Below are 57,671 nucleotides of genomic sequence, written 5' to 3'. Positions count from 1 at the left end.
GTTTTCAATGGTTTTACCTTGATTGAGCATTGACATTGCTTTCATGACTTTGAGACGCTGCCGCCATTCGTGCAGCGACATGCCAAGCTCCTTTTGGCTATAACGCGCTAAGGTTCGTTCGGTCATGTTAATCATTTCCGCAAGTTCTTGCAGCGTACTGTTGTCGGCAGGATAGTGGTGTAAGTGACTTAATATTTTTGATAGGGAAGGATGCTGTGTGGTTGGTAAATAACTTCCGACCAGTTCAGCATGTGTGAGTGAATCCAATAATACTTGCAGCAACCTTAAATATTCTGGATCTTGTTCTGAAAATGGATGTTTACGAATATGTTCCAACAATGCAGGAACCAGCGGTGCTGTCAGTAAAATGCCAGCTTGTTGCGGCATATTTTGGCACAGGCTTTCATGTACATATAAGGTACAGTGCGTCACTTCGTTACGATTGATACCACTATGTTGTAAATGAGGAGGCAGCCAAATGCCGTACGGAGGAGGAGTAAGATAGTGAATCTGATCAATACTGACCTCAAGTACCCCATCAAAAGTATAAATAAACTCGCCCCATGCGTGCGCATGTTTTGGATAAAACGTTTCAGCAGGTGCATCACGAATACGTAGCCACAATGATGCAGGAATATCATCGTATGCAGGAAGTTCATGAAAATCTTGGATGCGTTGGGCTGATTTTTTCATAATATGAGAATTGCCTGAAAACAAGCATATATTGTCTGAATTTCACTATATCATCAAAATACGACAGCTTTATATTGGCGTTCTAATTATAAAATTGAGAGCTGGCAATGGATGAGCGTAAAACATTAGATGCACGAGCATCAGGTCTTATGATCGGTCTCTGTATGATTTGGGGGCTACAACAAGTCATCTTAAAAATGGCTGCGCCTGATATTTCTCCCTTAATGCAAATTGCTTTACGTTCGGGCTTAGCTGCAATCCTACTATTGCCTTTATTGTGTCTGGATAAAACTGCCGAGCTCTTTAATCGACAGAACCTGAAAGCAGGTGCTTTGGTTGCTTTTTTATTTTCTTTAGAGTTTTTCTTATTGGCGCAGGCATTGCAATGGACTTCGGCTTCACATGCTGTAGTTTTATTGTATACCGCACCGATTTTTGTGGCTTTGGGTTTACATTGGAAACTACCCTCTGAGCGTTTAAGTTTGTTGCAATGGAGTGGCATTGCTCTGGCTTTTATTGGAATCGTCGTGACGTTTATCCGAGGGCAACAAGGAACTGCTTCGCTGATCGAGCAACAAATGCTTTGGGGGGATTTGTTGGCATTGGCAGCGGGTATTGCTTGGGCAGCAACCACGATCACCGTACGTTTATCTTCTCTGGCACAAGCTGCGGTGACACAGACGCTTTTCTATCAATTGGCGGGTAGTTTTATTTTACTGTTTGGATTGGCGGTATTTTTAGGACAAGCGAGTATTCATTTTACTCCCTTAGTGATCGGCAGCTTGGCCTTCCATACGTTGGTGGTGTCTTTTGCGAGCTTTTTAGCTTGGTTTTGGTTGCTTAGAAATTATTTAGCATCTCGCTTAGGGGTATTCTCTTTTTTAACACCGTTGTTCGGTATTGTGTTTGGCATGTGGTTGTTAGGTGAGCGAATTGAACCTAATTTCGTGCTTGGTTCAATTCTAGTTTTGATTGGAATTATGGTGGTGAGCTTGCAAGGCTGGTTGAGGAAATAAAAAAGACCTCATGTAGAGGTCTTTTTGTTACTTTTGTTCAAAAATCGTTGAAAGGGGAATCGAAAGTTTGGCAGCTAAATAATCATTGCTTTCAATGAGCGCTGGCCCGATTTTTTCCATCCACTCATCATCCTGATGCACATTGGACACATCATCTCTTAAAGGGAGTGGATAAGGGAGAGCAGTAAAGAAACTCCAAAAATCAACCTGTGCTAAATTACGGACCAATACATATTCATCTTTATCGGTTCGTTTAATCAGATTTTGTGCTTCTAATTGCAGGATATATGAGGGTAAACGCCCGAGCTCACCACGGCCTACAATATCGAGTAGCTCATGCTCGCTCACACTGTTACCAATTTGCTGTTTCTTATAGAACAACTCTAAGATATCCAATAACATCATGATTGGATGACGTTTTTGTTCTTTGCCCGAATGGAACGCGGTCAGTGCATAACTGATTTCTACGCCTAATAAGATGATGTTCCAAGACAGAAAAATCCAAAGTAGAAAAATGGGGATCGCCGCGAAAGCACCATACACAATTTCATAGCTGGTGAAATTACTCATGATCCAGCCAAATAAACGCTTTAAGATTTCAAACACAGTTGCACTAAAACATGCTGCGATGATCGCAGAGACAATCGGCACATTTCGATTTGGTATGGTCCAATATAGAATAAAGAAACCGAAGACCGTTAATAAAAACGAAATTAGCCATAACAGAAAAGCACCATCAAGTTGATAGCCTGCAAAATTATTGCTGAGGATATTCATAGATGCGACAGCGGAAGAAAGTACAAATGCACTGCCTAACAGAATAGGCCCTAGAGAAATAATGGTCCAATAGCGCATGAAACCGACTAGACCCGAACGTGTCTCTTTCACACGCCAAATGCGATTAAACACATTTTCAATCGATGACAGCATCAGTACTGTGGTAACAAATAAAAACAAGATACCGATGACGGTGAGATTACTTGATTTATCAGTAAAAGCACTCAACGCCTTATCAAAGGCAATGGTACTTTTTGGCAAAAAGTTACTATAAATCAGTTGTTGTAGCTGCTGCCTAGCAGGCTCTAAAGCTTTAATCGAAGAAATAATCACCAAAAAAACGGTAAGCATTGGGACGACCGCAAACAGGGTGGTATAGGTCAAGGATCCTGCTTGTTCTCGACAGCGATCAGCCTCAAAACGACGTAATACAAAGACAATAAATTGAAACCATGTTTTTTCTAAAAAATTCAGTTTTTTTAGATAACGGTTTAAGATCATGGGTTCTATCCTAGTTATTTTTCAAACCTTCCTCTTTTGAAAGAGGGTTTCGGGAAGATTTTTGGATTGATCAATACACAAAACAGCGAATAAATTGGCATTAATCGTATAATATCTTCTTTAAGTTAACAAAAACCTTGAAAGCGATGCAACCTTACATTCTTGTTCTTTATTACAGTAAATACGGTTCAACCAAGCAAATGGCACATCTGATTGCCGATGGAATTGAATCTGTAGGTGTGGCCGCACGTATTCGAACAGTCCCCAATCTGGCAACAGTTGTGACGCAAGCTGAAGCGAGTATTCCAGAAGAGGGTGATCTTTATTGTAGCTTAGATGATCTCACGCATTGTTCAGGATTGGCTTTGGGTTCACCCACGCGTTTTGGCAATATGGCCAGTGAGATGAAATACTTTTGGGATCAAACCACTAGCCTATGGCTCAATGGTGCTTTGCATAATAAACCTGCTTGCGTATTTACGACTTCGGGGTCGATGCATGGTGGGCAAGAGAGCACTTTGCTGAGTATGTTACCGCCGTTATTTCATCATGGCATGTTGATTTTAGGTCTGCCAAATTCGATCCCTGCATTGTCAAATACCAAAACAGGCGGCACTCCCTATGGGGCAAGTCATGTCAGTGGACCTCGCCATGATCAGGGCATGAGTCAAGATGAAAAAATCTTATGTGAGGCACAAGGCAAACGCTTGGGTGAAGTGGTTAAAAAACTATTTTAAAGTCATAAAAAATGGGAGCATCTGCTCCCATGATTTTTATTTTTTCAGTTGCCAATCATAGATATTTTTACGGTATGCATACCAAATCATCCAGAGTCCAATAATAATCATCGGGAAACTCAGGATTTGACCTTTGGTCATCCAGCCAAATAAGATGAAGCCTTGATCTGCATCGGGTTGGCGGAAAAACTCCATAAAGAAACGTGCAACACCATAACCCATCAAAAATACTGCTGAAACAGCCATACGCGGACGAGGTTTAGCACTAAACCACCACAGTACAATAAATAGAATTAAGCCTTCACAAATCGCTTGGTAAAGCTGTGAGGGGTGACGTACCAAACCTAATGGATCCGTTGGGAAAATCATGCCAAATGGATAACTTGGGTCTTGGACTTGACGGCCATACAGTTCGCCACCAATGAAATTACCAATACGACCAAACATCAAACCTGTTGGTACGCAGGGCGCAATAAAGTCCAAGGTCTGAAACCATGTCTTTTGGTATTTTTTACACCAAAATAACATAGCAATCACGACACCAAGGAAACCACCGTGGAAGCTCATGCCACCTGTCCACACTTGGAATAACCACAGTGGGTTTTCTAAGAATTTCGCAAACTCATAAAACAGTACATAGCCAACGCGACCACCCAGCACGACGCCGAGTGCACCATAAAAGACGAGATCTGAAACCATATCTCCCGTCCAGCCATCACGTTGCTTAGCGCGATAAGAGGCGAGCCCCCAAGCACATAAAAAAGCCAACAGGTACATGAGTCCGTACCAGTGCACCTGTACTGGTCCTAAGCTCAGTGCAACTGGATCAATATTTGGATAGGTCAGCATCGCTGTTCCTCAGTTTAGAATTTGAAATTAAGTTTTGAGCAAATTGTAGCGGAATGATATGAAAAATGTTGTACATTCAATGTGAAAGTCAACAGTCCTTAAGATAAGAGAACAAGATCAATGTGTATTGTCGCGTTTGCATGGCAAGTTCTGGAGGAACTGCCACTGTGTTTAATTTCAAATCGAGATGAGTTTTATCATCGCCCTAGTGTTGCTTTGCATGCATGGGAAAATAGTTCGATCGTGGCAGGGCAGGATCTGCAATCGGGTGGTACATGGATGGGGGTGACGGCATCGGGTCGTTGGGCGATCGTAACTAATTTTCGTAACGGCCGTGATCAGCAGCAGTATCAGACCTCAAGAGGACATTTGATTCAAGATTTCCTTGAAAGCGATTTAGCGCCGATTCGTTATGCTCAAATGTTAGAACAAAGACAACAAGACTATGCGGGCTTTAATTTATTTGTGGGGGATACACAACAAGCTGTTTATATGAGCAATCGGGGAGAAGCACCACAAGTTTTGGCCAAAGGCGTGTATGTGGTTTCCAATGGTTTAATGTCCGAAGATTGGAAGAAGACCATGCATTTGCGTAAGCGCTTTACCCAAGAATTTTTGCCGATGTTACAGCAACCAAAGATTTCAGAAACAGATTTAGAATATGCCATCTGGGATATTTTAGAAGATGAACGAAAAGTTATCCCAGAGTTGTTACCCGATACGGGCATTAGTTCGGAGATGGAAGCCTTACTTTCCTCAACGTTTATACAAAGTCCTATTTATGGTACACGCTGTTCAAATTTTTTACGCATGACACCAACACAATGGCAGTGGTTGGAAAAAGGACAACAAGGAGAGCAGCAAGGAAATATTGTGCGTCAACAGATCATGCTATTGAAATAGCCAATGCCAATCCGAAGATTGGCATTGTCATGTTGGATCAACTCAGCGATTAGCCAGCGATCGCACCACCATCTTTACGCGTGATCACCACCGTAGCTGAGCGTGGGCGAGCAGTTGTGTTATTTGGATTAGTTTGAGTCGCAGGCCAATGGCTGGTTGGTGCAGCATAACTCTTAGAGTCTTCACCTGGATGTTGTACATTAATGAAAATGGCTTTGTAGTCAGGCGTCATGGTCACACCCGTGATTTCACACTCTTTAGGGCCTGTAAGGAATCGACGCAGATTTTCATCATTGACTTTGGCACCGACAATGGTTTCAGTTCCATTCGAGGTTGTAGCTTTACTACCATCACTAACTTGACCTGGTAGCGCTGCAAGCATCATACAGTTAGTGACATCGGTATAAGCGCCGTCATCAGTCTGAATCCAAAGCACGCCACGAGGGTCGAACCACATACCATCTGGTGATGAGAAGTCATTTTGATCTGTCAAGCCAGAAAGGTTGATATTGGCTGCCATGGCTGCTTCCGCACCAAATAAGTAAATATCCCACTTAAAGCTTTCAGCCGTAGTTTTATCATCTGCTTCACGGAAACGGATAATATGACCGTTAACGTTCCCTTTTTGTACTTTTTCGTTGTTTTTCAAGTCTTCATAATGACGCGGGTTAGCGGCATCGGTTGGATAGCTTGAACCACGATTTGAGTTGTTGGTCAGTGTCACATACACTTCACCATTGACTGGGTTAACTGCACACCATTCTGGGCGATCCATCTTGGTTGCGCCTACTGAGTCCGCTGCCAGACGAGCAAAGGTCACCACATCCGCTTGAGATTTAAATGGGTATGCTGCATTGCTTTCATTTAAGCCATTTTTACCATAGCTAAGCTCAACCCATTGACCAGTACCATCATTATTGAATTTAGCAACATAAAACTTTCCAGCATTCATGTACTTATCGCCAGCGCGATAGCCACCATTTACATCTTTTGGATCCCATTTCGCATCGGAAACAAATTTATAGATATATTCACCACGTGAGTCATCACCCATATAGAAGGCTAGATTTTCACCTTCAATCACGCGACTGGTACGGCAGTCTTCATGAGCAAAACGTCCTAGAGCAGTACGTTTTACAGGGGCTTGGCGGTTATCAAATGGATCAATTTCCACCATCCAACCAAAGGTATTTGGTGCGTTACGATAGTCTTGGGTCGCCTGTTCTGCTTTTACATCAGCATTCCAACGATCATACAGGTCTTGGGAGTCTACTTGTCCGAGTGCTGTTTCCCACGCATAGCGAGAGCTTGCGCCTGCTTTCAAACCATAACGTTGAAGTGCCACGATTTCTTCTGGGCGACGAGCTGCATCATCAGTTGCGCTACGTGCAAAATAACCAATAAAGTTTTCCTCAGTTGTGAGGTAGGTCCCCCAAGGCGTATAACCATTACCACAGTTGTTATGCGTGCCGCGTGTTTGTACGCCAGCTGGAGAAAACTTAGTTGCTAATAGGGCATTTGCTGCCGCAGGACCAGCGAACTCCATCATGGTTGAACCAGTGATACGACGGTTGTACACAGAGTTTTTTACCAATTCAACCTTTTGAGTTTTGGTATCTTTTTTCACATGAATGATTGAGACACCATGTGCATTCACTTCACGAATCACTTCATCTTCAGGACGGCGACAATCTACTTTGGTTGGACCCTTAGGATGTAAGAAAGTCGGGTTGATATATTCGTGGTTGAGGACTAACAAACCATCATTAGATTGTTGTTCATCATAACGACCAGTTGCAGTATTTAATCCAAAATAGCTCATACCATCATGGCAGTCGCCTGAACGGAACTGAAAGCTTGGCCCTGATGGATACTGTTGTCATCCCATGCTGCATAACTTGGATTAATTGAATCACCTAAGGCATAAATCACATCTGCTTGATAGTCTTCTGGTACGGTGACAATATCATTAAGATTTTTTGGTACAGCAGTGAATTTAAGTTTTTCAGGTTTTTTATTGGGATCAACAGGCGTTGTTGTACCACCACCAGTATTTTTATTATCGTTATCATTACAGCCTGTCAATGTTGATGCCAATGTCAATGCGACAGCACCGCTTGCTGTTTTGGTGATGAGGCTACGGCGGCTAATATGCTGTTCTAAAATGTCACGAAAATGAACATTTGTAGAGGTGTTATTATCCAGTTCTTGGTCTTCATGATATGGCGTCAGCTGTGTCATGGAATCATCCTAAGTTTATATGTTCAGTAAAAAATTTCCCGCCTTTAACTTAGATTGAAATTGTGACGTTGCCTTGACACTTATGTGACAAATACATTAAAAATCAAATAATAATATAAAGTTTGGTCAAAAAAACAGGTCTAGGACCTGTTTGGAAAATTGTTTATGGCGATAGAGTGAATCGCTATGCTGTTTTTCTTTTTTCGATGATTCTTCCAAAGAACAAACCCAATTCAAAAAGTAACCACATCGGCACTGCCAACATAATCATTGAAATGGCATCAGGCGGCGTGACAAACATGGAGACAAAGAAACAACCCACGATGATAAAGCGCCGTTTCTCGATCAAACTTTGCGTGCTGACTACCCCGATTAAAATGAGTAATAAGGTAATCACTGGAATTTCAAATGTTAAGCCAAAAACAATAAATAGCTTCAAACAAAAAGACAAATAACTGTTGATGTCTGTCATTGGTGCTACGGTTTCAGGAGAAACACTGATAAAGAAATGCAAAATAGATGGCAAGGCGATGAAATACGCAAACGCAATACCGATGTAAAACAAAGCAATGCTACTAATCAATAAAGGCAGTGCCAATGATTTTTCTTTTTCATACAGTGCAGGTTTCGCATAGGACCAAATTTGGTAAATGATAAAGGGCATAACCAGCATCAGTGCGACAAAGAAATTCAGTTTAAAGGGTGCCATAAATGTCGCGGTGACATCCGTTGCAATCATGGATGAACTGACAGGCAATTGCGCTCGTAACGGCTCTGAAAGGATTTGATAGGTACGGTTAGCAAAGGGCAGTAAACAGAAGAACAAAACCAATATTGCAGCAACGATTTTAAATAAATGTCGACGCAAAATCATCAGATGCTTGGTAATCGGCATTTCTTCAAGCTTAACGTCTTGATCATCATTTCCCAAAGTGGTTTGGGTTAATGGAGAGCTGGATGGTGAACTCATACCGCCACCTTTAATTCAGGAGTTGAAGAGGTTAAATCAAATGGTGAATGTGGAGTCGGAGGTGCCATATGTAAGAGTGCAAACTTCGGTAGATAAATGCATGCCACGGGGTGCAATAAATAATGATAATGAAGTGGTGCGCGATTATGTTTGGCTACCACAGCTTGGGTTTCTTCTTCTAAAGAGATTTTTTGCTGTTCCAATGAGCTCATCTGAGCTTGCATCTTCTGCTCAAGTTCAGCGATACGTTGCATCTCTTTCTGCATTTGTTCGCGGAGTTCAGATAGACGCAATTCACGGTCTATATCATTTTGAACATTACTGACCAGACGCTTAATTTTGGCATACCATTTCCCCACAAAACGAGCGGCTTCAGGTAGCTTATCAGGGCCGAGTACCAGTAAAGCAATAATGCCGAACGCAAGCAGTTCGGACATTCCCAAATTCAGCATAATGGCGCTCGCTTAGCTTTTTATTGAGCTTTCAGTACTTTTGACTTGAGCATCAATGGTACGAGGTTCATTTAGAGCAGTCGTGGCTTCTTCGTCTTCTTTGATCGATTTTTTAAAATCTTTCACAGCACCACCAACATCTTTACCTAAGTTTTTAAGCTTTGATGTACCGAACAGTAAAATAACCACTACTGCAAAAATAAGTACATGCCAAATCGATAAACCAGCCATAACCATATTCCTATAAAACTTTGGTTATATCTCAACAGTTTGGCATGACAGAGGTGTGACACTAATATTGCAATTTTAAGACAGTAAACAGAGAAATGATTTTTATAAAAAAGAAAGAAGCCCGAAAATATGTTTCAGGCTTCGGTCAATATTAGCGTAGGCTCGCTTTAAAAAGTTGCATCGCCTGACCACGATGGCTGATTTTATTTTTCTCTGTTTTGCTGAGTTCTGCGCTAGAAAGATTAAGTTCTGCTAACCAGAATAAAGGATCATATCCAAAACCATTTTCACCACGTGCAGCGTCTAAAATCTCACCCTTCCAAATCCCTTGGAAAATTTGCGGCAGTGGATCTTCGGCATGCGTAACTAAAGCCAAGACGCAGACAAACATCGCTTCAATGGTCTCGTCATTGTTGCGGAGAGGTTTAAGATCAGCCAACAGTTTTTGATTGTTGGCGGCATCGTTGCCATGTTCACCTGCATAACGCGCAGAATAAATCCCAGGTGCGCCGCCTAAAATCGGTACACATAGACCTGAATCATCTGCAATTGCTGGTTTGCCAGAAATTTTTGCAGCATGACGTGCTTTGATGATGGCATTTTCAACGAAGCTCAAACCATCTTCGATGGCATCTTCAATATCGAGTTTGCCTTGAGGAATAATCTCGATCGGTAAATTAAGTTGTTGAAACAGATGTTCAAATTCGGCAACTTTGCCTTTGTTGTTGCTTGCAAGGACGAGACTGCCGTGTTGTAGCCAATGGGGATTAGACATGATGGTTTTGAGGTATCTGGATTGAATATCTAAGATTTTAGTGACTTTTGAAGCATGAGAGTAGTTAAATTATCTTGTTTTACACGATTTTGATAATATCGCGAATAAAATGTTTTTTAATCGAAAGTCTCTAAGTGTATTGAAAACAAACGAGTAATTTATTTTATTTTTTATCTTTTATTTAATTAGATCATATAAGATATAAAAAAACTTGAATATTTATTTTTTTCAGGTATCATTCAATTAACTAGAAAAATTATTGTTTTGGTTAATCTTCTCTAAGTATCGCAGTTTTAGTCATAATCCTTCGTTTTTTACAGATATCAAGCTCAATTCTTCATTATTTTTCAAAGTTATCATTAGCCGTAATAACATGGCTAAAATGTTAAAATTCAATAGGATATATTATGTCTACTACAACAGTTACTGGTACAGTGAAGTGGTTTAACGAAACTAAAGGTTTTGGTTTTATTCAACAAGAATCAGGTCCAGATGTTTTCGCTCATTTCAGCGAAATCGCAAACTCAGGTTTCAAAACTTTGTTTGAAGGCCAACAAGTTTCATTCAGTATCGCTCAAGGTCAAAAAGGCCCAAATGCTGTGAATATCGTTGCTCTTTAATAAGTAACCCAGCATTCAAAAAAAGCACTTTATAGTGCTTTTTTTACGTTTGCTGTTTAGGGAGGTGATCTACAATCATATCCTAGCTCACTTTTATCATATCGTTATGATCAAAGGAAAACTGAAGTGATCTTGAACATTTTTGGGCGCATTAAAAAACCGACTTCATTAATCCGTCGGTTTTAGTACAACAAAATATTATAATTACTGTGCTTGAATCCATCGATCAGCACGATCACGCGCAGTGCGAATCTGTTCTTGAGTCAAGTTTGCAGCCAAGGCTGTTTTTTTACCCTCAGAAAGGCTAATTACTTTAGTATCAAGCATGCCATCACGCGTTGAAAGCTCATACCATTGATAAGCCCCCATATAGTTTTTCTTTTGTTCTTCCATCATGGCAAGATTAAAGCTAGCACGGTTATCCCCATTGCTTGCCGCTTTTTCAAAATACTTACGCGCTAAAACTTCATCTTTCTTCGTACCCATGCCATCGGCATACATACGACCTACATTGAGTTGTGCTGCAGAGATGCCCTTATCGGCTGCTGCCTTAAACAGAGCAAATGCTTGTTTCTCATCTTTTGCAACATCTTTACCATATTGGTAGCGTGTTGCGAGATAAAATTGTGCTCCTGCCTGACCAGCTTTCGCCGCGCTTTGTAATTCACCAATACTCATGACTGAGTATCGCGCTGCTTGTGTTGCAACCGATTGGGGTTGAGCAACATAGTCAGCGTGCGCTTGTATACTGATCAGACCAAACAAAAAGGTGCTGATAAATGTCTTTTTCATAGTGCGCTCACTCGATAAATTGCGACTTCACCAAATAGGTTCGGCATATGCTTGCTGAGCACACTACCTTGTTGGTCACCATTAACGGCAAGTCGATTAATAATTTTAATCCGATTCTCAGCACATAAGGCTTCAAAGTCTCGGAAAGTACATAAATGAATATTCGGGGTGTTATACCACATATAAGGCAACGCTTCCGAAACAGGCATTTTTCCTTTCAGCGCAAGAAAAGAACGAGTCTTCCAATACGCAAAGTTCGGAAAAGTAATAATTGCCTGTTTGCCGACACGCACCATATCACGAAGTAATACATCAGGTGCATCTACAGCTTGCAAAGCTTGTGCCATGACCACAGAGTCAAAAGACTGGTCAGCAAAACGGCTTAAACCTAAATTTAAGTCCTGTTGAATAATATTTAACCCCCGACTGATGGCAATTGCAATCTTTTCTTGATCAATTTCTAAGCCATAAGCGCGAATATTGTGTTGTTTGCTCATATGAGCCAATAATTCACCATCCCCGCAACCCAAATCGAGCACGCTGGTATTCGGAGTAATCCATTTTTCAGCAAGTTGTTGGTCTATACGCATTAGCTTGCCTCCAAATGGGTCGATTGCAACTGCTGTTCTCCACCTAAAAATGCGCGTAATGTTTTCACATACAGCGGAATCGGGAACAAGAAAGAGTCATGACCTTGTTCAGCATCTATCTCTAAATAACTGACAGGTTGATGATTATCAATCAGGGCATCCACGATTTCCTGTGATCGGCTTGGACTAAAACGCCAATCCGTGGTAAATGAAATCACCAAGAATTTGCATTTCGGTTTACGCATCGCTTTCGTCAATGAATGTTCATATTCACGAGAGGGATCAAAATAATCTAATGCCTTGGTCATAATCAAGTAAGTATTTGCATCAAAATTGCGACTGAATTGTTCGCCTTGATAGCGCAAATAACTTTCGACTTGGAACTCAACGTCAAAACCGTACATAAACTTGCCCGATTTTAGATCACGACCAAATTTTTGTTTCATGGCTTCTTCAGATAGATAGGTGATATGACCGACCATCCGCGCCAAAATCAAACCGCGTTTTGGATAACTATCATTTTCCAAATAACGTCCATGATGGAAGTCTGGATCGGAAAGAATAGACTGGCGTGCAACCTCATTGAAGGCAATATTTTGGGCAGAAAGCTTTGGCGCGCTGGCGATAATCGCACATTTTTTTAGGCGATCAGGATAATCCAGTGACCATTGTAAGGCCTGCATTCCACCGAGTGAGCCACCGATAATGGCATACCAAACCTCAATGCCTAAACGATCAGACAACATGGCTTGGGTTTTGACCCAGTCACGAACCGTCACCAACGGGAAGTCTGGACCATAAGGACGGTTTTCATTTTCAGGATTGGGTGAGGTGGGACCTGTTGAGCCACTACATCCACCGATATTATTCAAAGACACCACAAAGAAGTGATTGGTATCAATTGCTTTCCCGGGGCCAATACATTCATCCCACCAGCCCGCTTTTTTATCATCTTCATGATGAAATCCAGCAGCATGATGATGCCCTGACAACGCATGGCAGATTAAGATGGCATTGGAGTGATCTGCGTTGAGGGTTCCATAGGTTTCAACCATCAGGTCAAAACGAGGCAAAATCCGTCCGCACTCAAGCTCTAATGGAGCTTCAAATGAAATTTTTTGTGGTGTGACTAAACCCACTGAATCCGATGGAAAAGACACGAGAATGATTCGCCTTGTATAAAGTTTCTTAATCAATAATAAAAGGATACCAATTCAGGTACCCTTTCAAAAGTCATTTTTTCGATATTTAAATAGGTTGAATCATCAACACCTTAGATGGCAGCGGCAACCACTTGTTCTGTGGTTAATACACCTTGCTCAATCAAACGGTTGGTACATGCAATAATGGCTTCGATAGATGCAGTGACAATATTGTCGTGTACGCCTGCACCAAATGCACTCTTACCTGTACCTTTGACTTGGATTTCGATCAACGCAAGTGCTTTCGCATTTGCACCAGAACTGATACTACGTTCTTCGTAGTTCACCACATCGATTGGTAATTGTAAGGCATCTAACATGGCAGAGATTGGACCATTACCTTCACCACGGAGACGTTGAACTTCGCCTTCGATTTCAATATCTAACTCAATGATTTGTTTGCCATTGATATCAGACAATTGATAATGTTTGGTTTGATAATGACTGTTTTTCACATCCACATACGTGTCTTGGAATAATTGCCAAATCTGATGTGCACTGATTTCAGTCTCATTTTCGTCGGTGTATTGCTGCACGATCTGGCTAAATTCGATTTGTACACGTCGTGGTAAAGCCACGTTGTAATTCGATTCTAACAAGTATGCGATACCGCCTTTACCCGATTGGCTGTTGACACGAATCACTGCATCGTAGTCACGACCTAAATCTTTCGGATCAATTGGTAAGTAAGGCATATCCCACATTTCTTGGTCTTTTTGGAATTCGAAGCCTTTTTTGATGGCATCTTGGTGTGAACCAGAGAAAGCCGTGAAGACCAAATCACCTGCATATGGATGACGTGGATGCACAGGTAAACCAGTACATTCTTCAACAGTGGCAATGATTTCATTGATATTCGAAAAATCTAAGTTTGGCGCAACACCTTGGCTATACATATTCAATGCCATCGCTGCAACGTCAACATTTCCTGTACGTTCACCGTTGCCAAAGACACAGCCTTCGACTCGGTCAGCACCTGCCATAATTGCTAATTCTGACGCAGCAATACCACAACCACGGTCATTGTGACAGTGAACTGAGATAATCACGCCATCACGACGTGCCAAGTTGCGATGCATCCATTCGATTTGATCGGCATAGACATTTGGCGTTGAAACTTCAACCGTTGCTGGTAAGTTCAAAATCACTTTGTTGCTAGGTGATGCTTCCCAGATTTCAGTCACTGCATCACAGACGTCTTTCGCGACTTCTAATTCAGTTGCAGAGAAACATTCTGGACTGTATTGGAAAACCCATTCAGTCGCAGGGTATTGTGCAGCATATTCTTTGACTTTATTCGCCGCATTCATCGCAAGCTGTTTTGCACCGTTTGCGTCAACATTCAATACTTTTTGGCGGAAGGTCGGTGAGTTCGAGTTATAGATATGCACAATCGCACGTTCTGCACCGACCAATGCTTCAAAGGTACGCTCAATCAAATGATCACGTGCTTGAACCAAAACTTCGATATAGACATCGTCTGGAATCAAATTTTCTTCAATTAATTTACGAGCAAAGTCGAAGTCAATTTGAGATGCAGATGGAAAACCAATTTCAATATGTTTGAAACCAATTTTGACCAACATATTGAACATTTTGAATTTTTGTTCCATGTTCATCGGTTCAAAAATCGCTTGGTTACCGTCACGAAGGTCGGTACTCATCCAAATCGGTGCTTGGTTGATTTCATTATTCGGCCATTGACGATCTGGTAAATCCACTCGTTGGTACATACGGCGGTATTTTTTGCTTGGGTCAGCCAACATCATTAGGTAACTCCTTGTTATAGCCGAGGTTGCATGTTCAGCGTAAATACAACCGACTATAAATATATATGGTGTCTATCAGAATCAATTTAAAGAGGATTTATGTTTCGATTGCCTAAAAGACTAGGCAGAAAATTTATACGCGCGCGAGGCGCAGTATCAGGAGAGCAGCGAGATGTTTTGTATATGACGGATCGGTAACGCCGTGATTTGTTTTCATTATCTACCATTCAAATCAGTTATTTGGTTTTGCAGCTATATTAATCATCTAATCAAAATCAGTCTAGGTGAAAATACAAGCGACTGCAAAGGTGTATAAGTATTTTAATTGGAATAAATCAAAAATAATTTCCTATTTTTGCATTGAATCGCAGAATAATGAAAATAATTTCCGATATTTTTACTATTTCCGATAAATAAAATCTTGGTTAATGTCTTTTATGGTGGCTGTTCCCATCAATGCCATGCTAATTTCGAATTCTTCTTTTAAAATTCTGATCACATGTGCAACGCCTAAAGCCCCCGCGGTTGCTAAGCCATAGATATAAGGACGACCAATCAAAACCGCGGATGCACCTAAAGCAATCGCTTTAAACACATCCGAACCTCGACGAATCCCACCGTCCAATAAAATGGGGTAATCTGTTGGCACGACAGCTCGAATCTTTTCAAGCGCAATCAAAGGGGGGATGGTGGTATCTAATACGCGTCCCCCATGATTAGACACAATCAGACCTGAGACACCATACTCTAATGCTTTTTGCGCATCGGCAGGGTGGAGGATACCTTTCAGTATCACTGGCAAATCAGTCTGCTTGACCAACCATGCGATATCATCCCATGTTGGTGCGTATTTCATCAGCCCCTGAAAAATTGGATGCTGATGATCAGCTAAAGTTTGAATCAGTTGTGGAGCTTGATGATGAGGGTGGGGCAAGTCTATTGGAAGTTGAAAATCAATTTTACGTTCCCGATCTCGAATTCCGGTATGTGGCGCATCGATGGTGATCACAATGGCTTTAAAGTTGTTTTCCTTCGCCATCTCAATCAAGTTTAAAGCGTGTTCTCGATCACCTTGCCATATAATTGAAACCATTTATACGGATTTTCTTTGTTAAGGTCCTGCATGTGGGTATTGGTTAAATTACTGAGTATAAAGTTGCTTTGCATCACTTCGGCCGCAAGTGCTGTGGCTTGTTCTGCTTGAGGATGAAACAGCGCTTGATGTCCAATCGGTGCTAACAAAATCGGATGTGGATAATTGATACCGAATAGATTGAGTTGGGTGTGACCGTGTGTGAAGTCATTTAAATGACGAGGAATCAGTTGGATATCTTGGAATTGACATTGATTTTGCTGCACGCTCAGTTCGTGCATAGCCCCACCTTGTAAATAGTGCCAAGTGGATTCTGCTACATGCTTTTGTGCCTGCAATTGGTAATCTGCAATGGTTTGGAGCTGTGGCGGAATCTGTGTCAAAGGCGCAAGTGGTTTTTGAGGCATTATAATGTTCCCCATTGTCTCAATAAATTATGATAATGATGGGTTAAAGCCACAACCTCTTCGGCATCCCCGAGTTGTTGTCTGAGTTTTAGAATGGTCATATCCAAGTTGAATAACATGCTGCGTTGCCAATCATCTTTAACCATGCTTTGAATCCATGTAAATGCGGCAATGCGACTACCCTGAGTCACTGGCTCAACGCGGTGTAGGCTGGTAGACGGATATAAAATAGCATCACCTGCATCCAGTTTGACTTCATGGCTGCCATAAGTGTCCTCTACAATCAGCTCACCACCCTCATATTCATCAGGTTCGGATAGAAAAACGGTAATTGAGACATCGGTACGAATGGCAGTGCCTGTCTGAGATGAATATTGGATGGCGCTGTCGACATGATTGCCATAATTGCCTTGATGCTGATAACAATTAAACATGGGAACTAAAATATGCTGAGGAAGTGCAGCAGAGCGAAGCAATAGATTTTGTTGCAATGCCGTTAATACATACTGACTAATCGATGGGTATAAATCACTTTGAATGTCGACTTGTAAGTTGTTTTTGGTCTGTTGAGCTTGTACGCCTGCACTTTGAGCACCGTTGACCCAAAGCTCTGGCTGTTTCATCTGCTGACGAAGTTCAGTGACTTGTTGCTTGTTTAATAATTCGGGGATATGCAACATCATTTTTTAAACCTTTCAATACGAAACAGCCTGCCAAAAATTATACCTTTTCTGGCAGGCTGTGTTTATTTATTAAATCTTAAAAGACTCAACAAATCATTTAGAACTTATAGTTAAAGGTTAATGCCGCTGAACGAGGTTGACCTAAAGCAAAACGGCTACCACCATTGTTTAATGCACTGATATATTCTTTGTCAGCAAGGTTATAAACATTGAGGTTTACAGAGGCATTTTTGTTAATGCTATAACCTGCCATTGCATCGAATACCACATAAGATGGAACTTTTGGCATGTTTGCTGGGGCTGGATTGTCCGTAATCACACGCTTTTGCTCATCGACATAACGCGCACCTAGACCAACTTTAAAGCCTGCAATGTCATAAGTTGTCCATAAAGAAGCGGTCCAGTCAGGAGACCAGCGTACAGAATCAGTGGTTGTAACTGTTGTTACGCCTGTTGTTGCATTGGTACTTACGCTTCGCTGATTTTTTTGCTTGGTTTTCATGTGAGCAACGCCCGCAGAAATGTTCCAAGCATCGGTAATTTGACCAACGACACCCAGTTCTACACCTTCAACTTTGGTTTTTCCTTCTTGTAGCGATTCAAGCGTAATCGGGTCTTGGGTAAACTGATTTTCATTTTCAGTGCGATATACCGCTGCAGTTAACGCCAATGTGTTTTTCAACACATCCCATTTACTACCAATTTCGTAGTGATGTGTTTCTTGAGGTTTACCACGAGGATTGTTTGCGGCTTGAGTTCCTGATGTTGCATCAGATAGGTTGAAGTTTGCGCTTCCTGGAGGCGTGAATGATTTGGCATAAGATGCATAAACACTGCTATTTTCTGTTGGTTTAAATAAGCTACCCAGTTTCCAACTGACTAATGTGTCATGTGCTTTTAAATCAGCTGGTGTTTCTACGCCTGTTGACGCTATAGAGAGCGCATCATAAGTTGTATGATAGTAATCTACACGAACTCCACCATTAAACTGTAAGCGGTTATCCAATAATTTAATGGTGTCAAACAAATATGCAGCGGCTGTTTGAGTTTCGCCATCACTATAAGCCCCTGTGTACACCAGTTTTGGCATGACATCATGACGATTTGGATTGTATAAATTTGCAGGTGGCGGGGTTATAGTCGTTTGCCCTGGTATTTGGGTGGCTAAGGTACGAGAAATTTGCTGCTCTTGCAGAAACTCTAAACCTGCAACGAGGTCATGTTCGACTGCACCTGTTTTAAAGTTAAAGTTTAATGCTGAAAGATTAGCCAAGATTTTATTTTCTTGATCTACACCTTGATGTGAACGTGCAATCTTCCAGTCTTTGTGATGACTTGAACCATTTTTATTGATGGCATTAATGCCTGTCAAAACACGATTCATCTGTGATTTGCCATAACGGGTGGTGTTCGTAAATTTAATTTTCTCACCAAAATCACTTTCGATTTTTGCAGTGATCATATCTGCATCAATATCTTCATAGTCATTGACGTTGCCATAATAGTTTGAACGATCTACAGCAGGGGCTTTATTGATTTCAGCATCCGCATTATAGAAACCTTTCATGCCAATGGTTGGGATACCACCATCTGGTGTGTTACGTTGGCGAATGTGTTGTGAATATAAGTAAAAACGGGTATCTGTGTTCAAACCAAATACAATAGAGGGAGCCACAGCCCAACCATTGTTCTCAACCACATCACGACCTTCAACGCCACCGTCTTGGCCCATAGCGTTGAAGCGAATCGCTACACTTTCATTGATCGCTTGGTTGATATCCGCAGTCAAACGTGCATTTTCAGCCGTGTTATAACGTGCAGAAACTTCACTGCTATTTTCAGCTTTTGGTAATTTAGTGACTAAATTGATATAACCAGATGCAGAGCCACGACCCGCTTCAGCACCTGATGGGCCTTTTACCACTTCGATTTGTTCTAGGTTAAATACGTCACGGCTGACCGCACCAAGATCACGGACACCATCAACATAGGTTGAAGTTTGGGTAGAGAAACCACGCATTTGGAATGTGTCACCTGCGCTGGTATTACCATTTTCACCCATTTGCAGCGTGATTCCCGGGGTATTACGCAATGCTTCAATGAGTGACGAGGCACCTTGTTCTTGTAAGAGTTCTTTTTTGATGACTTGTATGGTTTGTGGCGTATCAACTAATGGTTGGGTGTATTTTGGCGAACTTATGGCTTCGGCTTTGTAGCTGTTTTCAGCTTTCACTTCAATTGTTGGAAGTTTGGTCACATTTTCCTGTGGTGTAGCTGCGTGTGCAGTCAAAGGAAGGCTTGCAGCAAGTGCAACTAACTGTGTAGTACCAAGGTGTTTACGACTTTTAATTTTTGCCATTGAGAGAAACCCCGAAATTGAAGTGGTGAATGACCGAACTCGCAACTTTGTGAAACTTTTACAAATAATGCGGTAAAAGTGAATGAATTGTTAAACTATGTAACAATGTGTGCGAAGTCTAATGATAATTATTATCGTTATCAATGTCTTTATTTGTTCTCGTTTCTGTATGTGTTGTTAAGATTTTGATATTTATACTTATATTTTTAAATTGATATTAACGATGCATTGTGCTGTATATTTTTATAATAATGATCGGTTAAAATAGGTTATTGTTTTTATTTAACATTATTATTTTATATCTATGATATAAGGGTGGAGTCTATATGCGGTTGAATCAGTAGTATATTTCTATAATGGGGTTCAAATAAGTGTGTAATTGATAAAATCTATGTTGATTGGAAACTTTTAGCCAATAAAAACCACCTGCAAGTTGAGTTTTACATTCAATTTGCAGGTGGGAAGATTAGGAGCGACAGCTGATTTTTTTATTGAGTTTAGAAATCATACGAAAAAGATAACCAGTAATTTCTACTCGGGATGTAGGTTCCTGAAATAGCTGCTCCAAATGCCAAGTAGTCATAGACTTGTTTTTCAGAACCATCGATAGACGTGTACGATTGGTGACTAGTAAAATCTTTATCAAGTAAATTATTTATAGCACCATTGATACGAATATTTTTGGTTACTTGATAGCTAGTACCTAAGTTAAATAAGTTGTAGCCTTTTAATTTGTTACCAGTTAATCGATATTCTGTTGCTGCATCGGTGCCAGCATTTGGCGTTGATGAACTACGAACACGGCTAGATTTATATTCATGTTGTAGCCACAAGTCTAGTTGAGGATTAATATGCCATGTTGATGTCGCACTAAATGCATTTTTAGGTGTGTTCTCTAGAGGATTTCCTTTATTTGTCCCTTTGGTGATCTCTGAGTCCATATAGGTATATGCAGTTTTTAATGTCCATTCAGGAATGATATTGTAAGTTAAGCTAACCTCAGCGCCCTGCGACTTTGCTTCATCTGTGTTGATTTGTTGTGAGAACTCTTGCATCCCTGTGATGTGTGATCCGTAACTTACACAGTTGGGTTTATTGAGATTCGGCTGATTTCCATTAGCATCCGTATAATGACAGTTGGCTAGCGCGGGGCCAGACGCAAATTTATCTTTGAACTGTGTGTAGAATAACGTTGTGGTTAAGTCGAAATTACCAATATCATAATTTGCGCTAAGTTCATAATTCGTCGTTGTTTCAGGCTTCAAATTTGGAGAGCCAATACTAAAAGAGGCACCTTGGCCACTTACGCTAGTGATTCCGTTATGTAAGGTTTTTGCTGAAGGTGCTTTATAGCCAGTGCTGATCCCACCTTTTAATGTTAGTTCTGGTGAAGCATTCCATACTAAATAACTGCGAGGGCTAAAATGTCCGCCAAAACCATCATGATCTTCATATCGACCACCTAAAGTAAAGATAAGGTTGTCGGTAATAGTCCATGCATCTTCTAAATAAACAGAAAATGCTTTGGCTGAAAATTCAGCTCCAATACCCGCAATATCATCGACAATCGTTTCATCACGGTATTCAAGTCCAGCCGTTACTAGATGTGCTCCTATTGGAGCAACAAAGTGAGTATCGGCAATAATGTCTGTATTCTTTAGTGTTCGATCATTGCCAGAATGCGCTTGATTTGGAAAAGTGCCTGATGGGATTGTACGTCCTTGTGTTTCGGTTGTGTTATGGCTGATATAGCTACGCCATGTCCCTAGATCATAGTTTCCGTCATGCCCAACTGAGAATTGAGTTCGATTGAATTCGAGTTCTGGGCGATATCCACTTGCTCTTGTTGCGGTATCTAAAGTGCCTAAGCGATTGTCATCATTTTTATAGGTTTGGCTAGAGTGGAATGCATCTAACCAAACTGAATTTAGATCATTAATATTTAATGAGAGTTTTGAGCCTACATCAAAGTTGTCTGCTTTATATGGTCGAGGGTCTCGTCCAGTACCATTAGGGACAACACGTTCAGAACCTTTTCTATCTAAGTAACTGCCACGTAATTCTAATCCAAGAATATTATTGATAAGAGGACCATTTAGGGCAAAGTTAACTTTGCTCGAATCAGCTTCTTTGTTGTGCTCCATAAGGTTGCCACTTAAAGTGACATTGCCAGCCCACGTGTCAGTGACCTTTTTTGTAATAATGTTAATGACTCCGCCCATAGCATCACTACCATAACGAGTAGCCATAGGACCTCGGATTACTTCAATTCGTTCAATAGAGGAAATTGGTGGTAGGAAACCTGTTGCTGTTTCACCAAAACCATTCGGCGTTACGTCAGAGGAGGTCGTTTGTCGACGTCCATCAATTAATATTAGTGTGTAATTAGAACCCATTCCACGTATTGATATATTCAGATTGCTTGTTTTACCAACGCCATTACGAATATCAACACCAGGTATATCTGATAATAATTCAGCGATATTGCTGGCATTTTTCTTCTCAATATCATCTTTCGTAACTACGCTAATACTTGCCGGCGCATTTTTAATATCTTGCTCATAACCTGCTGCGGAAACCACAATTGTTGATAACTGGTGCGTTGCTGGTTCATTGTTGGCATATGTAGCGCTAGATACAAGAGCGAGTAACGCAGCGGAGAGAGGGTGAGGGTTGAAACTTGCCATAACTGAAATATCCCTAAATAAAAACACAAATCACGCGAATGATAAATATTAAAAACGCTGTAATGATAATGATAAAACTTATCATTAACAACAAAAAGAAACATTGTTTTAAGTTTTATTTAAGAAAGCTGTTAAATTAGCGTTAATTAAAGAAAAAAATGAAAGTAAGTGACTTTTTCATCATCTAATTTTGTATATCTGAAAAGTTGTCATATAATGTGGCACTTTAAAAAATTGTTATTACTAACTATATATCGAGGAAGCCATGCAAGTAACGACTGAAGCGGTTTCGGGCGTTGCCCGTCGTTTAAATGTTTCTGTACCGACGAGCCGTGTTAACGAGCAGTTTGAAGCTCGCTTACAGCGCACTGCCAAAACTGTGAAGATCAACGGCTTCCGTCCAGGTAAAGTGCCTTTAAATGTAGTACGCCGTGAATATGGTGCGGGCATTTATCAAGAAGTTGTGAATGACATCATTCGTGACACCGTGTTTGAAGCGATTCAACAAGAAAAAATCAATGCTGTCGGTATGCCGAACATTGAAAAAGTTGAAAACAAAGACGATGCTTTAGTTTATGAAGCAACTGTTGAAGTTTATCCAGAAGTAGAAGTAAAAGCTTTTGCTGACTTGGAAGTTGAACGTAAATCATCTGAAATCAACGATAAAGACGTTGATACAATGATCGAAAACTTGCAAAAACAACGTCAAACTTGGGCTGTAACCAAAGGTATGGCGAAGAAAGACATGCAAGTGACTTTCGACTTTGAAGGTACTGTTGATGGCGAGAAGTTCGAAGGCGGTACGGCTGAGGACTTTAAACTGGTACTTGGTTCAGGTCGTATGATCCCAGGTTTCGAAGATGGTATCGTTGGCATGAAAGCAGGCGAAGAGAAAGTGATTGATGTTACTTTCCCTGAAGATTACCAAGCTGAAAACTTGGCTGGTAAAGCTGCTCAATTCAAAATCACAGTGAAGCAAGTTGAAAAACCAAAGCTTCCTGAAATTGATGCTGAATTCTTACAGATTTTTGGTGTGACTGAAGAAGAAGGCTTAGAAAAGTTAAAAGCTGATGTTCGCAAGAATATGGATCGTGAAGTTCGTAACGGTCTTCGCAACCAAATTAAACAAGCTGCATTTGATGCGCTTGTTGCTGCAAACGAAATCGAAGTGCCAGCTTCTATGGTTGCTCAAGAAATTGACCGTCAACGTCAACAAATGATCCAACAGTTTACGCAACAGTTTGGTGCTCAAGGCGCGCAATCATTTGATAGCAGCATGCTTCCTGATGAGTTGTTCAAAGAACAAGCTGAAAAATCAGTTAAACTTGGTGTGTTGGTTAGCAAAGTAATGGCTGATGCGAAACTTGAAGTTGATCAAGCGCGTGTAGAAGCTTATATCGATGACATGGCTTCTTCTTATGAAGATCCAACTGAAGTTATTGAATACTTTAAAACTGACAAACAGCAACGTGCTCAAATCGAAGCTGTGGTTTTAGAAGACCAAGTAGTTGATCATATTTTAGCTGCTGCTAAAGTAAATGAAGTTGCTGTAAGCTATGAAGACTTACTGAAAGAGCAACAAGCTCGCCGTGGCTAATCTTTCAAAAGTTGAGAAGAAAGGCGCGTAAGCGCCTTTTTTTATCTGTCTTTGTCTATGTTATGAAAGTGTTAATTTGTTAAAAAATTGCCAGATTTTAGTCTAAATAATCGAATATTTCAGATTGAACCTTTTGCAATTTCATCGATTATCCCTCATATTGTTGGCATAGATCGTGTCACAATAATTTAGGAATAAGTAAACGTATGTATGTTCCAACAATTGATAATGCTTTAGTTCCTGTAGTCGTCGAGCAGTCATCTCGTGGTGAGCGCTCATTTGATATTTTTTCACGTCTCCTACGCGAGCGTGTCATTTTCTTGACGGGTGAAGTGGAAGACAACATGGCCAACTTAATCGTTGCGCAAATGTTGTTTTTAGAAGCTGAAAATCCTGAAAAAGATATTCATCTATATATCAACTCACCTGGCGGATCTGTCACTGCGGGTATGGCGATTTATGACACCATGCAGTTTATTAAACCTGATGTGGTGACTTACTGTATGGGTCAAGCTGCGTCGATGGGTGCATTCCTGTTAAATGCGGGTGCCAAAGGAAAGCGTTACTGTCTTGAAAATGCGCGTGTGATGATTCATCAACCTTTAGGTGGTTTCCGTGGTCAAGCGTCAGATATTGAGATTCATGCACGTGAAATACTCTTTATCAAAGAACGTCTGAACCGTTTAATGGCCGAGCATAGTGGTCAAGACTATGAAACAGTTGCGCGTGATACAGATCGTGATAATTTCATGACTGCCAATGCCGCTAAAGAATATGGTTTAGTTGATCAAGTATTAAGTAAGCGCCCGTAATTTTCTAAAGATTCAAGAATTGGAGTAAATATGTCCGAACATCCTCAAGGACAAAAACATTGTTCATTTTGCGGTAAAACGCAGTCTGAAGTCGGGAAACTGATTGCAGGTGAGGACGCATATATTTGTAATGAGTGTGTGGATGTCTGCTTGGACTTGGTACAAACCAGTCAACAGGTCGAAGCTGGGGATTGGGCAAGCAAAGCATTGCCTAAGCCACATGAAATACGTGCTGCCTTAGATCAGTATGTTATTGGACAAGATATTGCAAAGAAAACCTTATCTGTAGCGGTGTATAACCATTATAAACGCTTGAAAGTGGGGCAGTCTGGTCATACCGATCAAGAAGTTGAAATTGCAAAAAGTAATATTTTGCTGATCGGACCAACAGGTTCGGGTAAAACTTTACTTGCGCAAACACTTGCTCGTTTACTCGATGTTCCTTTTGCTATGGCAGATGCGACGACACTCACCGAAGCTGGCTATGTCGGTGAAGATGTAGAAAACATTGTGCAGAAGTTATTGCAAAAAGCGGATTATGATGTAGAGAAAGCCCAAAAAGGTATTATCTACATTGATGAAATCGATAAGATTACGCGTAAATCTGAAAATCCGTCTATTACTCGTGATGTATCGGGTGAAGGTGTACAACAAGCATTACTGAAAATGATTGAAGGGACTGTTGCTTCTATTCCTCCTCAAGGTGGTCGTAAGCATCCTCAGCAAGAATTTATCCAAATTGATACTGCCAATATTTTGTTTATTTGTGGTGGTGCTTTTTCAGGTTTGGAAAAAATCGTCCAACAACGTCAAGAAAAGGGCGGTATTGGTTTCACGGCTGATGTGAAGAATAAAGATGATCGGAAAAAAGTATCAGAATTATTCCGTCAGGTGGAAGCAAATGACCTTGTGAAGTTTGGGTTAATTCCTGAGTTTATTGGTCGTTTGCCTGTGATCGCAACGTTAGAGGAACTAGATGAGGATGCACTTATGCAGATTTTGACAGAACCTAAAAATGCGTTAACACGTCAATACCAACATTTGTTCACGATGGAAGATGTAGACTTAGTCTTTGATGAATCTGCATTACGCGCTGTGGCGAAAAAAGCACTTGAGCGTAATACAGGTGCGCGCGGTCTACGTTCTATTTTAGAAAATGTACTGCTCGAAACCATGTATGATTTGCCAAGTCGTACAGATGTGGGCACTGTGATTGTTGATGAAGCTGTGATTAATGGTACAGCCAAACCGACATTTAAAGCAGAGCGTTTACCGCAAGTGACGAAGTCTGAAGTCAGTGAAAAGAAAGATTTAAAAGTGATAGATTCTAAATCGGCTTAACGCCACAGATCTATCGTTTATCTAAAAAAGCATGAAAGGCCTCGCTTTTCATGCTTTTTTTATTTGCAATTGGGCATTGAGGTGTTAATCTTAAAAATTGAAAAAACCGCATAGTGTTGCGCAGTTAAAAATAAATCCAAGAAAACGCCTTGAGGGATGTCATGCGTTATTTAATATTGTCATTATGTTGTGCAGGGGTATTGGCTGGCTGTCAAAGTCATAAGGCAGTTGAACAGAATCCAACAGCACTGACCGCAACGCTACCACCTGTTGATACTGAAAAAGAACCCGGTTTATTTGATCAATATCACGTCGGTGGCTTCACTGTCGGTGGTTGGGTCAATCAAAAGTTAGGGCAACATTTCTCACCGATTAAGCCACAAAATCAGCAAGCCGCTGTAGTCTATCTCTATCGTCCAGATACGCGATGGAATCGTCAGGAAATCGCTGCCGCAAACTTATTTATCAATGGTCATCGTATTCCAAGTTTGTTACACAATCATTATTATTGGCTAGAATTACCCGCAGGCACTTACAGATTGAGCGTGAGCCGTCCTTTGGTTGGATTACACTTCCAAAAACCGAAATACATCGATTTTAGCGTTGATGCTGAGCAAACTTATTTTATTAAATATGATGAAGAAAATAAAATTTCTCGAAGTGAGCCGAGTGGTCCATTTATGCCAACGCCTGAAAAAGTCGCTCGTCAAGAAATTGCATTTACACGCTTAAAATCATCAAGCTATAATTTTGTGGCACAGGATGAATCTGGCAAGATCCGTTCTAAGCCTCAAGAGCTTAAACCTGAAAAATATGATGCAAAATCAGAGGTACATTTGGTCAAACCATTTAAGTTATGGAATCCTTTGACTTGGTAATGTGGTTATAATCATCTATGCAGGAAAGCACAATTTGATTGTGCTTTCCTGCAAAAGTTTAAGGCTTAGAAATAATAGCCTAGATTAATATTAAAGCGTTGTTCCGTTTTAGAGCTATCGCCTGCAACGCTTCCCCCAATAAAAGGTTGATTTTTTGCATTGACAAAATCAACGTAACTAAAGAAATTTCCTGCAGAAACAGCAACACCCGTGGTGTTCATAAAGGTGTCACGGCTATTGTCAGATTTGTCATAAATCATGCCGTAATCATTATAAAATTGCAGTTGTGAAATCGGACCTAAAGAAACGGGTAGTGTATAGGCAACATTGGCACTTAATGATTTGGCTTGTGCTGCAATAGAATCATAGAAGCCATATGCGCCAACAATCATACGATCCGCATTGTTGTTGACACTGTAGTCATATTGGCTGTGTTGTAATTGGACGTTCCAGCGTTGATAATTACTATTGAAATGAACTGCCCACGCATGATAATTTCCGATACGGTTTTGGTTATCATGTAGTCCACCATAAAGTGCAGATGTGCCAACTTCACTAACGACCCCGCCAAGATCAAATTGATAACCTATTCGGCCAGAAAGCGTATTGTATTCACCAATTTTTTGCGTTGGTTCGGCATAAATATCTTCACCTTTAGCCCTTATGCCAACAACATCATATGAGTAGCGTTTACTGCGATCATCGACATAACCGTCAACACCGCCTAATTCATCATTTTTATAGAAACCTAAATCGAGTCGCCAATTATCTTTCATTTGGCGTGAAACGAGGATCCCAAGGTCAAAGTCATCTTCTAAACCAATATAGTAGTTTGGACTGAAATAGTAGCTATGAGAATTATAGGGTTGATTACCAAAGCGAACAGGTGTAATCCCAGCTTTAATTTCCCAATTAGGCATGAACTCATAACCTAGCCAAGCATATTTGACGGTTGTCATGTAGTCATAAAAGCGCAGTTCTGCACCGAGTAGAATATCATCGACATTGCCATTAAATTTGAGTGCGATCATATCGAAGTCAAAATCGCCATGACGGTCTTTGTTGCCTTTTTCGTATGAGTTAATGCCTAAATTGGCACGAACTGCACCGCCAACATCGACTTTACTTTTTTTTGCTTCAGTGCGAGTGGTCTCAGCTTGTTCGTCTAATGCTTTGGTTTGTTGTTGGTGTAGTTTGGTTTCAAGTGCAGCAAGTTGTTGTTTTAGGCTATTTATTTGTTGCTGTAAGTCAGGTTCAGTATGAGCATAGCTGCTAGAGCAAATAGCAAGTGAAGATAAAAGTAAAAATCTTTGATAAAGCATAATATTGAGAGTTCTCCTTTTTTGATGTTTAAGCAGTGTAATAGAGTTTTTGTCGTATTTTCAAATATCAAACATTTAAAAAGGCATTGAGGCTAGCCTCAATGCCTTAAAAGTGAATAGCACTTATATTTTGTTTATACGCGAGAGTTTAAGCTTGTGCGGCATCAACCACTGGAATTTTTCCAATTTTTGCTTGCCAGATTTTTGGTGCTGTCGCATGGATCGATGTACCATTCACATCAACCGCGACAGAAACAGGCATATCTTCAACCACAAACTTATATATCGCTTCCATACCTAAGTCAGCAAATGCAACGACTTCAGCTTCACGTACTGCTTTCGATACAAGATATGCTGCACCACCAACGGCCATCAAGTAAGTTGCTTGATTGTCTTTGATCGCTTCAATCGCAGCTGGACCACGGTCCGCTTTTCCGATCATACCGAATAAGCCAGTTGCTTCTAGCACTTGACGGGTAAACTTGTCCATACGGGTTGCAGTTGTCGGACCAGCAGGACCAACCACTTCATCACCCACTGGATCGACTGGACCCACGTAGTAAATAAACTTACCTTTTAAATCAACAGGCAGTTCTTCACCATTATTCAACATGTCAACCATGCGCTTGTGGGCAGCATCACGACCTGTATAGATCGTACCGTTTAACAATAAAGTATCGCCTGGCTTCCAAGCATTCATCTCTTCTTGGGTAATGGTATCCAGATTCACACGTGTTGATTTTGAAGAATCCCAAGTCACAGCAGGGTAGTCTTCAAGTTTCGGTGCTTGGATATGTGCAACACCAGTACCATCAAGTTGGAAGTGCGCGTGACGTGTTGCCGCACAGTTCGGAATCATACCCACTGGCTTGCCCGCAGCGTGGCATGGATAGTCTTTGATTTTAATATCAAGAACCGTGGTCAAACCACCAAGACCTTGTGCACCAATACCAAGTGCATTCACTTTCTCGAAGATCTCAATGCGGAGTTCTTCCATCTTGTTTTGTGGACCACGACGAAGTAATTCGTCCATGTTGATTTCTTCCATGAGCGCTTCTTTTGCAAGCATCATGGCTTTTTCAGCAGTACCACCGATACCGATACCGAGCATACCCGGTGGACACCAGCCTGCACCCATGGTTGGGACAGTTTTAAGTACCCAATCTACGATTGAATCAGATGGGTTGAGCATTGCGAGTTTTGATTTGTTTTCTGAACCGCCACCTTTCGCAGCAACAGTAATATCCACTTTGTTACCCGGTACGAGTTTGTAGTGGATCACGGCAGGGGTATTGTCTTTAGTATTCTTACGACCAAAAGCTGGATCAGCCAAAACAGAGGCACGGAGGACGTTTGAGTTCTCTAAGTAACCTTGGCGTACACCTTCATTGATCGCATCATCTAAGCTCATGCTTAAATCAAATTTAACGTCTAAACCCACTTCAAGGAAAACATTGACAATCCCTGTATCTTGACAGATTGGTCGATGGCCTTCAGCACACATACGTGAGTTGATGAGGATCTGGGCAATTGCATCTTTTGCAGCTTGGTTTTCTTCACGATCATAAGCACGGCTCATCGCTTGGATGAAGTCTTGTGGGTGATAGTAAGAAATAAACTGTAGGGCATCCTTGATTGATGTAATCAAGTCATCTTGTTTGATGATCGTTGTCATATCAAATTTCTCTTGAGCGGGCGATTAGCTGGCGGGCTAAATTATATGACAAAAAGTCTCCATTGTGGGAGTTTTAGCGCGCATTTGGCTAAAGGTCGAAGGGGCTGAATATTCGACTTTTTGATAATTTTTTTACTTACCTGTCTAAGCAAGAAACACAAAGTGGCTAAATTCGCCTAAAAGTGGTTTATTGGTAAAATAAATTAACCTGACTTGATTCTCATTTGAGAGGGGGAGTAGCCGAAATATTTCTTAAAGCGATTACTAAAATGACTACTTGAACTAAACCCATATTGCGCAGAAATTTCGGTGAGATTTAAGCGGGTGGTCTGTAGGGCTTGATGTGCCAGTTCTAGGCGACGTTGCATCACATATTGATGCGGTGGCATCTGCATGGATTGTTTAAACATATGCGCAAAATGATATTCACTGAGCTGAGTTTGTTGCGCCAAATCAGACAGTGTGAGGCTGAGATACAAATGCTGATCGATCCATTCTAAAAGTTGCCTTAGCACATATGGTGATAAACCTCCTTTTACCACAGGTACTTGCCATTGTGTATGGCTATAATTTTTAATGAGGTGATTAAGCAATAGCGTAGTCGCGGTGCTCATTTGTAAATGGTTTTCGTGATTGCTCCATGCTCCGTTCAGTAGAAAATGTCGGTAAATCATTGAGATGTGTGGGTCGGATACAAACACTTGTGGGTTGAGTGTAATTTGACTCGGTTCACGATCCCAGACTTGTTCAGCCACGCGTTGTAAATGCTGTTGAGTATAATAAAGATGCACAAATGTGAGTGAATCACGCAGATCCCAAGTTGAGTCAAAATCTTGGGGCATGAGACACATACGATCTGGCCCGCCGCCATTGTGCCAACCTTGAGCGGTCTTCTGATAACTCTGATAGCCACCTTGAATATACATACTTAACGTATGGTGGTTACTACAGACATTGACACGATCTTGGTTGTTTTGCCACATCGCCAATTGCATACCCGAACCCAGTTCTACCGAGTCGAGTAATTGCGCTTTATATTGTTGTAATTGATCTAGAATCTGATATTTCATCTTCTACTCAAAGCTTTAGATATGTGACTAGTGTAGCGATTTTTAATACATAATTGTTATCGATGCAAGAGAAGAAATAGAAAACCGCAAGTTGGTGATAGTGAGCGCAAGATGATGCAAGCTATCGTGATCTCAGACCAAGCAAAATAGTGCAAATGATTTTGGGTTTAGAAAATATGAATGCGCTGTTATATGCTTCGGTTGTGGTGATTTGGGGAACCACATGGATTGCGATTAGCTTACAACAGCAAAGTGGCATCGCAGCCAATGTTGCCGTGTTTTGGCGTTTCTTTATTTCTGCGATGATATTATTTGTTTTTGTCATCTTGAGTAGAAAACTGCAAAAGCTAAATCGCACAGATCACTTGTTCTGTTTATTACAAGGTTTATGTGTTTTTGGCTTGAACTTCGTTTGTTTCTACTACGCAGTGCAATATATCAGCAGTGGCTTAGAAGCTGTTATTTTTTCTATGGCGATGATCTTTAATATCATCAACGCCAAGCTGTTCTTTGCTCAACAGGTTTCAGCACGTTTTTATCCCGCAGCTTTATTGGGCTTGCTCGGCATCATTGCTCTATTTTGGCATGATGTGATCGGAGCTGACTTAAATCGTAATACCTTGATGGGGATTGCGTTGTGTGTGTTGGGCACTTATGGTTTTTCGCTGGGGAATATGATCAGTACTCGGCATCAAAAGCAGGGTTTGGATATCTTCACCACCAATGCTTATGGCATGCTCTATGGTGCGCTGTTGATGGCATTGATTTCAGGCTTTAAGCAAGATAACTTCTTCCCAAGTATGCAGTTGAGCGCAATCACAGCTTTACTCTATTTAGCAGTGTTTGGCTCTGTAATTGGATTTACGGCTTACTTTTATTTGATTGGGCGTATTGGTGCAGGAAAGGCAGCATATAGTACATTGCTATTTCCTTTGGTGGCTTTGGTCATATCCACGATATGGGAAGGTTATCAATGGCATATCAATGCCATGATAGGTGTGATTTTGATTCTAGGTGGCAATGCGATTTTCTTTATTAAAAGCCCACAGGCAAGCGTGCTGACCCGGTCAAAACAGGCTTAGCCCAGACTGAACAGGAGTACTGTGATGCAAGCAGATTTGGCAAAAAATATTATTGATATTTATAAAAAACATGGCCGTGCTTGGACGGAGCGTCGAGGCAACCATTTATATGAAAAAACATGGCTAGATCAATTTCTTGCTTTAATCCCACCTCATTCCCAGCTTTTGGATTTGGGTTGCGGCTCAGCCAAACCCATCGCGGCATACTTGATTGAACATGGGCATCAGATCACAGGGGTAGATGCCTCAGATGCAATGATTGAAATGGCACAATCAAATTTTCCTGAGCAGCGATGGATACAGCAAGATTTTCGTCATTTTAACGTTGATCAGAAGTTTCAGGGGATTTTGGCTTGGGATAGTTTTTTTCATCTCACACACGATGATCAAAGAAAAATGTTTGCGTCTTTTACGCATCATGCCAGAACCGGAACAGTTTTAATGTTTACTAGTGGACCTGCACATGGAGAGGCAATCGGCGAGATGTTTGGTGAGCCGTTATACCATGCCAGTTTAGCCGCTGATGAATATCGTACTTTATTGGAACAACATGGATTTGAAGTGATCAATATGGTGGCGGAAGATCCTGAGTGTGCAGGACATACAGTTTGGTTGGCGCGGTTTATCTAAATCAAAACAGCTATTTATTGAGATAAATAGCTGTTTTAGTCAAAGCGGTAATTTGGGTTTGGTGATGTTATTCCGCTTGAATCGCCGTTAACGCAATGGTAAACACGATATCATCGACCAAAGCACCACGAGACAAATCATTAACTGGTTTATTCAAGCCTTGCAGCATCGGGCCGACACTGACCACATTGGCAGCACGTTGCACCGCTTTATAGGTAGTGTTGCCCGTATTTAAATCAGGGAAAATAAACACATTGGCACGCCCTGCCACTTGTGAATCAGGCGCTTTTTGACGTCCCACACTTTCAACTGAAGCAGCATCATATTGAAGAGGTCCATCAATCAGTAAGTCTGGTCGACGTTGTTGCGCTATTTCAGTGGCTTGACGAACTTTGTCTACATCAGCCCCAGTGCCAGAAGTTCCTGTTGAATAGCTAATCATGGCAATTCTTGGATCAATTCCAAACGCTTTGGCAGAGTCTGCGGATTGAATCGCAATTTCAGCCAGTTGTTCTGCCGTTGGGTCGGGGTTGATCGCGCAGTCACCATAAACAAAGACTTCATCTGGTAACAGCATAAAGAAGATGGAAGATACCAATGAGTAGTTCGGTGCTGCTTTAATGAGTTGAAATGCAGGACGAACCGTATTCGCCGTGGTATGAATCGCACCTGAAACCAAACCATCCACTTCATCCAATGCCAACATCATCGTGCCGAGTACAACTGTGTCTTGGAGTTGGGCGATCGCTTGGAGTGCATCCAATTTTCCTTTACGTAACTCGACCATTGGTTCGATATATTGTTCGCGGATACTATCTGGGTCGATGATCTGCAAATCTTCAGGAAGTTGAATTCCGCGGGCTTTCGCAACTTCTGCCACCGACTCTGGTTTGGCCAATAACACACACTGTGCAATACCACGCGCTTGGCAAATGGCAGCCGCTTGGACGGTGCGAGGCTCATCGCCTTCAGGTAACACAATACGTTTTTTGGCTGCAATTGATTTTTGCACTAACTCATAACGGAATGCGGAAGGAGATAGGCGTGGATGTAAATTATTTTGCGTATGTTGATCAAGCCACTGGCTATCAATATGACTGGAAACAAATCGGGTGACTTGTTCCGCTCGTTCGGTATCATCAATTGGAATTTCATTACCAAAACGGCTGAGCTTTTTCAGTGCCTCTAATGTCGTAAGTGGGGTATGTAAAACAGGTAAACCTTGTTTAATCGCACTTTGACAGAATTCTAATACATTTTCAGAGGGTGGGGATTTTTCGGTGAGCACTAAACCCGCCAATGGTGTGCCGTTACTACTGGCAAGGCTTGCAGCAAGCAAAGTATCGGTACGTTGCGACGCGCTAATAATCAGCTCGCCTGCTATAAATTTGTGTAATTCAGATTCAATGTTGGACGCAATTAAACTGGTATGCAGTATGCGGCGATGTTTGGCGTCACCTTGATGTAACCATGTGCCGTTGACGATTTCAGCAATGTCTAAACTTCGTGGTACGCTGAGTATATTGCTAAAAGGAACTAAGCCGATAATCGGCAATGCTTCTGTTCCGATAAAACGATTGTAGTGTTGTAATTCTAAGGAAAAATCAGCTATTTTTTGATCTAAGCGTAAACTTGGATCAAGTGTGACAGGGATGGCTGCTGTGCTTTCAGGCAGTCCTTTGGTGCGCATAAATAATACGCCCGTTGTTCGTGTCGATGCTGCGCCGCCGAATTGACGTAAGTGGGCATCTATTCGTTCTGCCGTTTTGCGTGGATCAGCTAAATCTGCGGTACTGACCAACACCACTTGAGCATCAAATGCTTGTGCTAATGCGGCATTGACTTCGATGGCGAAGTGATCTTGTCCATTTGGCACAAGACCTTCCACAATAATCACATCATGATCAGCCGCAATTTGGCGATGCAGTGCAACGGCTTCTTCCAGCAACTCATCGGTTTCACCGAGTGCGATGAGTTGGGTTAAACGATCGTAGGTTATCGGCTCTACAGCATGATGCTGGAATAAATGACGATATAAAGTTGTGGTGCGATCAACGGTTACATCTGCGATTTGAGAAAATGGTTTTAAGAAACCCGCATTGATCCCTTTACAGTCCAGTGCGTAAATCATGCCTAAACAAGCAGAGGTTAAACCGACACCTTCACCTGTGGGAATAAGTAAAATCGTATTCATAATGACCTTAATTTTTTATTGAGTAGGTTAAAACAGTTTGTTCAAGCACTTGGCGCGTTTCTTTGGCAATACGACCTTCTTCATCTGTTGGAATCACCCAGATTTGTGGGCCTGTACCTTGGTCAATACGGCCTTCGCTACCTCGCGCTAAGCTATTATTTTTCTCTTGACTAAATTGCAGACCAAAGTGTGATAAATACGCTAAAGTCTTTTCACGCACATCGGTAGAATTTTCACCAATACCACCAGTAAAAATCAAACCATCTAAACGAGGCAGGGCGCAACTTAACGCAGATAAAGATTTTGCGAGTCGATAACAAAAGACTTCGATCGCGAGTATTGCACCTTCATGACCATTTTCAGATGCTTCAACTAACGTACGCATGTCATTGGATAAACCCGACAAGCCCAATAAGCCACTGTCTTTGTTAAGCATACTGTCAATTTTTTGGATATCCCAGCCTAAATTGTTGGATAAAAATAAAGGAAGGCTTGGATCAACATCACCACTACGGGTACCCATCACGACACCTTCAAGTGGGGTCATACCCATCGAAGTATCAAGGCTCTGTCCATTCCAAACCGCACAGGTCGAGCTGCCATTGCCTAAGTGAGCACTGAGCCAACCGCCTTGGTTCTTCTGACCTGCTAACTCACTGGCGCGTTCTGTCACATAAGCATGACTAGTACCATGGAAGCCATAACGACGAACTTGGTGCTGATCATATAAAAATTGTGGTAAGGCATAACGATAGGCGCGTTCAGGCATGGTTTGATGGAATGCTGTATCAAAGACAGCCACTTGAGGGAGTTGTGGAAATAACGCCATGGTTGCTTCAATCCCAATCAAATTTGCGGGGTTGTGCAAAGGTGCAAGTGGAATTGCGTCACGAATGCGATCAATCGTTTGTTGGGTTAATTGCTCAGCATGGGTCATATTGCCACCATGCACCACACGATGCCCAATGGCTTGAGGATTGTAGTTGGATAAACGTGAGAGCAGGGTTTCTAAAGCTTTGGCATGATCTGCATACGGAATCGAGAGTTCAAGTGCTTCGCCACCAAGCGTGATACCTTTAATCCGAGCATCGGCTGCACCCAAGTTTTCTGCTAGACCATAAATGCGATCTTCGCGGCGTTCTGAGATAAGCGCATATTTAATAGATGATGAACCACAGTTTATTACCAGTACAGATATCGCCACGTTTGACCACCTAACAAATTCTAATTTTATGATGAGAGCTTGGTTTGACTGCATTTTATAAGCAGTAACAAGCGCTATGTTTTAGCATGTGGTGTTGCATTGGCAAAATAGACTTTAGCCTATACAACTGTTTTATAAATCAATCTATTTAGTATAGTTTGTAAATAACAGGTTCTTTTGATTAATCTGTTGGTTTTCGCGGTATTTTTGTATGAAAATATATAAAAACACGATAAAGATCAATTTAATGCGCTTTATCGTGTCGGAGTTTAAATGAGATAGTTTAGGTTATTGGCGGATTTGACCATCTCCAAAAACGATCCATTTCTGAGAGGTTAAGCCCTCTAAACCAACTGGGCCTCGCGCATGAATTTTATCGGTAGAAATGCCGATTTCTGCGCCTAATCCATATTCAAAACCATCAGCAAAACGTGTTGAAGCATTGATCATTACTGAGCTTGAATCAACTCGCGCCAAGAACTCACGTGCCAAACTAAAGTTTTCCGTAATAATCGCATCGGTATGATGAGAGCCGTACTTATTGATATGCTCAATCGCCTCATTCATTCCGGTCACAACTTTAATTGCAAGGATTGGACCTAAGTATTCTGTATACCAATCTTCCTCAGTCGCTGTTTTAACCGATATACCCAAAATGCGTTGTGTTTCAGGGCATCCACGCAGTTCAACTTGCTTCTCAGCATAGAGTTCTGCGATACGCGGTAAAAACTCCTCAGCGATTGCTTCATCTACCAATAACGTTTCCATGGCATTACAAACACCGTAACGATGCGTTTTGGCATTCAGTGCGATAGGCAAAGCTTTTTGTAGATCTGCTTGAGCTTCAACAAAAACATGGCAGTTACCATCTAAATGTTTAATTACTGGAATACGTGCTTCTTGACTGATACGTTCGATCAGGCTTTTTCCACCACGCGGTATAATCACATCGACAAATTCAGTCATCGTGATCAAATGACCGACTGCTGCGCGATCAGGGGTATCAATGACTTGAACGGCGTGTTCAGGCAAACCTGATATTTGTAGACCATGTTGGATCGCAAGAGCAATCGCTTTGTTTGATTCCAATGCTTCTGATCCACCACGTAAAATGATGGCATTACCAGATTTTAATGCCAATGATGCAGCTTCAAGAGTCACATTGGGTCTTGATTCATAAATCATCCCAACGACACCAAGCGGAACACGCATTTTACCCAACTGAATACCAGATGGACGATAGGCGAGATCTGTAATTTCCCCAATCGGGTCAATGAGGCCGATTACATCTTTTAAGCCTTGTAGCATTCCTTTAAAACGTGCAGGGGTCAGCTCTAAACGATCAAGCAACGCATTGTCTAATTGGCGTTGACGTCCGTTATTCATGTCAATCTGATTGGCTGCCAAAATTTGCGCTTGATTGTTTTCTAAAGCGGTATAAATTGCAGACAAAGCATGGTTTTTCAAATGAGTTGGCGCACTCATTAAAATACTTGACGCTTGGCGCGCCTGAGTACCTACCTGTTGCATATAGTTTTGAATAGAGTCTTGCATAGCATTTTGATGATTGCATGTATTTATAAAGATAGTAACAGTCAAATGCCGAACAATGAATAGGCGGAACTGACAATTCAAAAAAATTACAAATTGTTAATTGGCGCAATTTTTTTTATTTTTATGCGATAAATATACCGAATATCAGGATGTGAATACATATTTTGCAAAAGATTATTGGTCTAAACAAGATAAGTGGTTAAGGAAATGATTGCGTATAAAACATGCATTTGTATAGAATGAAAAAGTATAGGATAAATGTAATACAAATTTTATAAATTTGTTAACTTGCAGGGCAGGGTCGCTAAAAATGACATGCTTGCAACAGAAAAATAAACAAGGATGGAGGAAGGACATGAATTCCATTATCCAAATGGACTCGGATTTAAATCATAGCTTCACAGGCTTTGGTTTTTTTGACATCTACAATAAAAACAGTTTTAAACAACCAGCGCGTACAACGTGGATTGATGGTTGGAAAATTGAATATATGGCAATTGCAGATCCTAAAACGATCCACAATACGCCGATTGTAATTGTCGGGGGCGCATTTCAAAACTTTAACTCTTATAAGTATTGTGTTGAACAACTCTTTGAGAGTGGTCCTGTTATCTTGATTGACTTACCTTCAATGGGCTCAAATCAACAAATTCGTAATGTCGATACAGGTGCGTCAGCTTCAATACTAGAATTACCAGATTTGTCTAAAATGCTTGGGCAATGGCTTGATATCGTTGGAATTGATAAAGTTTCAATGATGGGGATGTCATTAGGGTCTGTTATCGCATCTTCATTTGCTGATCAGCGCCCAGAGCTCATGGATCGTATGGTGTTGATGGGCGTGATGCAAAAGACACGTAAAAGCTGGCGGATGCTGCTTGAAGAATCATTGCATTTAATGCGTGAAGATCGCATGGAAGAATTTGGTCAAGCTGTCATTCTCTATTTAGTCAATCATGCCAAACTTGATAAAACCCGTATGTCACCGACAGCAAAGCGTCTGTTTTTTAGACAGATGGCTGATTTCAGTAGCACTGAGCGTGAACGTTATGAAATTAACTGTAATCGTTTATTACGCTTAAGTAATGTACCTGTACCACAATGCAAAACATTGGTTGCAGCAGGACAGTACGATAGCTTTACTTTGCCACATGAAAATGCAGATTTTGCTTTGCAGTGCCAAGATATGCAGTTTGCTTTGATTGCCAATGCAGATCACGTACCGCAGTTGCAACGCCGTAAAGAAACCATGAATTTGTTTACCTCATTTTTGAAAGGTGAGTCCATCGATAATCTTGATGGCATTATTTCGATGACGCGTGAACAAATGAAACAGATCGAGCGTCGTGGTGAAGAGCGAATTGCTGTTTTACAACCAGATTCAAAATTGACACATCGTCATTTAGAGACTGAAGCTGCTGTTAAAATTGTAGATATCACTTTCTTTGGGGTGTATTTGAAAGTCGATGACTTGGGTCAGCTTGATTTTATTCGTCAGCATCCACGTGACTTAGCCTTGCATTTGGCGGATGAGGAAGGTGAGTTTAAAATTGAATGCTTAATTTTTGATATCACTGAACAAGGTCTACGTATCTTGTTTAAACACGGTAGCTTTGACGTTGCTGAACGTTTAACTCGTTTTATCGAGCGCCAAAAATTCGTTTGATTTAACCATTACAAACAGATTTAAAAAAAGAGAAGTGAATTGATAATAGTCACTTCTCTTTTTTATTGAAGCTATTTATTCCTTGCTTGGATGGTCCAGACGAGATCGCCTAAATGTTGTTGTTTATTTTCTAAAGTGACTTGTTCAAAAAACTGTTTGGGTTGCAGCACTTCAACCTGTTTAAAGCCTGCCTCTTTAAAAAAGTTTTCAACTTCAATAGCGGTTTTAAAATGAAAACTAAAAGCACTGCGTGACATCCATTTTAGTAAGCGGCTGCTATTCCAAATAATGGTGGCAAGTTTGTTTTGAGTTGGCTCAGGATAAACATCAGTTAAGTAATGCAATTCTTTAAAGCCATTGCCATAGATAGCGATTGATTTGATGAGCTGTTGTAATAATGGTTTATCAAAATAGTTAATCAATCCTTCGCTGATAATGACCAATGGACGGTTCGGATCAAATGTTTCAAAAGCTGTTGCAAAAGCATCTGTGAATAAATCTACAGAAAGCACTTCATCTGCATGTGTTTCAATCTGTTGTAGCGCAGCTTGTTTTGTTGCGGCCATGTCTGGTAGGTCGAGTTCGCGAAAGGTGATATCTGGATAGTGTTGTCTAAACCACCAACCACGAGGGGATAAGCCACACGCAATTTCGAGCACTTGTAAATGAGGATGCTGTTCAATCAATGCTTTTAAATGCGTATCGAGCATGGTGTGCCGTTGTTTTAAGGTAGTACGCATGCTGCCACCGACATATTTTTCCGCCCAACTTTCAATTGGGTGGACTAAAGCTGCAAGTGTTTTTCCTTTTGCGGTTGCGAATGCAGGATGTGAAATCCCCATTTGATACCAAATATACCCCGTATAGTGCGCTGTAAATGAAATGTGGCGATGTTTCGAAAGTTGTTGTGTCATCTGTCCTAGACTCTATTTTTCCTAATTTGGATATATAAAATTAATCTTTTTTTAAAATTAAGATTTTTCCACAAAATCCTATTTTAGGTTTGTTATTTACTATCGTCGGGCGGCATGGATGCCGCCGTTGATCTGGTCTTGCGCTGCTGCTTTCAAGGCGTTGCTTTGAAATTGCTCAGGATGTATCCTCAGCCTATGAGCAGCGACTAAAGCTGCGAGATATTTTTGCTTACTTTTATCCCTGAAAAGTAAGCCGAGCCGAAGGCAAAATCCTTTAATCAGATAAGCACTCGGCAAGATGCAATTATGTTCATAAAAAGATTAAAAAATCTAAGTAAAGTTAAAACGAATTCTTAAATTCTTCAATGGCTTTTCTGACGGTTTGCCAGTTTTCGTCTAATGTCAGTGTTGTACCCACCTGAATATTTGGGATTTTACCACGCATACGTTCTAAACGTTGTTGATTTGGTAAAGCAAGTGCTTGGATCCCGTCTAGTGCGATACAAGCAGCAGCGCGATCATTGCAGACCAAGCCCATATCACAGCCAGCGTTTAATGCTGCTTGGATACGCGCATCAGCACCACCTGCCACACACGCAGCTTGCATACTTAAATCATCTGAGAAGAGAACGCCATCATATTTAAGTTGTTGGCGTAAAACATTTTGCAACCAAAATGGTGAAAAGCCTGCTGGGTTTGGATCAACTTGATCATAAATCACATGGGCTGGCATCAGCGCATCAAGTTGAGGCATCAACTGAATAAAGCTCTGCATGTCTTTATCATAGATTTCCTGATATGAACGGCTATCAATTGCTGCTGCGACATGCGAATCTGCTTTGACTGAACCATGTCCAGGAAAGTGTTTGCCTGTGGTTGCCATGCCTGCTTTTTTCATGCCGCGCATAAAGGCATCTGCAAGTGGTACGATATCTTGCATGTTTTTAGCAAAACCACGATCACCGATCACATCACTGACATCATTCAGGTCTAAAACAGGCGCAAAACTAAAATCAATACCGACTGCAAGAACCTCAATCGCCATGAGCCAACCGCATTGTTCTGCCAGTTCAATTGCCTGTTGAGGATTGTGGATATAGTGTTCACCGAGTCGACCCATTGCCGGTAGTAAAGTAAACCCTTGTCTTAAGCGTTGTACGCGACCACCTTCCTGATCAACTGCGATCAGGATGTCAGGGCGGACTTGACGCATATGATCGGTTAAAGCGCGAACCTGCTGAGGGGATTCAATGTTACGTCCAAATAAAATCATGCCACCGACTTGTGGCGCTTGTAAGAGTTCAATATCTTCTTGAGTAAGTTCTGTGCCAGCTATATCTAGCATCAACGCGCCGATCATATGGATTCCGTTTGAATTTTGATGAAAAAAACGATAGCTAAATTGTGCAATGATTTGCTACATTTTGTCAGTACAGAATATGATAAAACTACATGATATTGATGATAAATACTCGTTGAGACGTTATTTATAGCAACCGACGAGTTTACAGGCTGATAAATACTGAATGAAATATGTTCATATCGATATGATCAGCGTGTAATAATTGCCATATCCAAGGAAGCACCAAAATTTTATGAAACTTCAAATGATAGCGTGTGCAGTTGCAATTGCGACTGGTGGTTTATTTTTCTCTCATACCATGAATGAGGCTATTGCGGCGACAGAAGCGTCTGCCGTTTCAACGGTGATCAAGCCATCACAAGAACAAGCATTGGTCGCGCGTCAGTTAGCAACACTGGTTGATCGTCAGCATTATCTCAATATGCGTTTAGATGCGACGACTTCAAAACGTATTTTAGATATGTATCTTGATAGTCTTGATCCAGATCATTCATTATTTTTAAGCAATGAAGTTGAAGATTATAAGAATAAATATGGTTCAAATTTTGGTGGATCACTTAAAGCTGGAAACCTCACAGGTCCTTTTGCGATTCATGCGCAATATCGAGAGCGATTAAGAGAGTTCTATGAGTTTATGTTGGCTGAATTGAAAAAGCCGCAAAACTTGCAGCAGAAAGATGTTTATCTGGATATCGATCGTGAAAAAGTACCTTATTTTAATACCAAAGCTGAACAACAAGCCCACTGGCAAAAGATGCTGGTTTCACAACTGATTAATTTAACGATCAGCAAAGAAGAAGAGCAAGCCAAACAAAAAGCATTAAAAGAGAATCCATCACTTGCAAATGGTCAAGATTTGACTGGGCCAGAAGATTTAACACCTGTTCAAACCCTAACTAAACGCTATACACGTCAGTTAGAGCGAATGGGGCGTGTGAAAAGTGATGATGTGCTAGAAAAGACATTGAATGCGATGTTGGCGACTTATGATCCGCACAGTAATTATTATCCACCGATTGATGCGATGGAGTTGAATCGTCAAACCACCTTGCGTTTAGAAGGGATCGGTGTTTCGATTCGCCCTGAGCGTGGTAATGAAGATTACACACGAATTGAAACGATCGTCGAAGGTGGTCCAGCAAGTAAATCAGGTCAAGTGAAATCAGGAGATCGCATTATTGGGGTTGCTCAAGATGGCGAGAAAATGGTGGATGTGATCGGTTGGCCGAGTTCAGAAATTGTAGGGTTAATTCGTGGTAAACGTGGAACCAAAGTTGTGGTGCGCTTGTTAGGCACAGGTGCTGCAATGAGTCAGGCACGTAATGTCACTTTGGTTCGCGATATTATTCAAGAAGAAGATGCAGGTGTGATGTGGTTCTAGGATTTTAGACCACGCCTATAAGTGATAATCTACTCCCCAATAAGCATGGGAAATGCTTGTTTTTGGAGTCAACCATGACACGAAGAAAACGTCGTAATCATTCAGCAGAGTTTAAAGTTAAAGTTGCTCTCGCAGCAATTAAAGGCGACCACACACTCGCTGAACTTTCTACTCAATTCGATTTACATCAAAACCAAATCATCGATTGGAAAAATCAACTGCTTGAGCAATCAGTCAATATTTTTTCACGACCAACAGCACAACAAGAACCAGAGATTGACCTCAAAGCTCTACATGCCAAGATAGGACATCAGGCATTGCAAATTGATTTTTTAGAAGGTGCGCTCAGAAAAATAGGGCAGCTGAGCGGCAAAAAATGATCGATAAGACCCATCAACTTTCGGTACGACAACAATCGCAATTGATTCAAATCAATCGCAGTACGTTGTATTACAAGCCCAAAGAGATTTCATCAACTGATTTGAGTTGGATGCGTCTAATCGATGAAATTCATCTCGACTACCCATTTATGGGCAGTCGAATGATACGAGATATGCTACAGCGTCAAGGACATCAAATAGGTCGGCGTAAAGTCCGACGTTTAATGCGCTTGATGGGAATACATGCCTTGTATCCAAAACCCAATACCAGTAAGCCTAATCTTGCACACCGTATTTTCCCATATCTGTTGAAAAACATGGTCATCGATCACTCTAATCAAGTCTGGTGTACAGATATCACGTACATTCCTATGGCTAAAGGCTTTGTCTATCTGTGTGCAATTATAGATTGGCATAGTCGTAAAGTACTGGCTCATCGAGTATCGATCAGTATGGAAACAGACTTTTGCATAGATGCGTTGCAAGAAGCAATTGTGAAATATGGTTGTCCTGAGGTGTTTAATACAGACCAAGGCAGTCAATTCACAAGCGAGGCATTTTTGAATGAGTTAAAATTGCGAAATATCCGTATCAGTATGGATGGGAAAGGACGATGGATGGATAATGTAATGATTGAGCGTTTATGGCGCAGCGTGAAGCATGAGGAAGTCTATTTGAAGGCTTACGATACGGTTAAACAAGCGAAACTATCAATTGCTGAATATTTGGATTTTTATAACATGATACGTCCTCATTCAAGTTTGAATAAGGCAACACCAAATGAATTTTATGATCAACATTTACTAAAAGTAATGGCAGCATAATTTAAATATTTAGAGCGGATTTATCACTTATAAAACTGAATTGAGTGGTCTAATTAACGGAACCACATTAGTGTTCGTTCACGTACGGTTGAAATCACACGTGATGGCAAAAAACATCTCTTTGGTGTTATTGAAATTCCATCATTTTATTTTGATTACCGTTCACGTCGTGCGGGCACTGAATACCGTTCGGTTTCTGTCGATACTGCCAAAGCCTTAGAAGAACTGAAAGCGAAGAAAGTTGAAGGGATCTTAATTGATCTACGAAACGATCCGGGTGGGTCTTTAGAAGAAGTTGCCCGTATGTTGGGCCAAGTAATCAAATCAGGTCCTGTGGTGCAGATCCGTGATGGCAATGGCAATGTTAATGTCTTTGAAGATACCGATGGTGGTGTACAAACCTATGCAGGTCCGTTAGCTGTTCTCGTTAACTTAGCTTCTGCATCCGCGAGCGAGATTTATTCTGCTGCGATTCAAGATTATGAACGTGGCATCGTGATTGGTAGCACGACGACAGGAAAAGGCACGGCTCAGGTTCAGTTGGATTCATTGGCTTATGGTCAAGCGACACTGACACAGCGTAAGTTTTATCGTGTTACTGGTGGCAGTACCCAAAATAAAGGGGTGATTCCAGACATTAAGCTGGTTGATATTTACAATGAAGAATTTGGTGAGCGTAAAGCGAAAAATGCTTTGAAATGGGATACCATTCCAACCGCACCGTTTAAACGAGAAGGTTCAGTGCAGCCTTATGTAGCGAAGCTGTCTGAATTTTCTGCTCAACGTGTTGCAGCAGATTCTCAGTTCAAATACTTAGAAACGCGTAAAGCGATTGCTCAGAAAACCTCTGCTCAGAAGAAAGTTGTTTTGGATATCAACCAACGTCGTGCAGAGTTAATTGATTTAGAGCAACAAACATTAAATGCAGAAAACCAACGTCGATTAGCAACAGGTCAAAAGCCTTATGCAAATTGGGAAAGCTATCAAGCGTCAATTGATGCGCTAGTTGAATCGCGTGCCAAGATGAAAGCGCATCAACGCCCAGCATTGCCAGAAGAAGAGGTTTTTGTGACTGAGGCCGCGAACGTGCTTTTAGATTATGCCAAGTTACAAGGGCGTTAATTTCTTCATAACCCCTTATAAGAAAAGCCCTATTAAAAAATAGGGCTTTTCTGTTTCAGGACGAGGTCGATTTTAATCGGCACGAATCCAAATCTGATTGCGACCTAACGCAGAAACACCTAAATAACCACGTAAGTGTAAGCGCTTGCCGTTGGCATTCAGTTTAGCTCTCATGCTATAAATTTTGCCTGTATTCGGATCAAGAATACGACCATTGGTATAGTTTAAGCCTTCGCTATACTTTAATCCTGTAACGACATCCAATCCCACGATTGGTTTATCGGTATAAGGTGGTGGACAGTCTATACATTTTTCCTTTGGTGTATAGCCTATACGAGGTGTAAGTTTTACAATTTTACCCGTATAGGTTCCATTCGATTCTTGGCGAATTTCGACTAAAGCTTTGGGCGCACCCGTTTTGTCATCAATACTTTGCCACATACCTGTAATATCGATTGCAAAAGTAAAACCGCTAATTACAGATAAAAGTAAACCGCTTATTAATTTTTTCCCCATCATCAAAAATCCATTTAATGTTCAAGTGTTCTATTATGTGTGATTTGTAATAACTAGTTCAATATTAATATGAGATTTGTGACAAAAATTATGATAAAGATAAAATAAAGGTTGGTAGCCAAATGGCTGTAAACACCCCATTAACCGCCATCCCGAATGCTGCATATCGCCCAGTTACTGGACCTCGTTGCCATGCCTGAGCAGTACCGATGGCATGCGCTGCTAATCCTAAAGCTAAACCAGAAGCACGTTCATCATTGATGTGTTTTAAGATCCAAGGTGAAAAGGCTGCGCCAATAACACCAGATAAAATCACGATCAGCGTTACCATCATCAACGGAGCATGTAATAGGGTTGCAATATTCAGTGCGATAGGAGTAGTCACTGCGCGTGTAGCAAACGCCATAATCGTTGGTTCAGACATATGTAGTAAATAAGCAAGCCCCATTGGTAAGGCTACAGCACTAATACTTGCAAAGCCTAAAATTCCAAGCATGGATTTAATCGGTAAATCATCATAGCGCATGGCTGCCAATGGAATCGCCAAGGCGACGGTGACATAGCCAAGTAGATGGTTAAAGATGTTATTCACGCTATTCATATATTGTTGATAAGGCACGCCTAAAATAAACAATAATCCAATCACAATAAACATGGCGAAAACAATTAAAGGAATCTGAGGGATTTTTTTATTGAGTGGTTTTGCGATGAGATAGCTAATAAGCGTAATAACGAAGCCGTAAATAATCATAAACATATATAGGACCTCTATAACCAGCGTTTTGCCATTTTGGCGTAAATCCACAATGGTAATAACGTACTTAAGGTTAAGATAAATAAAAATACAGGAATTTCTTTACCTAGATGAACCAACATAATCAATGAACCCGCACAAATAGGCAGGAATGCGAAGGCGCTTTCTTTCATGATCTTGTTGTTGGTATCAATCAGACGATTAGAAATTTTTCTATATTTTCTCCAAATCAATAACGTTGCCAGTAAAGCAATCAGTCCGACGAGATTTCCTAATTCTGGATGATGAAAGACCTTGGTGATTGCGACAGCACCCTCACGAAATACAATAATTAATAAAATCGTGTAAAACCAAGCGGTCCAGTCAATCTCTTTCATATGATCTCTTACTCTCGTCTATCTGAATGATGGTTGATCGCAATTATAGTGGTGGATGCTGTATCTCAAACTCTTCCAAAGTGCGCTGGAATAAGGATGCTTTCTTTCCTAAAATTTCGTCTAAAGGCAAATGTGCTTGTTTAATCAGTTGCTCCAATTTTTGTGGCGCAATACGGATTGATAAATGCAAATCACCATGATCATCATGATATTCAGACTGAATAACGTTGAGGCTATATAACTGAGTACGTAGTTTGCCATAAGCAGGTTTTAAAACTAAATCGAATTGTTGTAATTGTCCCATTAAGCATTGTTGTACGGCTTGACTGAGTAACGCTAATCCTTGGCCAGAATGAGCTGACAAATACACACGATCTGGAAGGTCAGGCGCTTTATAGAGGATTTTTGCAGTATCTCCGCTGAGGTCGATTTTATTATAAACATGCAAGATTGGTGCGTCTGCTCCAATTTCTTTCAGAACAGATTCTACAGCTTCGATCTGCTCAGACATATTGGCGCTGCTACTATCAATTACATGTAACAGTAAGGTTGCTTCTAATGTTTCTTCTAATGTCGCTTTAAATGATTCGACTAAATCATGTTGTAAATTTCTGACAAATCCAACGGTATCTGCGATCACAACAGCACCGATGCCATCCCAATCGAGACGACGTAAAGTCGGATCTAGGGTTGCGAAAAGTTGGTCTGCGGCATAGACATCGCTTTTTGCTAAAATATTAAATAAAGTTGATTTTCCTGCATTGGTATAGCCCACCAGAGAAATCGTGGGGATTGCTGCTTTTTGACGTGCAGCACGACCTTGTGAACGGGTTTGTTGTACTTTAACCAGTTTATCTTTGAGCTGCGTAATACGGACTCGGATGAGTCGACGGTCGGTTTCCAATTGTGATTCGCCTGGACCACGTAGACCAATACCACCTTTTTGTTGTTCTAGATTGCCAGTAAAACCACGAATCAGACGGGTCGATAAATGTTTGAGTTGAGCTAGTTCAACTTGTAATTTACCTTCATGGGTACGGGCACGTAATGCGAAGATATCCAAAATCAAGCCTGTACGGTCAATGACACGGCATTTCAGGATGCGCTCTAAATTGCGTTCTTGAGCAGGGGATAATGCATGGTCAAAAATAACTAATTCTGCTTCGAGGCTTTGGACTAATTCTGCGATTTCATCGACTTTGCCAGAACCAATAAAGAATTTTGGATCGGGTCTATTTCGTTGTACAGAAATATGTTCTAGGATGTCAGCACCTGCGGATTGAGCGAGTAACCGAAATTCTTCGCCATCAAGATCATCAAGCAATTGGACAGATACACTCACCAAAATTGCACGTTCACCGCCTTGATGTTGCTCTAAATATTCCACGCTGTTGTCATACCTTTGACATTAAAGTCCTATTCTAAGATAAACTGAAAGCAAAGGGCAAAGTCTTCGTTGATTTATATTGTATTGCGATAGATAAGTTCAATAAAAGCAATAAGACTTCCCATATACAAGATAGACCAACCCAAAATCATTTTTAAAGCATAGCCATAAGGTATTGTGTTTTGTTGCTCAGTTGTTTTGATGGGTTGATTCATTTGATGACCTGTTGATCTGTAAATTCGATTAACTTACAATAATTGATCTGGTAGATCATTTGAAATTGAAAAAAATTATGCTGACATTCGGTTTTTATTATCAAGCGAACTTTTATAAGTGGATATTGGCGTGATATAACTGGATCAATCCGATATATATATGTTCAGTTTTGACTGACGCTATGGTTTTAATGATTTTATGACTCAAGATGCAACAGTAGAAAAAGACAACTCACCATTAAGTTTATTCTCAAAATTTAATTTATATAGTAGAAAGTTGGCTTCAGGCTTAGAAACCATTGGTGAAGGCTTTTATCTTATTTATCGCCATGGTTTATATAAAGATCCCAATAATCCCGTAAATACGCGTTATGTACAATATTTCTGCCGCCGTTTGTGTGAAGTTTTTAATATTGATGTACAGGTGCATGGTGTTATTCCGCGCGAACCTGCGTTATGGGTGAGCAATCATATTTCATGGTTAGATGTTGCTGTACTGGGTTCGGGTGCTCGAGTTTTCTTTTTGGCCAAAGCCGAAGTGGAAAAATGGCCAATTCTGGGCAATATTGCCAAGGGTGGCGGAACTTTATTTATCAAGCGTGGCTCAGGTGATTCACTGCGGATTCGAGAACAGATTACCGAGTTTTTAAAACAAGACATTCCAGTGCTCTTTTTCCCCGAAGCAACCACAACCGATGGTCGGAACGTCAAAAAAGTACACGGGCGATTATTAGGGGCGGCAATAGAGGCACAACGACCTGTGCAAATCTGCGTGATTTGCTATGAAAATCAACACGGGGAACTAGATTTAGTTGCGCCATTTATTGGTAGTATGTCTTTTGTGGAACATGTACAACGTGTTTTGGAAATGCCAAGAGTGACAGCACATTTGTTGACGCTTCCCGCGATTCCTGTAGAGGGACATACCGTAGAAACGCTAACAAAAGAAGTGGATCTACGGATGCGTGAAGGTTTAAAGCAATTGCAACAGAAAGTGCTCACAACACTTCCGCAAGATCAATAAACTACATAAAACCTTCGATTGGTAGCCATGAAACTATTTTCATTCCTGCTTTTTGCCACCATTTCATTTTAGGCTCTTTGGTGTAAATTTTAGGTCCTTGTGGAGTTTGGCGATGCCAAGTAATTTTGTTGTTAGCATCTAAGACCAATTTATATGCAAATTTAGTTAAGTTTTGGTCCATGGTGGCATGCACTTCTTTTGCTAGGGCAGGACTATTCAACAACACCCCAATTTCTGTATTTAAATAGGCAGAACGAGGGTCAAAGTTAAAAGAACCAATAAAAACTTGTTTGTCATCCAGTGCCATAAGCTTGGCATGTAAACTAGAACGACTTAAACCTTTGATACTGATTTTGGCTTTTTTAGCAAGTTCTTCAGTGCGTTTATCCAAATCACTTTTGTCTATGGCCGGTAGGAACTCATAAAGTTGCACCCCATTTTCAAGTAATTCCTGACGATATTTTCCATAAAAAGCATGTACGACAGCAACATCATTGGCTTTAAATGAATTGGTGAGCACTCTAACCTCTATACCATCTTGAGCCAAGTCGGTGAGTATTTTTGTGCCTTTCTTTTCTGGTACAAAATAAGCAGAAATTAAATCAATATTTTTTTCTGGCTGTTCCAAATGATTGAGTAACTGGAAGTTGAGATGTTCTTCTTTTTTTGCTTTTGCCTTGATTTTGTCAGGCGAGTCTTTAACGACTTCTGCCTTGACCCAATTAAGCGAAATCTCCTGCTTCATTAGTGCATGAATGGTTTGAGAGTGATTGGTGATGTCTAAATAGTTTTGTACTGTGATCAGTTTGTAATGTTCATCAAGCTGATGTTTTAAGCTTTCATAATTCAGGCGGTGTGAACGTTGCTTAACAACTTCTCTCACATCATAGGCATATTCGTGCTTCCAGTAATCGTCGAAAGATTCTGAAATATCTTTTACCGCCGTACCAAATAACATGACATCAACGTCAGAAAACTGATAATTTTCACTGACATTATAATATTGGTTGGTCATATTGCGCCCACCGATCAGTGCAATCTGATGATCTGCAATAAAACTTTTGTTATGCATCCGTCGATTGATACGCTTTAAATCCAAGACCATATCAACAGCACGGTATTTGCGAAAACGATAGGGATTAAATAATTTGACCTCAATATTCGGATGTTGTGCCAAAGCGAGGAAAATTCCTTCGGTCTTTTTTGCATTATTGTCATCAATTAATAGTCTTATTTTGACACCGCGATCTGCGGCACGAATCAATGCATGTAAGGCGAGCGCACCGACTTTATCATTGTCCCAAATATAATATTGTAGGTCTAAACTTTTCTCAGCTTTGTCAATTAAACTCAGACGTGCAGATAAGGCTTCTAATGGTTCAAATAAAACATGGTAGCCTGTGAGATCTGGATGTTGTTCTTGTAAGGGTTGAATGATTTGGGCTAATGAACTCTGTGAGCTATCAATTTGTAATGTGGCTTGTGGCGCTGGTTGAATGGTATGTTTAGGTAGCGTGCTACAGCCTGTCGTAGTAAGTACAATGGTGCAATAAATCGCAAGCATGTTTTTATTGTAAGCGCTTGTGCTTATCTTTGTATGTTTGCGATTAAAATGAGAAAATTGCGCCATAATCGTTACTGATTAAATGTTGGGCTTGAGTATACCATTTCATCGAAAAAGATAAATATAAGATGCGATGGATGTCCCTAAAGTAAAGTGAAAGAGGACGTTAATGTCGAATTCAGATCCTATTATTATTGGTTTTTATCTTATTTTTGCCATTCTAGCGCTTTGGGCATTTATTGAGGCGTGGATCCATCAAGCACGTACAGAAACGATTCATCCTTTCAAAGCTTTTGTACATTTACTTGCTTTCTATCTCTCTTATTTACTGGTGCCGCTTTGGTTTTTTAGTCTTTATGCGGGTTGGTCTGGATATTACAACTTACATCAAGCTGCTTTCGTTTTTATACTCAGTAGTCTGTTGGTTTATGCTCGCTTTATTGAGCCACATCAAATTCATGTCAAATACCATCAATTTCGTTTAAATCCAAAACGTGAGTTCACGCAACCCATCAAGGTTGCATTGGTTGCTGATATGCATGTGGGATTGTTTTCAGGTCATGAGCGGCAATTAAAAAGTATTGTCAAAAAACTGAATAAAGCACAGCCAGACTTGGTGGTGGTGGCTGGTGACTGGACTTATGAGCCAGAAAATCGATTGGTTCAAGAACTTGAAGTTCTGAAGAAGCTAAAAATGCCAGTTTACTCTGTCCCTGGAAATCATGATGAACAATATCCAGGCCCACCGATTCAAAGTCTGTTAAGTGAAGCATTGGCGCAAAACAATGTTATTGATATTGAAAGTAAGATCGTTGATTTTGAAGAATTTCGTTTGATTGGCGTTGGGGACTTATGGGCAGGTAAGGCGAATATGCGCTTTATGCCAGATTTGCCTCAGGACAAACCATGGTTAATTTTATCGCATAATCCAGATACCGTTGATATGGTCCCAGAGTTGCCGATACGGCCATTGATGCTTTCTGGTCATACTCATGGCGGGCAAATCGAGTTGCCATGGATCACCAGTTATATTATGAAGAAAGTATCTATCCTTGGGCATAAAAAAGGTTTTTACTCACATGAACATGCCGATGTTTTTGTGACTGTAGGCACAGGAATGGTCGGAGTGCCATTCCGTTTCAGAGTTCCACCAACCATAGATATTATCGAATTGATTTAAATAAAAAAAGCCAACTGCAATTGAGTTGGCTTTTTTGAAATAGAGTTGATCATAGAACTAAGGAATAATGATCACAGCGACTCGACGATTGCTGGCACGGTTTTCCTCTGAGGTATTTGGTAAATAAGGCTGATTTGAGCCACGACCAATCACTGTTAAATTATTTTGCTTGAAGCCCTGATTCAGAAAGATCATCGAAACGCTTTGAGCACGTTCCTCAGAGAGTTTCTGATTATATTCTGCATTACCAACATCATCGGTATGACCCACAATTTTAAGTTTTTGCAGATTGTATTTATTTAACTGCTTCGCAAGGCGAGCAATCTCTTTCTCATGATCAGATTTGATGTCTGCTTTATTAAAATCAAAGAGTAAACGTTCAGGTAGACCTAGGCTCCAACCTTCGTCTGTTAAAACGAAACCTTCTTGTTTTAACATTTTGACCTGACGATACTTTAAAGGCCCAAAACTCAAACAGCCAGCCAGTGTTAGGCAAAGTAATGCAATAAATGAAATTTTAAGGGTGTGAGTGCGCATAACATATCCTAAATTTCTGGTTTATAAAGAAACCAATGAGGGTTTAAGTTTTTAGCTTTATACATGGCTTGATCGGCTTGCATCACCAAATCTTCAGGATTCTCAGCAAACTGAGAAAAAGCGATTCCCAAACTAAAGCCAAAATGAATGGTTTGATCATTAAAAATTAATGGTTCTTTGCAACTTGCAAGTAGATTTTCGGCAATGGCTTGTAAATGGTCAGCGTGGTGGATGGCATGCAAAATGATTGCAAATTCATCACCACCTAAGCGAGCAATAAAATCTTCTTGGCGAACAGATTGTTGCAAGCGTAAAGCCATTTCGGCTAAAACTGCATCTCCTGCTAAATGGCCATATTGATCATTAATAATTTTAAACTTGTTATTGTCTAAAAATAACAGTGCAGAGTTATGACGGTATTGCGGATTTTCAAAAATATTAAACAATTCTTGATAGAAATAATTGCGGTTCGGTAGACCAGTGAGTTGATCATGATGTGCTTGGAATGAAAGCTGGCGATTCTCCTTCTGTAAATGTGTATGCCAAATTTGAATTTCCTCTAAGAGTTCGTTAAATACCGTATTTAAATTTTGGAACTCTCTAATTGGATTGTTCGGGAAGCGTAAATTATAAGCCTTTTGGTCGCTCACTAATTGAGCAATATGTGTCAATGGTTTAATCGCTTGCATAATTTGACGATAAGTCAAGTTGATTGACCACAATAAGGCAATCACAATAAAAAGCATTGAAATTGCTAAACCAATGATGATGGTTTTTAGAAAATGTAAAATATTTTCAGAACTACCATAGAGCACCAACTCACCAACTTGCTTTTTATGATGAATAATACTGAGCTGAACTGGATCATGTAAAAACCATTTATCCAATAAATCTTGTAGAAAAGACGTATGTTCTATGGTTTTGTGACTTTCGGCGAGTAGTTGTTTTTGAGGATCGTAGACATGAATACTACGAATTGCATGTCCCGTTGTATAGTCAGCTAAAATTTGGTCAATCGTCCCTTTATCTTTAAAGACAACCGCTGGTTGAATCCGCTCGAGCACCGTTTGGCTTAATAGTTGTAAATTCTGTTTTGCGTAAGTTTCCATGGTAAACATAGAAATCGTAGCAAAAGTAAATGAACAAATAACAAAAGTAATCGCAAAAATTGTAAATTGGGATTTACGGAATAAAGCATGTAAAGAAGTGGATTGGTATAAACTTGAAATCACTCGGTTTACTCCGTGTTCTTTGCCAAGAGTAAAACTCGAGGATCAATATGAACTTTGGAATCACTCAAAGCATCCAAGTTAACCTTAAATGTTGAAAACGTTTTTTTATTATATAAACAAAAAATACTCCCAACCTCACAAGCTGGATTGTTGGTGCTTAATGACAGCAACGAGCGAGAAGGGTGTGATTGAATTAAATTATGCTGCTGTTGTGGGGATGTCGTAGAAAAATACACGACATGGCAATCTGTTTTTACAAAGTCTCTCACGTTGATCGGTTGCACTTGATAATCATATGCAAGCTGTCGAATATTCACTTGAAATTGAGCTGCTGCTTCAGAATTGTCGATGACGCAGATTGTTGGGCGAGTTGTATTTGACCATTTACTATAACTTAATATTGATAAAGCTAACTCATAGAAGTTATGACTTGATGAGGCATAGGAAAACTGGCTCGTAGAAAATAAGACTACAAGCAATAAATATTGCATTTTTTTAAAACAAACCGTATCTTCAATCAAAAAAGCCAAAAGTGTGAACCAATCAACATATTCTACTTGACTTAATTGTTTAAAAATAGTTCTTAATTACAAAGAAAAGGCATTAAAAGTAACTCATCAGTTCAAAAAACACCCACTCGTCACAATAAATTAAAAAAAGGGGTTGTGTGGAGTTGGAAATGCTGTAGAATGCACATCCATCGGCGGTGATGCAGATAAAAACTTGTTGAGAAACAAGGATTTGGATTGAAAGATTTAAATCTTGGGTTTGAGAATAAGTTTTAAAAATATCTAAATTGCCTGTTGACTTTTAAGAGATTGAGAGTAATATAGCCGACCTGGCTTGATGGTGACGAATCATCGAGAAGATCATTAAGAATTGAAGAAGAACAACTTGTGTGGATTTTTACTGGTTAATTGATCGAAATTATTTTCATTGATTAGATGGTAGAAATTACTCGAAGTTTATTTGAGAAATATTTGTCAGAAAATTGATGAGCCAAGATTGGTGCCCTTTAAAGGTACTACTGATTTTAAACTGAAGAGTTTGATCATGGCTCAGATTGAACGCTGGCGGCAGGCTTAACACATGCAAGTCGAGCGGGGTGATGTAGCTTGCTACATTACCTAGCGGCGGACGGGTGAGTAATGCTTAGGAATCTGCCTATTAGTGGGGGACAACATTCCGAAAGGGATGCTAATACCGCATACGTCCTACGGGAGAAAGCAGGGGACCTTCGGGCCTTGCGCTAATAGATGAGCCTAAGTCGGATTAGCTAGTTGGTGGGGTAAAGGCCTACCAAGGCGACGATCTGTAGCGGGTCTGAGAGGATGATCCGCCACACTGGGACTGAGACACGGCCCAGACTCCTACGGGAGGCAGCAGTGGGGAATATTGGACAATGGGGGGAACCCTGATCCAGCCATGCCGCGTGTGTGAAGAAGGCCTTATGGTTGTAAAGCACTTTAAGCGAGGAGGAGGCTACCTAGATTAATACTCTAGGATAGTGGACGTTACTCGCAGAATAAGCACCGGCTAACTCTGTGCCAGCAGCCGCGGTAATACAGAGGGTGCGAGCGTTAATCGGATTTACTGGGCGTAAAGCGTGCGTAGGTGGCTAATTAAGTCAAATGTGAAATCCCCGAGCTTAACTTGGGAATTGCATTCGATACTGGTTAGCTAGAGTATGGGAGAGGATGGTAGAATTCCAGGTGTAGCGGTGAAATGCGTAGAGATCTGGAGGAATACCGATGGCGAAGGCAGCCATCTGGCCTAATACTGACACTGAGGTACGAAAGCATGGGGAGCAAACAGGATTAGATACCCTGGTAGTCCATGCCGTAAACGATGTCTACTAGCCGTTGGGGTCTTTGAGACTTTAGTGGCGCAGCTAACGCGATAAGTAGACCGCCTGGGGAGTACGGTCGCAAGACTAAAACTCAAATGAATTGACGGGGGCCCGCACAAGCGGTGGAGCATGTGGTTTAATTCGATGCAACGCGAAGAACCTTACCTGGCCTTGACATAGTAGAAACTTTCCAGAGATGGATTGGTGCCTTCGGGAATCTACATACAGGTGCTGCATGGCTGTCGTCAGCTCGTGTCGTGAGATGTTGGGTTAAGTCCCGCAACGAGCGCAACCCTTTTCCTTATTTGCCAGCGGGTAATGCCGGGAACTTTAAGGATACTGCCAGTGACAAACTGGAGGAAGGCGGGGACGACGTCAAGTCATCATGGCCCTTACGGCCAGGGCTACACACGTGCTACAATGGTCGGTACAAAGGGTTGCTACCTAGCGATAGGATGCTAATCTCAAAAAGCCGATCGTAGTCCGGATTGGAGTCTGCAACTCGACTCCATGAAGTCGGAATCGCTAGTAATCGCGGATCAGAATGCCGCGGTGAATACGTTCCCGGGCCTTGTACACACCGCCCGTCACACCATGGGAGTTTGTTGCACCAGAAGTAGCTAGCCTAACTGCAAAGAGGGCGGTTACCACGGTGTGGCCGATGACTGGGGTGAAGTCGTAACAAGGTAGCCGTAGGGGAACCTGCGGCTGGATCACCTCCTTAACGAAAGATTGATGGCCGGTAAGAATCCACAACAAGTTGTTCTTCTTGAAGATATATCTGAGGGTCTGTAGCTCAGTTGGTTAGAGCACACGCTTGATAAGCGTGGGGTCACAAGTTCAAGTCTTGTCAGACCCACCAAATCTGATCGCTAAAGCTGAAAGATTTAAAGATATAGAATTCACAATGATAAGCTGGGGACTTAGCTTAGTTGGTAGAGCGCCTGCTTTGCACGCAGGAGGTCAGGAGTTCGACTCTCCTAGTCTCCACCAAATTTCAAGAACAGAAAAGCAACGCTTTTCCTTGAAATTTAAGCAAACAGCTATGCTGTGCGCAGGCACACATAGGATGGAGCTTAACGAAGTTAAAGATTATAGAGCTTAGTGAAACAGTCTGTTGACTGATTTATTAACCTCTGTGATTTATCACAGTTTAATGTAGCTGACGAGGTTACATTAATTCATTAACAGATTAGTAGAATTGAGTCTGAAATAAATTGTTCAAACTCGGTTAATTCGAAAGAATTAATACGAGAACTAGCGATTAACTGAATCAAGCGTTTTGGTATATGAATTAGATTGAAGCTGTACAGTGCTTAAGTGCACAGACAACGAACCAGTAGCAATTAAGATTGCAACGATAACACTCACTTGTATGTGTTAACGACTGTTTGGGGTTGTATAGTCAAGTAATTAAGTGCATGTGGTGGATGCCTTGGCAGTCAGAGGCGATGAAAGACGTAATAGCCTGCGATAAGCTCCGGGGAGGCGGCAAATATCCTTTGATCCGGAGATTTCTGAATGGGGGAACCCACTTACCATAAGGTAGGTATTGCATACTGAATACATAGGTATGCAAGGCGAACGAGGGGAAGTGAAACATCTCAGTACCCTTAGGAAAAGAAATCAATTGAGATTCCCTTAGTAGCGGCGAGCGAACGGGGATCAGCCCATTAAGTT

At 40.9% G+C, this 57,671-nt stretch carries 44 protein-coding genes, 2 tRNA genes, 2 rRNA genes and 4 pseudogenes (1 of these 52 running past the window's edge); 20 read left to right on the top strand and 32 right to left on the bottom strand.

Annotation, left to right across the window (positions count from 1 at the left end; translation table 11 throughout):
- On the bottom strand, positions 1-693 hold the 5' portion of the coding sequence (locus F991_RS14530; protein ID WP_004672927.1) for an AraC family transcriptional regulator. 108 nt of this gene lie to the left of the window's left edge; only the first 693 of its 801 coding nucleotides appear in the window; it begins with the start codon at positions 691-693; the stop codon falls past the left edge of the window.
- Between the two features lie 107 nt (positions 694-800).
- On the opposite strand from F991_RS14530, the gene F991_RS14525 reads away from it, so the two are divergent.
- Complete coding sequence (locus F991_RS14525) at positions 801-1,709, top strand: DMT family transporter (protein WP_004672926.1); 909 nt, start codon at positions 801-803, stop codon at positions 1,707-1,709.
- Between the two features lie 27 nt (positions 1,710-1,736).
- Here the strand turns inward: F991_RS14525 and F991_RS14520 are convergent, their stop codons facing one another.
- Complete coding sequence (locus tag F991_RS14520) at positions 1,737-2,987, bottom strand: YihY family inner membrane protein (protein WP_004672923.1); 1,251 nt, start codon at positions 2,985-2,987, stop codon at positions 1,737-1,739.
- Between the two features lie 146 nt (positions 2,988-3,133).
- Between F991_RS14520 and wrbA the strand changes: the two genes are divergently transcribed.
- Positions 3,134-3,724, top strand: coding sequence for an NAD(P)H:quinone oxidoreductase (gene wrbA / locus F991_RS14515; protein ID WP_004672922.1), 591 nt, complete (start codon positions 3,134-3,136; stop codon positions 3,722-3,724).
- Between the two features lie 36 nt (positions 3,725-3,760).
- Here the strand turns inward: wrbA and lgt are convergent, their stop codons facing one another.
- Positions 3,761-4,573, bottom strand: coding sequence for a prolipoprotein diacylglyceryl transferase (gene lgt, locus F991_RS14510; protein WP_004672921.1), 813 nt, complete (start codon positions 4,571-4,573; stop codon positions 3,761-3,763).
- Between the two features lie 120 nt (positions 4,574-4,693).
- Between lgt and F991_RS14505 the strand changes: the two genes are divergently transcribed.
- Positions 4,694-5,476 carry an NRDE family protein gene (locus F991_RS14505; RefSeq protein ID WP_004672920.1) on the top strand — a complete coding sequence of 261 codons (783 nt, stop codon included), beginning with the start codon at positions 4,694-4,696 and terminating at the stop codon, positions 5,474-5,476.
- A 49-nt stretch (positions 5,477-5,525) separates the two neighbouring features.
- On the opposite strand, the pseudogene F991_RS14500 reads toward F991_RS14505, so the two are convergent.
- The 5 genes and pseudogenes from F991_RS14500 to rdgB all read right to left on the bottom strand — a co-directional run bounded on the left by F991_RS14500 (position 5,526) and on the right by rdgB (position 10,145).
- A pseudogene (locus F991_RS14500) lies at positions 5,526-7,717 on the bottom strand (PhoX family protein).
- A 184-nt stretch (positions 7,718-7,901) separates the two neighbouring features.
- Positions 7,902-8,687 carry a twin-arginine translocase subunit TatC gene (tatC, locus tag F991_RS14495; protein WP_004672917.1) on the bottom strand — a complete coding sequence of 262 codons (786 nt, stop codon included), beginning with the start codon at positions 8,685-8,687 and terminating at the stop codon, positions 7,902-7,904.
- Positions 8,684-9,139 (bottom strand): Sec-independent protein translocase protein TatB, encoded by a 456-nt coding sequence (gene tatB / locus F991_RS14490; RefSeq protein ID WP_004672916.1) that lies wholly within the window; start codon positions 9,137-9,139, stop codon positions 8,684-8,686. The genes tatC and tatB overlap by 4 nt, the downstream gene beginning before the upstream one ends.
- A gap of 12 nt (positions 9,140-9,151) precedes the next feature.
- Positions 9,152-9,370, bottom strand: coding sequence for a Sec-independent protein translocase subunit TatA (gene tatA, locus F991_RS14485; RefSeq protein ID WP_004672915.1), 219 nt, complete (start codon positions 9,368-9,370; stop codon positions 9,152-9,154).
- A gap of 151 nt (positions 9,371-9,521) precedes the next feature.
- The gene (gene rdgB, locus F991_RS14480; protein ID WP_004672914.1) at positions 9,522-10,145 is read right to left on the bottom strand and encodes an RdgB/HAM1 family non-canonical purine NTP pyrophosphatase; all 624 of its coding nucleotides are present in this window, start codon (positions 10,143-10,145) and stop codon (positions 9,522-9,524) included.
- A gap of 407 nt (positions 10,146-10,552) precedes the next feature.
- Between rdgB and F991_RS14475 the strand changes: the two genes are divergently transcribed.
- Entirely contained in the window at positions 10,553-10,765 is a 213-nt protein-coding gene (locus F991_RS14475; RefSeq protein WP_004672913.1) for a cold-shock protein, read from the top strand.
- Between the two features lie 204 nt (positions 10,766-10,969).
- Here F991_RS14475 and F991_RS14470 read toward each other — a convergent pair whose 3' ends face one another.
- The 8 genes and pseudogenes from F991_RS14470 to F991_RS14435 form a co-directional block, all read right to left on the bottom strand.
- Positions 10,970-11,557 carry a tetratricopeptide repeat protein gene (locus tag F991_RS14470; RefSeq protein WP_004672912.1) on the bottom strand — a complete coding sequence of 196 codons (588 nt, stop codon included), beginning with the start codon at positions 11,555-11,557 and terminating at the stop codon, positions 10,970-10,972.
- The gene (gene metW, locus F991_RS14465; protein ID WP_004672910.1) at positions 11,554-12,147 is read right to left on the bottom strand and encodes a methionine biosynthesis protein MetW; all 594 of its coding nucleotides are present in this window, start codon (positions 12,145-12,147) and stop codon (positions 11,554-11,556) included. The genes F991_RS14470 and metW overlap by 4 nt, the downstream gene beginning before the upstream one ends.
- A complete protein-coding gene (metX, locus tag F991_RS14460) occupies positions 12,147-13,307 on the bottom strand; it encodes a homoserine O-succinyltransferase MetX (protein ID WP_004672909.1) in 1,161 nt (386 codons plus the stop codon). The genes metW and metX overlap by 1 nt, the downstream gene beginning before the upstream one ends.
- 113 nt (positions 13,308-13,420) lie before the next feature.
- Positions 13,421-15,118, bottom strand: a complete 1,698-nt coding sequence (gene leuA / locus F991_RS14455; protein WP_004672908.1) for a 2-isopropylmalate synthase — start codon at positions 15,116-15,118, stop codon at positions 13,421-13,423.
- Between the two features lie 400 nt (positions 15,119-15,518).
- Positions 15,519-16,618 (bottom strand): annotated as a pseudogene (locus tag F991_RS14450) (alpha-hydroxy acid oxidase).
- Positions 16,618-17,301 (bottom strand): Fe2+-dependent dioxygenase, encoded by a 684-nt coding sequence (locus F991_RS14445; RefSeq protein WP_004672903.1) that lies wholly within the window; start codon positions 17,299-17,301, stop codon positions 16,618-16,620. The pseudogene F991_RS14450 and the gene F991_RS14445 overlap by 1 nt, the downstream one beginning before the upstream one ends.
- Before the next feature lie 97 nt (positions 17,302-17,398).
- On the bottom strand, positions 17,399-19,660 hold the full coding sequence (locus F991_RS14440; protein ID WP_004672901.1) for a catecholate siderophore receptor Fiu: 2,262 nt from the start codon (positions 19,658-19,660) through the stop codon (positions 17,399-17,401).
- 497 nt (positions 19,661-20,157) lie between these two features.
- On the bottom strand, positions 20,158-22,347 hold the full coding sequence (locus tag F991_RS14435; RefSeq protein WP_004672899.1) for a TonB-dependent receptor domain-containing protein: 2,190 nt from the start codon (positions 22,345-22,347) through the stop codon (positions 20,158-20,160).
- 265 nt (positions 22,348-22,612) lie between these two features.
- Between F991_RS14435 and tig the strand changes: the two genes are divergently transcribed.
- The 4 genes from tig to F991_RS14415 all read left to right on the top strand — a co-directional run bounded on the left by tig (position 22,613) and on the right by F991_RS14415 (position 26,975).
- Positions 22,613-23,944, top strand: coding sequence for a trigger factor (tig, locus tag F991_RS14430; RefSeq protein WP_004672898.1), 1,332 nt, complete (start codon positions 22,613-22,615; stop codon positions 23,942-23,944).
- Positions 23,945-24,150: 206 nt separating this feature from the next.
- Complete coding sequence (gene clpP / locus F991_RS14425) at positions 24,151-24,756, top strand: ATP-dependent Clp endopeptidase proteolytic subunit ClpP (protein WP_004672895.1); 606 nt, start codon at positions 24,151-24,153, stop codon at positions 24,754-24,756.
- 30 nt (positions 24,757-24,786) lie between these two features.
- Positions 24,787-26,097: an ATP-dependent protease ATP-binding subunit ClpX gene (gene clpX, locus F991_RS14420; RefSeq protein ID WP_004672894.1), complete on the top strand. Its 1,311-nt coding sequence runs from the start codon at positions 24,787-24,789 to the stop codon at positions 26,095-26,097.
- A 161-nt stretch (positions 26,098-26,258) separates the two neighbouring features.
- Positions 26,259-26,975 (top strand): DUF2846 domain-containing protein, encoded by a 717-nt coding sequence (locus tag F991_RS14415; protein ID WP_004672892.1) that lies wholly within the window; start codon positions 26,259-26,261, stop codon positions 26,973-26,975.
- A gap of 65 nt (positions 26,976-27,040) precedes the next feature.
- Here F991_RS14415 and F991_RS14410 read toward each other — a convergent pair whose 3' ends face one another.
- From F991_RS14410 to F991_RS14400, 3 genes are all read right to left on the bottom strand, one after another.
- The gene (locus F991_RS14410; protein ID WP_004672889.1) at positions 27,041-28,297 is read right to left on the bottom strand and encodes a hypothetical protein; all 1,257 of its coding nucleotides are present in this window, start codon (positions 28,295-28,297) and stop codon (positions 27,041-27,043) included.
- Between the two features lie 148 nt (positions 28,298-28,445).
- Positions 28,446-29,972 (bottom strand): fumarate hydratase, encoded by a 1,527-nt coding sequence (locus F991_RS14405; protein ID WP_004672888.1) that lies wholly within the window; start codon positions 29,970-29,972, stop codon positions 28,446-28,448.
- A gap of 203 nt (positions 29,973-30,175) precedes the next feature.
- A complete protein-coding gene (locus tag F991_RS14400) occupies positions 30,176-31,042 on the bottom strand; it encodes a helix-turn-helix transcriptional regulator (RefSeq protein WP_004672886.1) in 867 nt (288 codons plus the stop codon).
- Positions 31,043-31,218: 176 nt separating this feature from the next.
- Between F991_RS14400 and F991_RS14395 the strand changes: the two genes are divergently transcribed.
- Entirely contained in the window at positions 31,219-32,124 is a 906-nt protein-coding gene (locus F991_RS14395) for a DMT family transporter (RefSeq protein WP_034595753.1), read from the top strand.
- A gap of 24 nt (positions 32,125-32,148) precedes the next feature.
- The gene (locus F991_RS14390) at positions 32,149-32,754 is read left to right on the top strand and encodes a class I SAM-dependent DNA methyltransferase (protein WP_004672884.1); all 606 of its coding nucleotides are present in this window, start codon (positions 32,149-32,151) and stop codon (positions 32,752-32,754) included.
- Between the two features lie 67 nt (positions 32,755-32,821).
- Here F991_RS14390 and pta read toward each other — a convergent pair whose 3' ends face one another.
- The 3 genes from pta to F991_RS14375 form a co-directional block, all read right to left on the bottom strand.
- The gene (gene pta, locus F991_RS14385; RefSeq protein ID WP_004672882.1) at positions 32,822-34,948 is read right to left on the bottom strand and encodes a phosphate acetyltransferase; all 2,127 of its coding nucleotides are present in this window, start codon (positions 34,946-34,948) and stop codon (positions 32,822-32,824) included.
- Between the two features lie 7 nt (positions 34,949-34,955).
- Positions 34,956-36,152: an acetate/propionate family kinase gene (locus F991_RS14380; RefSeq protein ID WP_004672881.1), complete on the bottom strand. Its 1,197-nt coding sequence runs from the start codon at positions 36,150-36,152 to the stop codon at positions 34,956-34,958.
- Between the two features lie 288 nt (positions 36,153-36,440).
- Positions 36,441-37,706 carry a glutamate-5-semialdehyde dehydrogenase gene (locus tag F991_RS14375; RefSeq protein ID WP_004672880.1) on the bottom strand — a complete coding sequence of 422 codons (1,266 nt, stop codon included), beginning with the start codon at positions 37,704-37,706 and terminating at the stop codon, positions 36,441-36,443.
- A gap of 355 nt (positions 37,707-38,061) precedes the next feature.
- Here F991_RS14375 and F991_RS14370 point away from each other — a divergent pair, with 355 nt between their 5' ends.
- A complete protein-coding gene (locus F991_RS14370; RefSeq protein WP_004672879.1) occupies positions 38,062-39,372 on the top strand; it encodes an alpha/beta fold hydrolase in 1,311 nt (436 codons plus the stop codon).
- Between the two features lie 71 nt (positions 39,373-39,443).
- Here the strand turns inward: F991_RS14370 and F991_RS14365 are convergent, their stop codons facing one another.
- Both F991_RS14365 and nagZ read right to left on the bottom strand, forming a co-directional pair.
- Positions 39,444-40,286, bottom strand: coding sequence for a class I SAM-dependent methyltransferase (locus tag F991_RS14365; RefSeq protein WP_004672878.1), 843 nt, complete (start codon positions 40,284-40,286; stop codon positions 39,444-39,446).
- 340 nt (positions 40,287-40,626) lie between these two features.
- Positions 40,627-41,646, bottom strand: a complete 1,020-nt coding sequence (nagZ, locus tag F991_RS14355; RefSeq protein ID WP_004672877.1) for a beta-N-acetylhexosaminidase — start codon at positions 41,644-41,646, stop codon at positions 40,627-40,629.
- A 235-nt stretch (positions 41,647-41,881) separates the two neighbouring features.
- Between nagZ and F991_RS14350 the strand changes: the two are divergent.
- The 3 genes and pseudogenes from F991_RS14350 to F991_RS14335 all read left to right on the top strand — a co-directional run.
- A pseudogene (locus F991_RS14350) lies at positions 41,882-43,018 on the top strand (PDZ domain-containing protein); the annotation flags it as partial.
- 86 nt (positions 43,019-43,104) lie between these two features.
- Positions 43,105-44,234, top strand: a protein-coding gene (locus tag F991_RS17310; RefSeq protein WP_119026777.1) for an IS3-like element ISAcsp5 family transposase whose coding sequence is annotated in 2 segments (ribosomal slippage) — positions 43,105-43,357 and positions 43,357-44,234 — 1,131 coding nt in all. Because the reading frame shifts where the segments join, the coding sequence is not laid out codon by codon here.
- Positions 44,235-44,306: 72 nt separating this feature from the next.
- Positions 44,307-45,356 (top strand): annotated as a pseudogene (locus F991_RS14335) (carboxy terminal-processing peptidase); the annotation flags it as partial.
- A 72-nt stretch (positions 45,357-45,428) separates the two neighbouring features.
- On the opposite strand, the gene F991_RS14330 reads toward F991_RS14335, so the two are convergent.
- The 4 genes from F991_RS14330 to hflX all read right to left on the bottom strand — a co-directional run bounded on the left by F991_RS14330 (position 45,429) and on the right by hflX (position 48,390).
- A complete protein-coding gene (locus F991_RS14330) occupies positions 45,429-45,875 on the bottom strand; it encodes a DUF2147 domain-containing protein (RefSeq protein ID WP_171063500.1) in 447 nt (148 codons plus the stop codon).
- A gap of 85 nt (positions 45,876-45,960) precedes the next feature.
- Entirely contained in the window at positions 45,961-46,629 is a 669-nt protein-coding gene (locus F991_RS14325; RefSeq protein WP_004672873.1) for an LrgB family protein, read from the bottom strand.
- An 11-nt stretch (positions 46,630-46,640) separates the two neighbouring features.
- A complete protein-coding gene (locus F991_RS14320) occupies positions 46,641-47,003 on the bottom strand; it encodes a hypothetical protein (protein WP_004672872.1) in 363 nt (120 codons plus the stop codon).
- A 43-nt stretch (positions 47,004-47,046) separates the two neighbouring features.
- The gene (hflX, locus tag F991_RS14315; protein ID WP_004672870.1) at positions 47,047-48,390 is read right to left on the bottom strand and encodes a ribosome rescue GTPase HflX; all 1,344 of its coding nucleotides are present in this window, start codon (positions 48,388-48,390) and stop codon (positions 47,047-47,049) included.
- A 414-nt stretch (positions 48,391-48,804) separates the two neighbouring features.
- Here hflX and F991_RS14310 point away from each other — a divergent pair, with 414 nt between their 5' ends.
- Positions 48,805-49,629 carry a lysophospholipid acyltransferase family protein gene (locus F991_RS14310; protein WP_004672866.1) on the top strand — a complete coding sequence of 275 codons (825 nt, stop codon included), beginning with the start codon at positions 48,805-48,807 and terminating at the stop codon, positions 49,627-49,629.
- A 1-nt stretch (position 49,630) separates the two neighbouring features.
- Here the strand turns inward: F991_RS14310 and F991_RS14305 are convergent, their stop codons facing one another.
- On the bottom strand, positions 49,631-51,259 hold the full coding sequence (locus tag F991_RS14305; protein WP_034595719.1) for a phospholipase D family protein: 1,629 nt from the start codon (positions 51,257-51,259) through the stop codon (positions 49,631-49,633).
- Positions 51,260-51,362: 103 nt separating this feature from the next.
- Here F991_RS14305 and F991_RS14300 point away from each other — a divergent pair, with 103 nt between their 5' ends.
- Positions 51,363-52,373 (top strand): metallophosphoesterase, encoded by a 1,011-nt coding sequence (locus F991_RS14300; RefSeq protein WP_004672863.1) that lies wholly within the window; start codon positions 51,363-51,365, stop codon positions 52,371-52,373.
- A 57-nt stretch (positions 52,374-52,430) separates the two neighbouring features.
- On the opposite strand, the gene F991_RS14295 is transcribed toward F991_RS14300, so the two are convergent.
- Genes F991_RS14295 through F991_RS14285 form a run of 3 tightly spaced genes read right to left on the bottom strand, consistent with a single transcriptional unit; the run spans position 52,431 to position 54,633 of the window.
- The gene (locus tag F991_RS14295) at positions 52,431-52,910 is read right to left on the bottom strand and encodes an outer membrane lipoprotein YfiB (protein WP_004672861.1); all 480 of its coding nucleotides are present in this window, start codon (positions 52,908-52,910) and stop codon (positions 52,431-52,433) included.
- Between the two features lie 8 nt (positions 52,911-52,918).
- Positions 52,919-54,142, bottom strand: coding sequence for a diguanylate cyclase DgcN/YfiN (locus F991_RS14290; protein WP_004672860.1), 1,224 nt, complete (start codon positions 54,140-54,142; stop codon positions 52,919-52,921).
- Between the two features lie 5 nt (positions 54,143-54,147).
- Positions 54,148-54,633, bottom strand: a complete 486-nt coding sequence (locus tag F991_RS14285; protein WP_004672857.1) for a regulatory sequestration protein YfiR — start codon at positions 54,631-54,633, stop codon at positions 54,148-54,150.
- A 544-nt stretch (positions 54,634-55,177) separates the two neighbouring features.
- Between F991_RS14285 and F991_RS14280 the strand changes: the two genes are divergently transcribed.
- From F991_RS14280 to F991_RS14265, 4 genes are all read left to right on the top strand, one after another.
- A 16S ribosomal RNA gene (locus tag F991_RS14280) occupies positions 55,178-56,715 on the top strand.
- A 61-nt stretch (positions 56,716-56,776) separates the two neighbouring features.
- Positions 56,777-56,853: transfer RNA gene (locus F991_RS14275), tRNA-Ile, on the top strand.
- Between the two features lie 55 nt (positions 56,854-56,908).
- Positions 56,909-56,984: transfer RNA gene (locus F991_RS14270), tRNA-Ala, on the top strand.
- Between the two features lie 410 nt (positions 56,985-57,394).
- Positions 57,395-57,671 (top strand): 23S ribosomal RNA (locus F991_RS14265); the annotation flags it as partial.

Origin of the sequence: Acinetobacter sp. CIP-A165 (assembly GCF_000367985.1) — a bacterium.
In the GTDB taxonomy this organism is placed as follows: Bacteria; Pseudomonadota; Gammaproteobacteria; order Pseudomonadales; family Moraxellaceae; genus Acinetobacter.
Note: the sequence above shows the minus strand (reverse complement) of the source record. Positions and strands in the feature narration are given on the sequence as shown.

Excerpts from the sequence above, each read along its gene's own strand:
- F991_RS14525 (WP_004672926.1), top strand. The coding sequence starts at position 801 with ATGGATGAGCGTAAAACATTAGATGCACGAGCATCAGGTCTTATGATC.
- F991_RS14520 (WP_004672923.1), bottom strand. The coding sequence starts at position 2,987 with ATGATCTTAAACCGTTATCTAAAAAAACTGAATTTTTTAGAAAAAACA.
- wrbA (WP_004672922.1), top strand. The coding sequence starts at position 3,134 with ATGCAACCTTACATTCTTGTTCTTTATTACAGTAAATACGGTTCAACC.
- lgt (WP_004672921.1), bottom strand. The coding sequence starts at position 4,573 with ATGCTGACCTATCCAAATATTGATCCAGTTGCACTGAGCTTAGGACCA.
- F991_RS14505 (WP_004672920.1), top strand. The coding sequence starts at position 4,694 with ATGTGTATTGTCGCGTTTGCATGGCAAGTTCTGGAGGAACTGCCACTG.
- tatC (WP_004672917.1), bottom strand. The coding sequence starts at position 8,687 with ATGAGTTCACCATCCAGCTCTCCATTAACCCAAACCACTTTGGGAAAT.
- tatB (WP_004672916.1), bottom strand. The coding sequence starts at position 9,139 with ATGCTGAATTTGGGAATGTCCGAACTGCTTGCGTTCGGCATTATTGCT.
- tatA (WP_004672915.1), bottom strand. The coding sequence starts at position 9,370 with ATGGCTGGTTTATCGATTTGGCATGTACTTATTTTTGCAGTAGTGGTT.
- rdgB (WP_004672914.1), bottom strand. The coding sequence starts at position 10,145 with ATGTCTAATCCCCATTGGCTACAACACGGCAGTCTCGTCCTTGCAAGC.
- F991_RS14475 (WP_004672913.1), top strand. The coding sequence starts at position 10,553 with ATGTCTACTACAACAGTTACTGGTACAGTGAAGTGGTTTAACGAAACT.
- F991_RS14470 (WP_004672912.1), bottom strand. The coding sequence starts at position 11,557 with ATGAAAAAGACATTTATCAGCACCTTTTTGTTTGGTCTGATCAGTATA.
- metW (WP_004672910.1), bottom strand. The coding sequence starts at position 12,147 with ATGCGTATAGACCAACAACTTGCTGAAAAATGGATTACTCCGAATACC.
- leuA (WP_004672908.1), bottom strand. The coding sequence starts at position 15,118 with ATGATGTTGGCTGACCCAAGCAAAAAATACCGCCGTATGTACCAACGA.
- F991_RS14445 (WP_004672903.1), bottom strand. The coding sequence starts at position 17,301 with ATGATGTTGCATATCCCCGAATTATTAAACAAGCAACAAGTCACTGAA.
- F991_RS14440 (WP_004672901.1), bottom strand. The coding sequence starts at position 19,660 with ATGGCAAAAATTAAAAGTCGTAAACACCTTGGTACTACACAGTTAGTT.
- F991_RS14435 (WP_004672899.1), bottom strand. The coding sequence starts at position 22,347 with ATGGCAAGTTTCAACCCTCACCCTCTCTCCGCTGCGTTACTCGCTCTT.
- tig (WP_004672898.1), top strand. The coding sequence starts at position 22,613 with ATGCAAGTAACGACTGAAGCGGTTTCGGGCGTTGCCCGTCGTTTAAAT.
- clpP (WP_004672895.1), top strand. The coding sequence starts at position 24,151 with ATGTATGTTCCAACAATTGATAATGCTTTAGTTCCTGTAGTCGTCGAG.
- clpX (WP_004672894.1), top strand. The coding sequence starts at position 24,787 with ATGTCCGAACATCCTCAAGGACAAAAACATTGTTCATTTTGCGGTAAA.
- F991_RS14415 (WP_004672892.1), top strand. The coding sequence starts at position 26,259 with ATGCGTTATTTAATATTGTCATTATGTTGTGCAGGGGTATTGGCTGGC.
- F991_RS14410 (WP_004672889.1), bottom strand. The coding sequence starts at position 28,297 with ATGCTTTATCAAAGATTTTTACTTTTATCTTCACTTGCTATTTGCTCT.
- F991_RS14405 (WP_004672888.1), bottom strand. The coding sequence starts at position 29,972 with ATGACAACGATCATCAAACAAGATGACTTGATTACATCAATCAAGGAT.
- F991_RS14400 (WP_004672886.1), bottom strand. The coding sequence starts at position 31,042 with ATGAAATATCAGATTCTAGATCAATTACAACAATATAAAGCGCAATTA.
- F991_RS14395 (WP_034595753.1), top strand. The coding sequence starts at position 31,219 with ATGAATGCGCTGTTATATGCTTCGGTTGTGGTGATTTGGGGAACCACA.
- F991_RS14390 (WP_004672884.1), top strand. The coding sequence starts at position 32,149 with ATGCAAGCAGATTTGGCAAAAAATATTATTGATATTTATAAAAAACAT.
- pta (WP_004672882.1), bottom strand. The coding sequence starts at position 34,948 with ATGAATACGATTTTACTTATTCCCACAGGTGAAGGTGTCGGTTTAACC.
- F991_RS14375 (WP_004672880.1), bottom strand. The coding sequence starts at position 37,706 with ATGCAAGACTCTATTCAAAACTATATGCAACAGGTAGGTACTCAGGCG.
- F991_RS14370 (WP_004672879.1), top strand. The coding sequence starts at position 38,062 with ATGAATTCCATTATCCAAATGGACTCGGATTTAAATCATAGCTTCACA.
- F991_RS14365 (WP_004672878.1), bottom strand. The coding sequence starts at position 40,286 with ATGACACAACAACTTTCGAAACATCGCCACATTTCATTTACAGCGCAC.
- nagZ (WP_004672877.1), bottom strand. The coding sequence starts at position 41,646 with ATGATCGGCGCGTTGATGCTAGATATAGCTGGCACAGAACTTACTCAA.
- F991_RS14330 (WP_171063500.1), bottom strand. The coding sequence starts at position 45,875 with ATGATGGGGAAAAAATTAATAAGCGGTTTACTTTTATCTGTAATTAGC.
- F991_RS14325 (WP_004672873.1), bottom strand. The coding sequence starts at position 46,629 with ATGTTTATGATTATTTACGGCTTCGTTATTACGCTTATTAGCTATCTC.
- F991_RS14320 (WP_004672872.1), bottom strand. The coding sequence starts at position 47,003 with ATGAAAGAGATTGACTGGACCGCTTGGTTTTACACGATTTTATTAATT.
- F991_RS14310 (WP_004672866.1), top strand. The coding sequence starts at position 48,805 with ATGACTCAAGATGCAACAGTAGAAAAAGACAACTCACCATTAAGTTTA.
- F991_RS14305 (WP_034595719.1), bottom strand. The coding sequence starts at position 51,259 with ATGGCGCAATTTTCTCATTTTAATCGCAAACATACAAAGATAAGCACA.
- F991_RS14300 (WP_004672863.1), top strand. The coding sequence starts at position 51,363 with ATGTCGAATTCAGATCCTATTATTATTGGTTTTTATCTTATTTTTGCC.
- F991_RS14295 (WP_004672861.1), bottom strand. The coding sequence starts at position 52,910 with ATGCGCACTCACACCCTTAAAATTTCATTTATTGCATTACTTTGCCTA.
- F991_RS14285 (WP_004672857.1), bottom strand. The coding sequence starts at position 54,633 with ATGCAATATTTATTGCTTGTAGTCTTATTTTCTACGAGCCAGTTTTCC.